General features: G+C 42.9%; 37 protein-coding genes and 2 tRNA genes. 7 read left to right on the top strand and 32 right to left on the bottom strand.

Annotation, left to right across the window (positions count from 1 at the left end; genetic code table 11):
- Nucleotides 1-2,029: 2,029 nt before the first annotated feature.
- Nucleotides 2,030-2,209, bottom strand: a complete 180-nt coding sequence (locus C5471_RS17600; RefSeq protein WP_133813810.1) for a hypothetical protein — start codon at nucleotides 2,207-2,209, stop codon at nucleotides 2,030-2,032.
- Between C5471_RS17600 and C5471_RS24485 the strand changes: the two genes are divergently transcribed.
- Nucleotides 2,193-2,537: a transposase gene (locus C5471_RS24485; RefSeq protein ID WP_242688761.1), complete on the top strand. Its 345-nt coding sequence runs from the start codon at nucleotides 2,193-2,195 to the stop codon at nucleotides 2,535-2,537. The genes C5471_RS17600 and C5471_RS24485 overlap by 17 nt on opposite strands.
- A 199-nt stretch (nucleotides 2,538-2,736) precedes the next feature.
- Here the strand turns inward: C5471_RS24485 and C5471_RS17590 are convergent, their stop codons facing one another.
- The 21 genes from C5471_RS17590 to rlmE all read right to left on the bottom strand — a co-directional run bounded on the left by C5471_RS17590 (nucleotide 2,737) and on the right by rlmE (nucleotide 26,863).
- Nucleotides 2,737-4,311 carry a phage tail protein gene (locus tag C5471_RS17590; RefSeq protein ID WP_133813811.1) on the bottom strand — a complete coding sequence of 525 codons (1,575 nt, stop codon included), beginning with the start codon at nucleotides 4,309-4,311 and terminating at the stop codon, nucleotides 2,737-2,739.
- Nucleotides 4,312-5,325: 1,014 nt separating this feature from the next.
- Nucleotides 5,326-6,471 carry an ABC transporter permease gene (locus C5471_RS17585; protein ID WP_133814252.1) on the bottom strand — a complete coding sequence of 382 codons (1,146 nt, stop codon included), beginning with the start codon at nucleotides 6,469-6,471 and terminating at the stop codon, nucleotides 5,326-5,328.
- Complete coding sequence (locus C5471_RS17580) at nucleotides 6,471-7,616, bottom strand: ABC transporter permease (protein WP_133813812.1); 1,146 nt, start codon at nucleotides 7,614-7,616, stop codon at nucleotides 6,471-6,473. The genes C5471_RS17585 and C5471_RS17580 overlap by 1 nt, the downstream gene beginning before the upstream one ends.
- 11 nt (nucleotides 7,617-7,627) lie before the next feature.
- A complete protein-coding gene (locus tag C5471_RS17575) occupies nucleotides 7,628-8,599 on the bottom strand; it encodes an HlyD family secretion protein (RefSeq protein ID WP_133813813.1) in 972 nt (323 codons plus the stop codon).
- Nucleotides 8,600-8,951: 352 nt separating this feature from the next.
- The gene (locus C5471_RS17570) at nucleotides 8,952-10,874 is read right to left on the bottom strand and encodes a DEAD/DEAH family ATP-dependent RNA helicase (RefSeq protein WP_133813814.1); all 1,923 of its coding nucleotides are present in this window, start codon (nucleotides 10,872-10,874) and stop codon (nucleotides 8,952-8,954) included.
- Entirely contained in the window at nucleotides 10,864-10,938 is a 75-nt protein-coding gene (gene yrbN, locus C5471_RS25365; protein WP_350305794.1) for a protein YrbN, read from the bottom strand. Before yrbN ends, C5471_RS17570 begins: the two co-directional genes overlap by 11 nt.
- Before the next feature lie 107 nt (nucleotides 10,939-11,045).
- A complete protein-coding gene (gene nlpI, locus C5471_RS17560) occupies nucleotides 11,046-11,930 on the bottom strand; it encodes a lipoprotein NlpI (protein WP_021323312.1) in 885 nt (294 codons plus the stop codon).
- 122 nt (nucleotides 11,931-12,052) lie between these two features.
- Nucleotides 12,053-14,182, bottom strand: coding sequence for a polyribonucleotide nucleotidyltransferase (gene pnp / locus C5471_RS17555; protein ID WP_133813815.1), 2,130 nt, complete (start codon nucleotides 14,180-14,182; stop codon nucleotides 12,053-12,055).
- Between the two features lie 246 nt (nucleotides 14,183-14,428).
- Entirely contained in the window at nucleotides 14,429-14,698 is a 270-nt protein-coding gene (rpsO, locus tag C5471_RS17550) for a 30S ribosomal protein S15 (RefSeq protein WP_133813816.1), read from the bottom strand.
- Nucleotides 14,699-14,820: 122 nt separating this feature from the next.
- A complete protein-coding gene (gene truB / locus C5471_RS17545) occupies nucleotides 14,821-15,768 on the bottom strand; it encodes a tRNA pseudouridine(55) synthase TruB (protein ID WP_133813817.1) in 948 nt (315 codons plus the stop codon).
- 2 nt (nucleotides 15,769-15,770) lie between these two features.
- Nucleotides 15,771-16,178: a 30S ribosome-binding factor RbfA gene (gene rbfA, locus C5471_RS17540; protein ID WP_133813818.1), complete on the bottom strand. Its 408-nt coding sequence runs from the start codon at nucleotides 16,176-16,178 to the stop codon at nucleotides 15,771-15,773.
- 65 nt (nucleotides 16,179-16,243) lie between these two features.
- On the bottom strand, nucleotides 16,244-18,958 hold the full coding sequence (infB, locus tag C5471_RS17535; protein ID WP_133813819.1) for a translation initiation factor IF-2: 2,715 nt from the start codon (nucleotides 18,956-18,958) through the stop codon (nucleotides 16,244-16,246).
- A gap of 24 nt (nucleotides 18,959-18,982) precedes the next feature.
- The gene (gene nusA / locus C5471_RS17530) at nucleotides 18,983-20,491 is read right to left on the bottom strand and encodes a transcription termination factor NusA (RefSeq protein ID WP_133813820.1); all 1,509 of its coding nucleotides are present in this window, start codon (nucleotides 20,489-20,491) and stop codon (nucleotides 18,983-18,985) included.
- A 21-nt stretch (nucleotides 20,492-20,512) separates the two neighbouring features.
- Nucleotides 20,513-20,965: a ribosome maturation factor RimP gene (gene rimP, locus C5471_RS17525; protein ID WP_166296214.1), complete on the bottom strand. Its 453-nt coding sequence runs from the start codon at nucleotides 20,963-20,965 to the stop codon at nucleotides 20,513-20,515.
- Nucleotides 20,966-21,176: 211 nt separating this feature from the next.
- A tRNA-Met gene (locus C5471_RS17520) sits at nucleotides 21,177-21,253 on the bottom strand.
- A 60-nt stretch (nucleotides 21,254-21,313) separates the two neighbouring features.
- Nucleotides 21,314-21,402, bottom strand: a tRNA-Leu gene (locus C5471_RS17515).
- A 58-nt stretch (nucleotides 21,403-21,460) separates the two neighbouring features.
- The gene (secG, locus tag C5471_RS17510; protein ID WP_133813822.1) at nucleotides 21,461-21,799 is read right to left on the bottom strand and encodes a preprotein translocase subunit SecG; all 339 of its coding nucleotides are present in this window, start codon (nucleotides 21,797-21,799) and stop codon (nucleotides 21,461-21,463) included.
- Nucleotides 21,800-21,975: 176 nt separating this feature from the next.
- Nucleotides 21,976-23,313 (bottom strand): phosphoglucosamine mutase, encoded by a 1,338-nt coding sequence (gene glmM, locus C5471_RS17505; protein ID WP_133813823.1) that lies wholly within the window; start codon nucleotides 23,311-23,313, stop codon nucleotides 21,976-21,978.
- 15 nt (nucleotides 23,314-23,328) lie between these two features.
- The gene (gene folP, locus C5471_RS17500; RefSeq protein WP_133813824.1) at nucleotides 23,329-24,156 is read right to left on the bottom strand and encodes a dihydropteroate synthase; all 828 of its coding nucleotides are present in this window, start codon (nucleotides 24,154-24,156) and stop codon (nucleotides 23,329-23,331) included.
- A gap of 76 nt (nucleotides 24,157-24,232) precedes the next feature.
- Nucleotides 24,233-26,185: an ATP-dependent zinc metalloprotease FtsH gene (ftsH, locus tag C5471_RS17495; RefSeq protein WP_166296211.1), complete on the bottom strand. Its 1,953-nt coding sequence runs from the start codon at nucleotides 26,183-26,185 to the stop codon at nucleotides 24,233-24,235.
- Between the two features lie 48 nt (nucleotides 26,186-26,233).
- Nucleotides 26,234-26,863, bottom strand: coding sequence for a 23S rRNA (uridine(2552)-2'-O)-methyltransferase RlmE (rlmE, locus tag C5471_RS17490; protein ID WP_133813826.1), 630 nt, complete (start codon nucleotides 26,861-26,863; stop codon nucleotides 26,234-26,236).
- A gap of 136 nt (nucleotides 26,864-26,999) precedes the next feature.
- Here rlmE and yhbY point away from each other — a divergent pair, with 136 nt between their 5' ends.
- Nucleotides 27,000-27,293 carry a ribosome assembly RNA-binding protein YhbY gene (gene yhbY / locus C5471_RS17485; RefSeq protein ID WP_133813827.1) on the top strand — a complete coding sequence of 98 codons (294 nt, stop codon included), beginning with the start codon at nucleotides 27,000-27,002 and terminating at the stop codon, nucleotides 27,291-27,293.
- A 136-nt stretch (nucleotides 27,294-27,429) separates the two neighbouring features.
- On the opposite strand, the gene greA is transcribed toward yhbY, so the two are convergent.
- The gene (gene greA / locus C5471_RS17480; RefSeq protein ID WP_133813828.1) at nucleotides 27,430-27,906 is read right to left on the bottom strand and encodes a transcription elongation factor GreA; all 477 of its coding nucleotides are present in this window, start codon (nucleotides 27,904-27,906) and stop codon (nucleotides 27,430-27,432) included.
- Between the two features lie 260 nt (nucleotides 27,907-28,166).
- Between greA and dacB the strand changes: the two genes are divergently transcribed.
- Complete coding sequence (dacB, locus tag C5471_RS17475; RefSeq protein ID WP_133813829.1) at nucleotides 28,167-29,615, top strand: serine-type D-Ala-D-Ala carboxypeptidase; 1,449 nt, start codon at nucleotides 28,167-28,169, stop codon at nucleotides 29,613-29,615.
- Between the two features lie 64 nt (nucleotides 29,616-29,679).
- Here the strand turns inward: dacB and cgtA are convergent, their stop codons facing one another.
- The 3 genes from cgtA to rplU all read right to left on the bottom strand — a co-directional run bounded on the left by cgtA (nucleotide 29,680) and on the right by rplU (nucleotide 31,570).
- Nucleotides 29,680-30,855 (bottom strand): Obg family GTPase CgtA, encoded by a 1,176-nt coding sequence (gene cgtA / locus C5471_RS17470; RefSeq protein WP_133813830.1) that lies wholly within the window; start codon nucleotides 30,853-30,855, stop codon nucleotides 29,680-29,682.
- A 128-nt stretch (nucleotides 30,856-30,983) separates the two neighbouring features.
- Nucleotides 30,984-31,241: a 50S ribosomal protein L27 gene (rpmA, locus tag C5471_RS17465; RefSeq protein ID WP_015836118.1), complete on the bottom strand. Its 258-nt coding sequence runs from the start codon at nucleotides 31,239-31,241 to the stop codon at nucleotides 30,984-30,986.
- 20 nt (nucleotides 31,242-31,261) lie between these two features.
- Nucleotides 31,262-31,570: a 50S ribosomal protein L21 gene (rplU, locus tag C5471_RS17460; protein ID WP_015836119.1), complete on the bottom strand. Its 309-nt coding sequence runs from the start codon at nucleotides 31,568-31,570 to the stop codon at nucleotides 31,262-31,264.
- 250 nt (nucleotides 31,571-31,820) lie between these two features.
- Between rplU and ispB the strand changes: the two genes are divergently transcribed.
- Nucleotides 31,821-32,792, top strand: a complete 972-nt coding sequence (gene ispB, locus C5471_RS17455; protein ID WP_021323297.1) for an octaprenyl diphosphate synthase — start codon at nucleotides 31,821-31,823, stop codon at nucleotides 32,790-32,792.
- Nucleotides 32,793-32,814: 22 nt separating this feature from the next.
- Here the strand turns inward: ispB and C5471_RS17450 are convergent, their stop codons facing one another.
- Both C5471_RS17450 and C5471_RS17445 read right to left on the bottom strand, forming a co-directional pair.
- Nucleotides 32,815-33,189 (bottom strand): DNA-binding protein, encoded by a 375-nt coding sequence (locus C5471_RS17450; RefSeq protein ID WP_133813831.1) that lies wholly within the window; start codon nucleotides 33,187-33,189, stop codon nucleotides 32,815-32,817.
- A 76-nt stretch (nucleotides 33,190-33,265) separates the two neighbouring features.
- Complete coding sequence (locus C5471_RS17445; RefSeq protein ID WP_339959300.1) at nucleotides 33,266-33,574, bottom strand: DNA-binding protein; 309 nt, start codon at nucleotides 33,572-33,574, stop codon at nucleotides 33,266-33,268.
- A 224-nt stretch (nucleotides 33,575-33,798) separates the two neighbouring features.
- On the opposite strand from C5471_RS17445, the gene C5471_RS17440 reads away from it, so the two are divergent.
- Nucleotides 33,799-34,065: a helix-turn-helix domain-containing protein gene (locus C5471_RS17440; RefSeq protein ID WP_021323294.1), complete on the top strand. Its 267-nt coding sequence runs from the start codon at nucleotides 33,799-33,801 to the stop codon at nucleotides 34,063-34,065.
- Nucleotides 34,066-34,167: 102 nt separating this feature from the next.
- On the opposite strand, the gene mdh is transcribed toward C5471_RS17440, so the two are convergent.
- On the bottom strand, nucleotides 34,168-35,106 hold the full coding sequence (gene mdh / locus C5471_RS17435) for a malate dehydrogenase (protein ID WP_133813833.1): 939 nt from the start codon (nucleotides 35,104-35,106) through the stop codon (nucleotides 34,168-34,170).
- A 452-nt stretch (nucleotides 35,107-35,558) separates the two neighbouring features.
- Here mdh and argR point away from each other — a divergent pair, with 452 nt between their 5' ends.
- Nucleotides 35,559-36,029, top strand: coding sequence for a transcriptional regulator ArgR (gene argR / locus C5471_RS17430; RefSeq protein WP_021323292.1), 471 nt, complete (start codon nucleotides 35,559-35,561; stop codon nucleotides 36,027-36,029).
- Nucleotides 36,030-36,075: 46 nt separating this feature from the next.
- Here the strand turns inward: argR and mpl are convergent, their stop codons facing one another.
- Nucleotides 36,076-37,446, bottom strand: a complete 1,371-nt coding sequence (gene mpl / locus C5471_RS17425) for a UDP-N-acetylmuramate:L-alanyl-gamma-D-glutamyl-meso-diaminopimelate ligase (RefSeq protein ID WP_133813834.1) — start codon at nucleotides 37,444-37,446, stop codon at nucleotides 36,076-36,078.
- A gap of 165 nt (nucleotides 37,447-37,611) precedes the next feature.
- Here mpl and fbp point away from each other — a divergent pair, with 165 nt between their 5' ends.
- Nucleotides 37,612-38,616 carry a class 1 fructose-bisphosphatase gene (gene fbp, locus C5471_RS17420; RefSeq protein ID WP_133813835.1) on the top strand — a complete coding sequence of 335 codons (1,005 nt, stop codon included), beginning with the start codon at nucleotides 37,612-37,614 and terminating at the stop codon, nucleotides 38,614-38,616.
- Between the two features lie 242 nt (nucleotides 38,617-38,858).
- Here fbp and C5471_RS17415 read toward each other — a convergent pair whose 3' ends face one another.
- Entirely contained in the window at nucleotides 38,859-39,986 is a 1,128-nt protein-coding gene (locus C5471_RS17415; protein ID WP_133813836.1) for an MFS transporter, read from the bottom strand.
- Between the two features lie 9 nt (nucleotides 39,987-39,995).
- Complete coding sequence (locus C5471_RS17410) at nucleotides 39,996-40,511, bottom strand: hypothetical protein (protein WP_133813837.1); 516 nt, start codon at nucleotides 40,509-40,511, stop codon at nucleotides 39,996-39,998.
- Nucleotides 40,512-40,749: the final 238 nt, after the last annotated feature.

The raw sequence follows: 40,749 nt of genomic DNA, 5'->3' as shown, positions 1-40,749 counted from the left end.
ATTAAACGTCATTTTTTTAACTGATGATTTTAATCGGTATAAAGTTTTAACCGTTTTTTTACCCCTTTTAACGCCTGCTTTTTATTAAGTTTAATCATCATCCGCTATCATGTTTTACGTTTAACAAACCCTAAATACCTCCACTTTTTATCTTTACCAACGCTGTTTTAGCCGCATTTTTCAGAACTTAAATCCTGCCACATTAACCGTTTTATCCCTTTTTTATTACATTACTTTTAGGGTTTTATCCGTAAAACAACCATCGATAAAACGCTTTAATACCTATTCCTTTCGGATAATATTATTTTATATGTGGATTTCTTTTCAACTCTCTTTTAACGGTTAATCATTTTCGATTAAATACCATTAAATCCCCCGCTAAAAACTCGCATTTACCGAGTTAAATCCGACCTTGATAAAAAAGCCAAAAGCTTTAATTCCTTTTCACTTGCATTTTTAAATACTCATGGCAGGTTAGGTAAATGTAAAATAAATCGCGTGTAAAATTTTAATCCTTGTTTTCACCCCTTTTAACACGGGATTTTTATTACATTTAATCATCATAAAATATCATGTTTTACGTTTAATAAACCCTAAACCTCTCCACTTTTTATCTTTACCAACGCTGTTTTATCCGCCTTTTTTAGAGTTTAAATCCTGCCACATTAACTGTTTTATCCCTTTTTTATTACATTACTTTTAGAGTTTTATCCGTAAAACAACCGTCGATAAAACGCTTTAATACCTGTTCCGTTCGGATAATATTATTTTATATGTGGATTTCTTTTCAACTCTCTTTTAACAGTTAATCATTTCCGATTAAATACCATTAAATCCCCCGCTAAAAACTCGCATTTACCGAGTTAAATCCGACCTTGATAAAAAAGCCAAAAGCTTTAATACCTTTTCACTTGCATTTTTAAATACTCATGGCAGGTTAGGTAAATGTAAAATAAATCGCGCATAAAATTTTAATCCTTGTTTTCACCCCTTTTAACACGGGATTTTTATTACATTTAATCATCATAAAATATCATGTTTTACGTTTAATAAACCTTAAATCTCTCCACTTTTTATCTTTACCAACGCTGTTTTACCCACCTTTTTCAGGACTTAAATCCTGCCACATTAACTGTTTTATCCCTTTTTTATTACATTGTTTTTAAGGTTTTATCCGTAAAACAACCGTCGATAAAACGCTTTAATACCTATTCCTTTCGGATAATATTCTTTTATATGTGAATTTCTTTTCAACTCTCTTTTAACGGTTAATCATTTTCGATTAAACACCATTAAATCCGCAGCTAAAAAATTTCATTTACCGAGTTAAATCCGACCTTGATATAAAAGCCAAAAGCTTTAATGCCTTTTCACTTGAGTTTTAAAAAAATCATGGCAGGTTAGGTAAATGTAAAATAAATCGCGTGTAAAATTTTAATCCTTGTTTTCACCCCTTTTAATACGGGGTTTTTATTACATTTAATCACCATAAAATATCGTATTTTACGTTTAACACCCCCTAAACCTCTCCACTTTTTATCTTTACTAACGCTGTTTTACCCGCCTTTTTCAGCACTTAAATCCTGCCACATTAACCGTTTTATCCCTTTTTTATTGCATGGTTTTTAGAGTTTTACCCGTAAAACAACCGTCGATAAAACGCTTTAATACCTATTCCTTTCGGATAATATTCTTTTATATGTGGATTTCTTTTCAACTCTCTTTTAACGGTTAATCATTTTCGATTAAATACCATTAAATCCGCAGCTAAAAAATTTCATTTACCGAGTTAAATCCGATCTTGATAAAAAATCCAAAAGCTTTAATACCTTTTCTTTTTCTTTTTCTTTTTCTTTTTCTTTTTCTTTTTCTTTTTCTTTTTCTTTTTCTTTTTCTTTTTCTTTTTCTCTCTATTAATCCGGTTAATCGAAAAGCTTCCTAGCTTTCTTTAACGATTTATCTCACTTTTCGAAAACCTTTTTCAACCATGTAACATCTTTTACTTAAAAAAATTTTTTAATGCGATTAATCATGCTTTCAATACCTTGTGATTAATAGGATCGAATAGAAAGCAAACGTGTTTTTCAGGAACCGGAAACCTTGCATAAGCAACTTTATCCAACTGGCTGTAAACCCGGCCAGAGAGCTGATAATGAACATCAGGCTGTTTATCTTTACTTGGGCGCACGGCCTTGATAAGTGACGACATCCTTAGCCTCAGGCGTATCAATACGGATAAGCTGGCATTCGGATTCAAAATCGTACAGGGTTTGCAAGGTATAGGCCTGAAAGAAACCGCCATGCCAACAGAAGGGGAGCCACTGGCAGCAGGCCGGTTCTACCGCGAGCTGGGCTCCTCATTAGGCAAAGCGCAACGGGCAAACAAAAAATCCCGGGTGAAAGCTATCCACGCCAAAATAAAAAACCGCCGCAAAGATGCAATCCATAAATACACAAAACATGCGAAAGATAACACTATCTTTAAATCAGGAATTAGGTGCAGAATGACGGATGAAATACTCCATTGCCAATTTTAAACTTTTTGTCGGCAATTTTCATGATGAGCATGGCTATCATTTTGCCGTTTGGATGTTTGTGTCCCGATGCCAAAAGATTTGGAGAGGAACTCGAAATAGAAAAATTGTAGGAAGGAATGGAAAGTGCTGGAGCTTCTGGCTATGAGTTGCAGTAATACAGGGCTATATAGCCCTGATTACAAAGCTCTGATTGCCATTATTATGGTTTTTCAGGTACTTGCACACGAACATTGATCACTCTTCCGTCTGGAATATCGCACGGTTCACCATCATTGTAATAAACGATTTCTCCTGTTGCCGTTAGGCTTTTGACGCGCTTATTTTGAGCAAATTTCGGTGCGTCTGTGTTTTGACGATGGTAACATTCGATGGTTATATTACCGCTGGATGTGTCTACCGATTCGCAAACCCAAATAAGATTTAACCCGTTGCTGTCTGCTGGGACGACAGTTCCACCGTGAATTCCCCATGCCCCATCTTTGGCAAAACCGTTGCAGCCGCTGATACGATATTTCCCTGTATCTACACGCTTAACAGTCACTCCCTCAGCTTCGCTAGTTAACTGGTAAGTTCCGTCTGGATGAATATCTACAACTGGGCTGGCTCTTCTAAGAATGCCATTAGCGTCAGGGTGTGCATTTTTATCTGTCCAAAGTCGGCTAACTTTTGTATTTCCGCCCCCATCATTTCCGTGGATAAAGCTAATACCGGCATAGTCGTAATGCGCGACAAATCCTGCCCATATATCATGCATTCTTGTTATATAGCCGCCTGACCATGAATAGCCAATGCCATGCTCCCCGTTAAATCTGAATGCATGACCGCCCTGTGGCAATGATTTTATCCATGCTGTAAAATCAGTTATATTCGCTTGAGTCACATATTTTGGCTGGATAAATTCAGAACCTTCAGATTTTGTATATGCTCCGATATCCGCCGCAGTCGGTTTATTTTTTGTTGTGTAAATATAAGTCCAATCTTCCTCAAAACCATAACTATCACGGGCAGAGCGATAAGCGATTCCTCCATTTCTGTACTGCACTCTCAATTGAAAAGCGGGGCAACTTCCAATGCCATTATTGAAATGAGCGATATGCGAAGAATCTATTCCAGGGTTCAGCAAATCATATAACCCTGTGTTTGCGTTCCAGGGAACTTGATTATTAACAGTGTATCTTTCTGTTAATCCGAGCCTAAATGCTTCCACATCTCCAGCATTCAGAATAACATCCCCAGTCAACGCCTTGCCGTTAATTTTTCTGCTATTCGGCACGGCATTCTTGGCCAGATTCACAGTTTCCGCCAATCCGAGATTTTTCACAAACGCATTTTTATCCGGAATGTCTGCGCCATTTTGGTTTTTTGCCAATCTATTGTTAGCATTATCATTGATATCAGAAACAAGTTTCTGAGTGACTGCAAGTGAATTACTGTTGCCAGTTTTGTCTGTGAGTTGAACTATTCCTTTTTGAGTTAATGAAGCACTGGGAACTTCTGTTGCTATCTTTTGTTCTAAGGCTTTATTTAATTGATTAGTGAGTTTAACTATATTTCCATCATCAAGAACATCATTGCCAGATTGTGTCTCTATAAAATTAGCCACGACAGATGATATGGTTGATGACTGACGTAATACCTTATTTAACACATGAGTGGTAATATGCTCTGGAGGAAACCCAGTTTTTAAACTTTGCTCTTCTTCATATCTTTCTTGGCTTACTACGTTAGCATTATTGCTAATAGAAAAAGCCTTAAAATCATTCTTCGTACTCATATATTCTCCTCAAATTAAATAATGTTATTTTATAATAAATATATTGAATTATTATAAAGGCAATCCCCTTGGATTCGCGTTAATGACAGTTTAGTTCGAGGCAAAGATAATTAAATGTTCTTATAACTTAGAAGATTAACTATTTTTGTATAGTTGGTGGTAATAAATAATTTAACAATTTGCAACCAGAACTATATTAAATTATTTGTATTAAGTTATTTATATTAAATATCTGAAAATTATTTTTCCATTCCGCACACTGTTTCTTCATGAAATTTTCCATGATGATATTTATTGAACTGGTGGATTCACATGATAAGTGCAACATCGTTAATCTGGAAGTAAACAGGTTCGTATTCCTTTAAATAATTCATTCGGTGTTTTCCCACCCCGTGTTTTTCGGGGAGATTATTTAATCGATTGAAGCTGTTTTACTGGAAATTCTGAGCAGTTTTTATAAGTTATCATCCTTTGTTTTATCTTCATAAATAAACTCGTAAATAGCTTTGTAGTATACAGATACTCCTTTATGTTTTTTTCGGATAATATTTTTTGTCGCTGATTTATTTTAAGTTTTTTGTTAATGGTTAATGTCATTTAAAAAACTGCACTTATTAGTCGAATCCGCCTAGGCAATATATTTTCCAAAAGGAGCAAGATTTAATAACATTTTTAACTGGGAATAAATTTTTTCATAAACCAATTAAACCATCAAGCATAAAAATTGGTATAAAAAAACGAGACCCTGTAAATGATTTAACCGAATACGAACCAAGTTACTTACAACATTATTATGTTGAATTTGTTATAAAAAACCACGATACTTTAAATATGCCAATTTAAACTTACTTTACCCTGATTTAACCCGTTCAATCGCATTTCTTTTCTACGCTTCGATTTAATACCCGTCCAACCGTTATAACCTTTCTAACTAATTAATTCGCCAGACTTTTAACCATTGGTACCAATTTTTCGGTTAAAGATAACTCGACACCACAAGCAGAGCTTGAGCCATCACTTAAATATCCTTCGCAAATAATAGGTTATTTTCCTAAATTCACCATTACGCACCATCCCGATCAGAATCCCCAGCAGCGTATAAACCACGCCAAGGATCAGCATCATGGCGATATCTCCCAGCACATTCTGTAATGGCAACCCCATCTGGTTAACACCTGCAATCGCTTTTGTCGCCCAAGTGGATGGTAAGGCGGAAGAGATTGCCCTCACCCAATCAGGCATCGCCTGTACCGGCCAGATTGTGCCGGAAATATAGAACACCGGCGTTGTGCTAAGGGCAAGCGTCAGATAGATCATTTCCACACTGCGCATGCATTCTGTCACCAGCTTCCCCAATCCAAACACCGATAACATAAACAGGAAAGTCAGCATTAATAACAGAGGAATAGATGCTTCCTGACGGTATCCCAATACCCACGGCCAAAGAACAAAAAATATGATGGAGAGGAAAAGCCAGATGGGTAATAGCGCCGATAATGCCCCTAAATAGACGGGTAATGGTGGTTTACCTTTCGGTGTGCTGCGCATCGTAATACTGGCCCGCACACAAGATATGAGTAAAGAGTGTTGCAACAACATCACCAACAGACCAGGAAAGGTAATTGCAGCAAAGCTAACACCTGGGTTGAACAATCCAATAGTTTCACTACGAATTGGCATCAATAATAGTTTTACCTGTTCAGGACTAAAACCATATTTCAGTAGTAATTTGCTGTTATATTCACTCAGCAATTGCCGGTGGGCAGAGGTCAACTCTTGCTGAATTTGCCCATTGGCAAGACGACTCGTGGCATCTCCATAAATCGGGAAGGTGATGTTTTTTCCATTAAGGATATTTTTCTCCAGATCCGCCGGTATGATGATGATCGCGAAAATTTCACGTAATAGCAGATCGTGACGAGCATCAGCCAGATTGTCATAGCTGTGGACCGCAATTTTAGCCGTGGAATTAAGCTGACGTATCAGAGCACGACTGGCGAAGCTGTGATCCTGATCGATCACGGCAACGGGCAAATCCCATACGGTTGGCCGGACATACACTAAACTCATCAGACACAGGGAAGCCAACATCAACATCCACATGGGTTTTTCTAGCATTCCCATTAATACCCGGCGAAAAGTCTGCCAATACATCTGCATCATTCACCACCTTGTGGCAGACTAAGCCGTTTCAATAACCGGTTACGCACCAGCAGGGAGCAAACGACCGGATAGGTCAGTAACGAAGCACAAACAGATAAAATACCCAGCAAAGAAACCTCACGCAGAAAAATATCAAACATCGCATTCAAGGCATGGGTCAAAGGCTCAAGATTGGCAATTATCCGCGCCGGCAATATCATTGATAATTCAGGTACTGACATACCCGAAAAGGTCATCGCAATACTTACCAGCACCCCGATAAGGCTATAAGCTGTTAGTGCGCTATTGGTGAAAGTAAATAACAACAGGCCAACACTCTGAGCAGCAATCACATAGAAGAAACCTACTATCACCATATATATTGGATTACCATTCACTTTTGCATCAAATACCCCAATCAGCGCCGCCAACTCCACAATCAACAACAGAGTAAAAAACAAGGTATAAGGTGCCAGTTTTCCTAACAGGGCGAAGGTAAACGGTTTCATTGTCATCAGCGTACTGCTACGAGACATGCTGTAAATAGTGCAAGTCACAACAAAAAGCTGTAACAAATGGATAATAGCCGCAAACTGCTGATAATAGATGTAACTACCACTGGCGTTGAAAAGGCTGTCATAAGCAAGTGTGACATTGGCTAATGGCGGTAACTGGTGCCCCATCTCCGTTGCCAATACGGAACGGTATTTCGCATTGATTTCCGCCATGACTCCACTGAAATCCTGAATAGAATAACTTCCAGCGCCATAAAACAGTGCGTTGTAATACATACGCACTGTTGGCTGGTACCCCCGGAGGGCATCAGCCTCAAAATTATTCGGGATATAAAGCAGAGAGTAATCCTTAGCGTTGCCAAGCCGTTCAAGAGATTCATGCAATCCGCCATCATAGGATTTAATATGCGCATGAGAAGCGCCATCCAGGTTACGGATCAGACTACGTGACAACGGGCTATGATCATTATCCACTACCGAGACTGGCAGATTGAGCAACGTCCCTTCTGAAAAGTTTGCGCTGATTAACACAAACAGCATCAAAGGGAATAACCAACTTAGCCAGTGAAAAACCGGACTGCGGATCGTTGCCCGAATCTCTTGACTAAAAGCGCGCTCGAACCCACGCCATGCAACCTTGATCCTCATCAACCAGCCACCTATTTATCCCAACGCCACAAGGCGCTCATGCCAGGGCGTAAGCCTTCAACCGGCTGTAAGGGGAATAAACGAACTTCAAAGGTTCTCAGATCAAAATCACCGGTTGCACGAGTCGCGCGTTTGGTTGCGTAATCTCCCATCGGGGCGATATAACGTATTTCTGCTTCGATCTCTTTATCACCCAGCGCAGGAACACGCAGTTTGACTTTATCCCCTTTACGCACTTTCGCCAGAATGTCTTCCCGCAAGTTATAAATAAAATAAGCTTCCGGTACGCGAACTAATGTCACCAACGGGCTGTTGGCATTAAATAATTCACCAACCTCTGCCGGAATCGGACCAACTTCACCCGCCACTGGCGCTTTAACCTGCAAATCATCACGTTGGGATTGTAATTCAATCAGTTGCTGTTCAGCCTGACGTAAAGCTGCCGCATATTTCTGGCGTAGCTCAATCCTGTCACCATGTATGCCTTCATCTAACGCAGCTTTCGCTCCCTGCATTTTTTGATAGACAACGTCCCTGTCTCTGCGGGCATTATCCAGTTCATTTCGTGAAACATAGCCTTTAGACGCGATGTTCTGAATACGGTTATATTCACGTACCGCATTATCATATTCAGACTGAGCTTGTGCTAAACCCGCTTGCAGATTCCGGATACTTTCTTCACGCGTACCATGCAGAGATTGCTCTAACTGGGCTTTAGCCTGATCACGGACAGCTTCCAATGAAGCAACTTGAGCCAGTAATTCAGGGCTTTCAAGTGTGATCAAGAGCTGACCTGTTTTGACATCATCCCCCCGTTCGACGTGACGCTCGAGCACCCGGCCTTTGGCTTTGGATGCCACAATCACTTCCGGTGCATCAACTTCACCTTGCAGTAATAAATATTGGTTATGAGAACGGAATAGCACAGCCATTGCTGTGAGCAAAATAACCAGTAAGATCGTAAAAAGGGTTCTTTTTTTCATTATGTCTTACACATCCAAAATTGCTCAATCGGAAACTAATAGCATCTTCACATTATTCTATAGAAAGTTTCTTGTATATTTGTGCATATAATCACTAGCAGAAAGAATAGATCTTCATAATAGTGTAACGGTTTATGATTCTTGTCAAATATTGACCTACTTAAAATAAGCTTTTGATAATCTTGTTAGCTAATTCGGTAAACTGGTAGCCTTCGCCATCCTTCCGGAAAACTTAGTTACCAATATATGTCGAAAAACAACGAAAAGGGAGAAAGGCTATTTATGTGTACTGACAAAAAAACAGCTCCTGTAAAAAGGAGCCGTTTTATTATTTGAATATTAGTTCAGTCAATTACTGCGCGTTGCTGTTGCTATAACGGCGGCGTGGAGCAGCAGATGAACCTTGATCATCACTGCGGCCACGGAAATTGCTACGGCTTTGGCCTTCACCACTACGGCCTTCACCACCACGGCGCTCACCGCTAAAACGACGGCCACCACCGTTAAAATTTTCACGATCACGACGAGGAGCATTGCCGTTACCGTTACCATTACGTGGGCCACCACGGCGTTCGCGGCGTTCGAATGGCTGTGCATCACCCATTAACTGCATATTCATTGGCTTATTCAGAATACGAGTACGGGTAAAGTGAGACAACAAGTCGCCTGGCATACCTTTTGGCAGCTCAATTGTAGAATGAGTTGCAAACAGTTTGATGTTACCAATATAACGGCTGCTAATATCGCCTTCGTTAGCAATCGCACCAACGATATGACGGACTTCAACACCATCATCACGACCGACTTCAATACGGTACAGTTCCATTTCACCCACATCACGACGTTCACGACGAGGACGATCACCACGTTCGCCCCGATCACCACGATCATCCAAACCATTGCGACGACGATCATCACGCTCATTGAACTCACGACGAGGACGGCGAACCGGATCAGGTGGCAGAATCAATGGACGCTCACCTTGTGCCATTTTCAACAACGCCGCTGCCAGAGTTTCGATGTCCAAATCTTCCGCCGGTTGCAATTTGGATAACAGAACGCGGTACTGTTCCAGATCACTACTTTCCAACTGCTGCTGTACATTGGCAGCGAATTTTTCCAAGCGACGCTGACTCAAAAGCTCCGCATTTGGCAATTCAACTTCAGGAATAGTCAGTTTCATCGTACGTTCAACGTTACGTAACAAGCGGCGTTCACGGTTTTCTACAAACAATAACGCACGGCCCGCTCGGCCCGCACGACCAGTACGGCCAATACGGTGAACATAAGATTCCGCATCCATTGGAATATCATAGTTAACAACCAGACTGATGCGCTCAACATCCAGACCACGCGCGGCAACATCCGTCGCGATCAAAATATCCAAACGACCATCTTTCAGGCGTTCTAGTGTCTGCTCACGCAGTGCCTGGTTCATATCGCCGTTCAAGGCTGCACTGTTGTAGCCACTACGCTCCAGCGCCTCCGCCACTTCCAATGTTGCATTTTTAGTGCGCACGAAAATAATCGCAGCATCAAAATCTTCAGCTTCCAGGAAACGTACCAGCGCTTCATTTTTGCGCATACCGTGAACAGACCAGTAGCTCTGGCTGATGTCAGGACGGGTAGTTACACTTGCCTGGATACGAACTTCCTGCGGATCGTTCATGAAACGACGAGTAATGCGGCGGATAGCTTCTGGCATTGTTGCAGAGAACAGCGCAGTTTGGTGTTCAGCCGGGATCTGGCTCATGATGTTTTCAACATCTTCGATAAAGCCCATGCGCAGCATTTCGTCTGCTTCATCCAAAACCAAGCCGCTCAAGTTAGAAAGATCCAAAGTACCACGCTTCAGATGATCCAAAAGACGCCCAGGTGTACCCACAACAACTTGTGGGCCTTGACGCAAAGCACGTAGCTGAACGTCATAACGCTGCCCACCATACAGTGCAACAACATTCACGTTACGCATATGTTTAGAAAAATCTGCGCACGCTTCAGCTACCTGTACCGCCAGTTCACGGGTCGGGGCCAAAACAAGGATCTGCGGAGCTTTCAGCTCAGCATTGATATTATGTAATAAAGGCAGGCTGAATGCCGCCGTTTTACCACTGCCGGTCTGTGCCATACCCAACACGTCACGACCATTTAGTAAATGGGGAATACATTGTTGCTGGATTGGAGATGGCTTTTCATAGCCAAGATCTTCCAGTGCAGAAAGAATAGGTGCTGATAAACCTAAATCAGCAAAAGAGATTTCAGTTTCAGTGGTCATGTAATGGTGCCTCATTAGTTATGGCGGCCAGTCTACATAACGCATTGAAAAAAATTTCGGTCATTTTCATTTAAAATGTGAACTGGCTCAAAGTATGTAATTAAACGAACAAACAAGCCCTCATCGGTCAAGATGATGGACTTTGCAAATCGATCTCGAAATGTTCGTCAGCTATTGCTGGTCCGATTCTGATAGGTCGTCTTGTTCCTGGCCTAACAGCGCCAATTCCAACAATGCGTAGCGGTGCTCAACAAAGTTATGTGCATTGTTAGCTACCGTCAGCTTGAATAACGCAGATGCGCTATCCTTGTCCCCCAGACTTAGGTAATGTTTACCTAAATAGAAGTCAGTTTCACTGAGATGCTCAGCGAGCGAAGTGTTATCCGTTGCATTCTCTTTCAGGCGATCCATCAATGTATATTCACTGATTTTGCCTAAATAGAATTCAACTATATTCCAGCCCCATTGCCCCCGGTTCGCTCTTTCATAGTGTTGCGACAAGTTTACCATCGCTCCTTTAGGATAAAATTCTTTTTCCACCAGGTATAACCATAACGAACGGAAGGGATCATTTGGATCGTCTTGATAAAACGCCTGCAGATCATCCTGCGCTAACTTATACCGGCCACCGTAATACAACGCGATGCCGCGGTTCAGACGCGCGTAATTGTAAGTTGGATCAAGCTCTAATACAGAATCAAACGCTTCATAGGCGGCATCAAAATTGCCAGCCTGCGTAAAGTAAATGCCCAGATAATTAAAAATCTCTGGAATATTAGGCCGAATAGACAAGGCAATAGAAAAATCATTCCGTGCCAAGGCTCTCAGCCCGAGACTATCATACAGCACACCCCTCTCATATAAAAGCTGTGCGTACTCATCTTCTGTCAATGATCGACTCGCAAGAATCTGTTCCATACGGGCCAGAATAACTTCCTGCTGCAATGAAGGTTGTAATGGAATAGCAAAGACTTCGTTTTTACGCCAATCCTTGCTGCTGCATCCTGCCAAAATAAGTATTGCTACAGCATAACACCAGCGCAGAAAAAAATTCATTTCCTACTCCCAAAGTCAGACATTGATTAAGAATGCCCTATCACCTATTGCATTTATTGGGCCTCCTGCCCTGAGTCTATTAAACGGCGCTTTTTTACAAGACACCGTTTATGACATCAAATTTATTCTGCTGATTGTGGTGCTGGTTGTGCTTCCTCAACCACGGTGCCGGCTGTCGCTTCTTTGATGCTCAGGCGAACACGACCCTGGCGATCAATTTCCAGTACTTTAACTGATACTTCCTGACCAACCTGCAAATAGTCAGCCACTTTCTCAACGCGCTTATCAGCAATCTGAGAAATATGTACCAGACCTTCTTTACCACCACCAATAGCAACAAATGCACCGAAATCAACGATACGAGTTACCTTACCAGCGTAAATACGGCCAACTTCGATCTCTGCGGTAATTTCTTCAATACGACTGATTGCATGTTTTGCTTTTTCGCTATCAGTTGCAGCAATTTTCACGGTGCCATCATCTTCAATTTCAATGGTAGTCCCGGTTTCTTCAGTCAGTGCACGGATAACCGAACCACCTTTACCAATAACATCTTTGATCTTATCAGGGTTGATCTTGATAGTGTGAATACGTGGTGCAAATTCAGAAATATCATTACGTGGGCTGTTAATTGCCTGTTCCATCACGCTCAGGATATGCAAACGCGCACCTTTTGCCTGATTCAAAGCAACTTGCATAATTTCACGAGTGATACCTTCAATTTTGATATCCATTTGCAACGCACTGACACCTTCACAGCTGCCCGCTACTTTAAAGTCCATGTCACCCAGATGATCTTCATCACCCAAAATATCAGACAGAACAACAAAGTTATCACCTTCTTTCACCAGACCCATTGCAATACCAGCAACAGCCGCTTTAATCGGTACACCTGCATCCATCAACGCAAGAGATGCGCCACAAACAGATGCCATTGAAGATGAACCGTTAGATTCTGTAATTTCAGAAACTACACGAACTGTGTATGGGAACTCGTTAGCTTTTGGCATAACTGCCAATACACCACGTTTAGCCAAACGACCATGACCAATTTCACGACGTTTTGGTGAACCCATCATACCTGTTTCGCCAACAGAATATGGAGGGAAGTTATAGTGCAGCAAGAAGCGATCTGTACGTTCGCCCATCAGCTCATCAATGATCTGTGCATCACGTTCTGTCCCCAGAGTCGCACTAACCAGAGCCTGGGTTTCACCGCGAGTAAACAATGCAGAACCGTGAGTACGAGGCAGAACACCAGTACGTACGTCCAATGCACGGACCATATCTTTTTCACGGCCATCAATACGTGGTTCACCGCGTAAGACACGACTACGCACAACATTTTTCTCTAAGCTGCCCAAAATTTCATGGATTTCCGCTTCTTCCAAAGTTTCATCCTGCTCTAACAGCGCTGCTGTAACTTCATCTTTGATAGCATCAACCTGAGCATAACGCTCCTGTTTCTCAGTGATACGGTAAGCATCACCCAGACGCCTTTCTGCTAATTCAGCTACACGATCATGCAACGCCTGGTTAACAGATTCTGGCACCCAATCCCATTTCTCTTTGCCCGCTTCCGCAGCCAACGCATTAATGTTATCAATAACCACTTGTTGTTGATCATGGCCGAACACTACCGCACCCAGCATTTGTTCTTCAGCCAGCAGATCTGCTTCAGATTCCACCATCAAAACAGCACCGGCAGTACCTGAAACCACCAGATCCAAACGGCTGTTTTTCAGCTCATCACTGGTTGGGTTCAGCACATATTGATCATTAATATAACCAACGCGAGCAGCGCCAATCGGGCCATTGAATGGAATACCAGACAATGCCAGCGCAGCAGAAGCACCAATCATTGCAACGATATCCGGGTTAATTTGTGGATTGACAGAAACAACAGTCGCTACAATTTGAACCTCGTTCAGGAAACCTTCCGGAAACAGAGGGCGCAAAGGACGATCAATCAAACGGGCTACCAACGTTTCGCCTTCTCCTGGGCGACCTTCACGACGGAAGAAGCTGCCTGGGATACGGCCAGCGGCGTAAGTACGCTCCTGATAGTTAACAGTCAGCGGGAAGAAACCCTGACCAGCTTTTACTTTTTTCTGACCAACAACAGTGACGAATACAGCAGTGTCATCCATATTGACCATGACAGCAGCTGTGGCCTGGCGTGCCATCATACCAGTTTCGATAGTAACGGTATGTTGACCATATTGAAATTTACGAACAATCGGATTTAGCAAAATAATATCCTTTCGTTAACGTTGTCTTTTATATTCAGCAGACAACAATGAATGATCTCTTCATGCCACATCCTCGCGACTAATGACAGCTCTCACTCCTTTAAGCACTCTCATTAGCCGCGCGAACCTCTGTAACCGAAGAGCCTTACCCAAAAACCATCATCAGCATTCTTATGCTGTTACATATGATGATTTCTCAGAAGAAAAGGGGCCATATATGGCCCCTTTCCACTGAAACTTGCTTGATTAGCGACGTAAGCCAAGACGCCCAATCAGCGCAGTGTAACTTGTTACATTCTTACGCTTCAGATAGTCCAGCAATTTACGACGCTGAGAAACCATGCGCAGCAGACCACGACGGCTATGGTGATCTTTTTTGTGCTCTGAAAAATGGCCTTGCAGATGGTTAATTTGTGCGGTCAGCAGAGCAACCTGCACTTCACTAGAACCACTGTCATTCGCATCACGACCAAATTCAGCAATAATTTGCGCTTTTGCTTCAGTATTTAGAGACATATTACAACTCCAAAAATACATAAATTAAAATTACAGGTGCCGATCTCTAATTCAGCTACCCAACATATAGCTGCGCCATTCTACGCTGCAAATAAGTTAAGCGCAAGATAGCCCCAAATACCCTAATCCTGGTTTTCAACAACCAAACGGCGAGGAGCAACAAGCCCATCATCATTGATAACAGCAATGCCAATGAATTTGCGTTCATTACCCTCAGTTACACGCACTATACTCTCAATCAGAGCCAGAGATTTAGCACTTCGTACCGCCTGACCTTGTTTAAAATAAGCCGCAACTACCGGAAGTAAATTAACCTCTGGGAAATGAGCAACTGCACTATCCATGGGTAATAACAACGAATCAATTAATTCGTCCACAGGTATTTCCCGATCTTCAGCCTGCTTTTGCAATTCATATAATTGCTCAAGCGTAACCATTCGATCATTTGGATAATTTGCTACCTGTAAACGACGTAAATAAATAACATGAGCACCACAACCTAATAATTCACCTAAATCATCAATAATAGTGCGAATATAGGTTCCTTTCGAACAGTGTATTTCCAATTCCAGTTCATCATCTTCCCAGCGGATAAACTGCAATTCATAGACCGTAATTGGCCGTGCTTCCCGTTCTACTTCAATACCTTGACGAGCATACTCATACAGTGGTTTCCCCTGATGTTTCAGTGCAGAATACATTGAAGGAATTTGCATGGTATCACCGCGAAATTTAGCCAAAGCTTCATTAAGCTGAACCTGATCTAACCGGATTGCTCTTTCACTGATAATCTGCCCGTGTGAATCAGATGTGTCAGTACGCTGACCAAGGCGGGCTATCACCCGATAACGCTTATCAGAATCAAGTAAGAACTGGGAAAACTTCGTAGCTTCACCGAGACAAACCGGCAGCATACCCGTTGCCAGCGGATCCAACGCGCCAGTGTGACCAGCTTTATTGGCGTTGAAAATACGTTTTACTTTTTGCAACACATCATTAGAAGAAATATCCTGCGGCTTATCCAGTAACAACACGCCATGTATATCACGACCGCGACGACGACGCCCCATTACTACTCCTCTTTGTGATCCACAGAAGCCCGGCGCTGTTCATCATTCTTCACGACATTAGTGACCAGATTGGACATTCTCATCCCTTCGACCAGGGAATTATCATAGGAGAAAGTCAGTTCTGGTACGATACGCAAACGCATTGCCTTACCCAGCAAAGAACGAATAAAACCAGAGGCTTCATTCAATGCCTTAATACCGTTTTTCACCACATCAGAATCATGTTCTTCAGTCAACACATTCAGAAAGGTAACAAATACTTTGGCATAAGCCAAATCACGGGAAACTTCAACACCAGAAACAGTCGCCATACCGATCCGAGGATCTTTTACTTCTCTCTGTAAAATGATGGCAATCTCTTTTTGCATTTCCTGTGCAACGCGTTGAGTACGGCTGAATTCTCTTGCCATTGTTATATCTCCTGACATTTGGGGGGCATAAGCCCCCCAACAATGAAATTAACCAGCGGTAGGAATTAAGCGATAGAACGTTTAATTTCAATAATTTCAAATACTTCTATCATATCGCCGACACGAACATCGTTGTAGTTCTTAACGCCGATACCACATTCCATACCGTTACGGACTTCGTTAACGTCATCTTTAAAGCGGCGCAGGGATTCCAGTTCACCTTCGTAAATCACCACGTTATCACGCAGTACGCGAATTGGGTTATTACGCTTAATGGTCCCTTCAGTCACCATACAACCTGCAATCGCACCGAATTTCGGTGATTTAAACACATCACGAACCTCTGCCAAGCCCATGATCTGCTGTTTATATTCAGGTGACAGCATACCACTCATTGCCTGTTTAACTTCGTCAATCAGGCTATAGATAACGGAGTAATAACGCAGATCCAGGCTTTCATTTTCAACGACACGGCGTGCAGAAGCATCGGCACGAACGTTGAAACCCAGAATAATTGCATTAGAAGCAGCTGCCAATGTAGCGTCAGTTTCAGTAATACCACCTACACCAGAGCCGATGATTTTCACTTTCACTTCATTGGTAGACAGTTGTTCCAGTGCTTCACGGATTGCTTCACATGACCCTTGAACATCAGATTTCAGAACGATATTCAGTTCAGAAACTTCACCTTCTTCCATATTAGCAAACATGTTTTCCAGTTTGGATTTCTGTTGGCGAGCCAGTTTGACTTCACGGAATTTACCCTGACGATACAGAGCCACTTCACGGGCTTTCTTCTCGTCACGTACAACAGTGGCTTCATCACCAGCTGCCGGTACGTTGGACAAGCCAAGGATTTCCACTGGAATAGATGGGCCCGCAGAGAACACTTCACGCCCTAGCTCGTCACGCATTGCACGAACTCGTCCATATTCAAAGCCACAAAGTACGATATCGCCTTTGTTCAAAGTGCCTTCCTGAACCAGCACAGTCGCAACCGGACCACGACCTTTATCCAGGAACGATTCGATAACAACCCCGCTTGCCATACCAGAATAGACCGCATTCAGTTCAAGAACTTCAGCTTGCAGCAAGATTGCATCCAGCAGTTCATCAATTCCGATACCAGCTTTAGCAGATACATTGATAAACTGAGTTTCACCACCCCACTCCTCGGGCTGAACACCGTGCTGAGAAAGCTCCGTTTTCACGCGATCTGGATCGGCTTCTGGTTTATCGATTTTGTTAACTGCAACAACCACAGGAACATTGGCCGCTTTTGCGTGCTGGATAGCTTCGATAGTCTGAGGCATTACACCATCATCAGCTGCAACAACCAGAACCACGATGTCAGTCGCTTTCGCCCCGCGCGCGCGCATTGAAGTAAATGCGGCGTGTCCTGGAGTATCCAGGAAGGTAATCATGCCACTTTCAGTTTCAACATGGTAAGCACCGATATGCTGGGTAATACCGCCCGCCTCACCAGAAGCCACCTTCGTAGAACGAATGTAATCCAACAGAGAAGTTTTACCGTGGTCAACGTGACCCATGATAGTCACAACCGGCGCACGAGATTCGGCTACAGCTTCACCGGTATCACGGTCACTCATCAGCGCTTCTTCCAGTTCGTTTTCACGACGCAGGATGACTTTATGACCCATTTCTTCAGCAACCAGTTGTGCAGTTTCCTGATCAATCACTTGGTTGATGGTTGCCATTGCGCCCATTTTCATCATGGCTTTGATGACCTGAGAGCCTTTAACCGCCATCTTGTTAGCCAACTCAGCAACAGTAATCGTTTCACCAATTACAACATCACGGTTAACCGCAGCTACAGGCTTGTTGAAGCCCTGCTGTAATGTACTGGTTTTACGTTGTTTGCCTTTTGTACGGCCAACTGCACGGGCTTCTTCACGATCCGCTTTGGATTCAGAATGTTTATTATTTTTCTTCTGGCGAGTAGTTTTACTACTGCGGGTACGAGCACGACGATCACCTTCAACTTTAGCATCGTTTTCGTCTTCGGCTGCACGGGCGTGGCGAGAGGTAGTGACATGATAATCTTCATTATTATCGCTGGAATCTGAATCATTTGACCATTTATCCTGATTCTCCTCAGCCATACGGCGAGCCTCTTCAGCAACGCGTTTAGCTTCCTCTTCTACCTTACGGCGCATTTCTTCTTCGGCTTTACGCTTAAGATCAGCAGCTTCTGCTTCTCGACGCGCTTTCTCATTTTGAGCTGGTTTTTGTCTATGTTCGGTATGTTGATTGGTCACTTTTTCATTTTCCGCTGCCTGGCGCTTAGCTTTTTCAGCTGCCTCACGTTCGGCTATTTCTTCTGCCTCACGTTTAGCCTGCTCTTCAGCGAGTTTCTTCGCTGCTGCTTCGGCTTCGCGTTGCGCTTTTTCTTCTGCTTCGCGCCGTGCTTGCTCTTCCGCTTCACGCTTCGCCTGTTCTTCCGCTTTAGCCTGTTCAACTGTATCGCGGTTTACATATGTGCGCTTTTTGCGGACCTCGACGGCTACCGGTTTGCTTTTTCCATCGGTGCCTGAAACACTCAATGTACTACGTGTTTTACGCTGTAATGTTAATTTATCTGGTTTACCAGCTGAACCGCCTTGTTCGCGGTTCAAATGCGCCAGTAAAGCTTCTTTTTCTTTCTGGGAGACAAAATCAGTTTCGGTTTTTCTAATCCCTGCATCAGCAAATTGCTGTACCAGGCGATCAACCGAAGTCTGGATCTCTTCTGCCAGTGATTTTACGGTTACATCTGTCATGCTGTTCCTTCCTGCTACAGTTTATTACGCATCATCACCAAACCAACAGATATTGCGAGCAGCCATGATGAACTCTCCTGCTTGCTCATCACTCAAACCTTCAATATCCGATAGGTCGTCGATACCCTGCTCGGCAAGATCTTCCAGCGTACAGATGCCACGGGCAGCCAGGTCAAATGCCAGAGTGCGGTTCATACCAGTCAGATTTAACAACTCTTCCGTTGGTTGCTTATCACTGAGACTCTCTTTCTGAGCCAGTTCCAAAGTAGTTAAAGCCGCTTTTGCACGTTCACGCAGGACTTCGATAGTTTCCTCATCAAGGCCATCAATTTCCAGAAGCTCTTTAATTGGCACGTAAGCCAGTTCTTCCAGAGTTGAAAAACCCTCTTCGACTAGAACAGTTGCGAACTCTTCATCAATATCGAGATGCTTAGTGAATGTATTAATAGAAGCGTGAGCTTCTGCCTGATGTTTTGCTTGCAGCTCCTCAGCAGTCATGACATTTAATTCCCATTTGTCATCACCACGGTGTTTTTTCAGCAACTGCGCAGCCAGACGCACATTTTGACCATTACGGCCGATAGCCTGAGCCAAGTTGTTGCTTTCAACGGCAACATCCATCGTGCATTTGTCTTCGTCAACAACAATGGATGCAACATCAGCCGGAGCCATAGCATTAATTACGAATTGAGCTGGGTTATCATCCCACAATACGATATCAATTCGTTCGCCGCCCAGTTCACTGGAAACAGCCTGTACTCGCGCACCACGCATACCAACACAAGCACCAACTGGATCGATACGCTTATCATTAGTTTTTACTGCGATTTTAGCGCGGGAACCCGGATCACGGGCAGCAGCTTTAATCTCGATAAGCTCCTCACCAATTTCCGGAACCTCAATACGGAACAGTTCAACCAGCATTTCCGGACGGGAACGGCTGACAAACAGTTGCGCTCCTCGTGCTTCAGGGCGAACATCATACAGTACACCACGCACGCGGTCACCTGGACGGAAATTTTCCCTTGGTAACATGTCTTCGCGAAGGATAACTGCTTCAGCATTATTGCCCAGATCAAGAGTGATATTTTCACGATTCACTTTCTTAACGACACTGGTGATGATCTCACCTTGTTGTTCGCGAAACTGGTCAACAACCATGGCGCGTTCAGCTTCACGTACTTTCTGTACGATAACCTGTTTAGCAGTCTGCGTTGTAATCCGGTCGAATGTGACTGATTCAATTTGATCTTCGGTATAACTACCCAAATCAATTTCAGGCTCTTCGAATCTAGCCGCTTCCAACGTAATTTCACGAGTCGGCTGAGTCACTTCTTCAACAACTAACCAACGGCGGAAGGTGTCAAAATCGCCAGATTTACGATCTATACTGACACGAACATCAATATCTTGTTCATATTTTTTCTTGGTGGCTGTGGCCAGTGCTGTTTCCAGCGCCTCGAAGATTTTTTCGCGTGGAAGGGATTTTTCATTAGAAACCGCTTCCACAACAGCCAGAATTTCTTTATTCATCCTAGTTGCCTCATCCGAACTTTAAAAGTGGGGTACCAGGTTCGCTTTCTGGATGTTGCTCAGTGCGAACACTTCATCTTTTCCATCCACCGTAACCGTGATCATTTCGCCGTCGACAGTTTTGATCATGCCCAGCCATTTCCGACGGTTTTGCATTGCAATACGTAAAACCAGACTGATTTTTTCACCAATAAAACGCTGGTAATGTTCAGCATTGAACAATGGACGTTCTAGACCAGGTGAAGAAATTTCCAGGTTATAAAGCACCGAGATAGGATCTTCGACATCCAATACCGCACTGACCTGGTGGCTAACATCAGCACAATCATCAACAGTGATACCATTCTCACTATCAATATAGATCCGCAGTGTAGAAACACGCGCACGAATAAACTCCAAGCCGACTAATTCAAAGCCTAAAGCTTCAACTGGTGCTGAAATCATCGCTGTTAATTTTTGTTCTAATGTGGACAAACCCACCCCCAAGACATAAAAAAAGGGCTCATTAGCCCAGTAGTTCTGTTGTCAAATAACAAAAAACCCCGAAATTCGGGGCTTTATGCAACTGGACCCTATTTGCTGCCAGTGACTTAAACCACTCACTTCGCGCACCTTTCAAATCAGGATCAATACGTTAAATATTGCTGAATTATTTCATTCGAAAAAGGTACATCTTATTAAGAAGTGGTTGCGGGAGCCGGATTTGAACCGACGACCTTCGGGTTATGAGCCCGACGAGCTACCATGCTGCTCCATCCCGCGTTCGAAAACGTGGCAAATATTACGCTGATAACTGCCAAAACGCAAGCTATCTGAATTTAATGGTACCGAGGACGGGACTTGAACCCGTAAGCCCTAGTGTGGGCACTACCACCTCAAGGTAGCGTGTCTACCAATTTCACCACCTCGGCACTGATATAAGGCTATCTACTTAACCAATAACCTTATCTTAATTCTTTTTCGTGACGATTATTGCGGAATGTCACTATTTGGTGCTGCTGGCGTTGCCGGGATTTCTGTGGACTTCTCGACTTTAGCCGGTTCACCAATATTCTCCCACTTACTGCCTATACCCGTTTGGTTACTGGTCATGTTCCCAAGCACCAAACTAAGAATAAAAAACAGAGTGGCAAAAAGCGCAGTCATGCGGGTCATAAAGTTACCAGAACCCGATGAACCAAACAGTGTTGCAGACGCACCCGCACCAAAGGAAGCACCCATATCAGCACCTTTACCCTGCTGTAGCATAACCAAGGCAATTAGCCCGATAGCAACCAGCAAGAAAACAACTAAAAGAGCTTCATACATATGTTGTACCTGTATCCTCGTGGGGTTTACCACGATTTACGTGGTTACCTTATTACCGCATCACCCACCCAAACAGATTAATCCCCTGTTGAGTGGGTGTGAATACTAACCAAACAACATCTGATACGCAAGGTTAATTTCAATAATCAGAATCACTTGGGGAAAAAAACAACAAATTAACCAGCATGTTTCACTGCATCAGCAATGCGATGCGCCAAAGCCGTTACCTGAACATCATCTTCGCCTTCCACCATGACACGAATCAATGGCTCAGTACCTGACTTACGTAACAGTACCCGTCCACGGCCATTTAATTCAGCCTCAACAGATTTGGCGACACTGATTACATTTTCTGATTGAAGCGGATCGTGTGAACCAGAAAAACGAACATTTACCAGCACCTGCGGTAAAAGTTTCATACCACTGCATAAATCATGCAGGCTCATATGGTTACGCACCATTGCACTCAGAATTTGAAGGCCAGCAACAATACCATCACCTGTGGTTGTTTTATCAAGCAGGATAACATGACCGGAATTTTCAGCACCTAAACGCCAGCCTTCTTCCTGCAATTTTTCCAGCACATAACGGTCACCCACCTTAGCACGCAAGAATGGGATACCAAGCTGCTTCAATGCCAACTCCAATCCCATATTACTCATCAGCGTACCCACAACACCACCACGCAGTTGCCCCTGTCTCAAGGCTTCGCGGGCAATAATATAAAGGATCTGATCACCATCAACCTTCTGCCCCAAGTGGTCAACCATCATCACGCGGTCACCATCACCATCGAATGCCAGGCCAACATCGGCTTTCTCTTCTACAACACGTTGCTGCAACAACCGAACATCGGTAGCACCACATTTTTCGTTGATATTAATCCCGTTCGGCTCACAGCCAATCGTCACAACATTAGCCCCTAGCTCTCTGAGTACATTTGGAGCAATGTGATAAGTCGCACCGTTAGCACAATCAAGAACAATTTTTAACCCATTGAGACTTTGTTCGCTTGGAAATGTCCCTTTACAAAACTCAATATAACGACCAGCCGCATCAACAATACGGTTTGCACGTCCTAACTCTGCGGATTCCACGCAAGTCAGTGGTTTTTCCATTTCAGCTTCAATCGCTTCTTCCACATCATCCGGCAGTTTCTTACCGTCAATAGAGAAGAATTTAATACCATTATCATAATAAGGATTATGAGAAGCAGAAATAACAATTCCAGCTTCAGCGCGGAAAGTCCGGGTCAGATAAGCAACAGCGGGTGTTGGCATAGGACCAGTAAATGAAGCAGACAAACCAGCCGCTGCCAAACCTGCTTCTAAAGAAGATTCCAGCATATAGCCGGAAATGCGGGTATCCTTACCGATAATGATCTTACGAGAACCATGACGGGCCAGTACCTTACCCGCAGCCCAACCGAGCTTTAACACAAAATCCGGCGTGATTGGGCTATCGCCCACTTTGCCACGGATGCCATCAGTACCAAAGTATTTGCGGTTACTCATAATTTCTTTTCTTCCTTATACTGAAAGTGTTTCTTCAACAATTCGCATTGCCTGCACGGTCTCTTTAACATCATGTACCCGGATAATTTGTGCTCCTTGCATAGCGGCAATAACAGCGCAGGCCACACTACCGGCAACCCTTTCTGGTGGTGGGACATGAAGCAGATGACCTATCATGGATTTACGTGACATTCCTGCCAACACAGGCAAACCAAATTGATGAAGTTCGTTTAAATGCGCCAGTAACTGATAATTATGCGTCAAGTCCTTGCCAAAACCGAAGCCCGGATCAAGAATAAGTTTATCTTTCGCTATCCCTGCCGCCATACAACGTTCAATTTGCTCAGTAAAAAATTGTTTCACTTCGCCCAACAAATTTTCATAATGTGGCGTATCCTGCATAGTCCTCGGCTGACCTTTCATATGCATCAAACAAACAGGTAAGCCAGATTGAGCAGCACTTTCCAAAGCTCCAGACTCTTGCAATGAACGAATATCGTTAATCAAATGAACACCAGCTTTTGCCGATTCACTCATCACCAATGCTTTTGAGGTATCAACAGAAATCCAAATATTAAATCGTTGAGCTAAAGCTTCAATAACCGGAACAACCCGATCGACTTCTTCCTGTTCACTGACCTCATCAGCCCCCGGACGGGTAGATTCTCCGCCAACATCAATGATTGCAGCCCCTGCGAGAACCATCTTTTCGGCATGTCGTAAGGCCATATCCAAAGTATTATGAGCACCGCCATCAGAAAATGAATCTGGAGTAACATTCAAAATACCCATCACTTGCGGGCGGGAAAGATCGAGAACATTATCTCTAACTATGAGTTTCATGTTGGTCTACCTTTAATATCAAAACCCCAGGGCTTGCCTGGGGTTTAATGCGTATATCTATCGGACTAATGAACAATTACTGATCTTTATTTCCTGATTGCTCACCATCTGGTATCGACGTATTGATATCATCAGCTGGTTTTGCAGCCTGTGGAGATGGCGTATTACTTGCTGGTCGGCCATTATTGTTGCTACCGTTACCATTTTCCCATCCTGCTGGCGGGCGCACATTTGTACGATTCATTAAGTCATCGATCTGAGGTGCATCAATAGTCTCGTACTTCATCAATGCATCTTTCATCGAATGCAGGATATCAAGGTGTTCCATCAAAATTTGACGGGCACGTTGATAGTTATGATCAACAATCGCTTTAACTTCCTGATCGATCAGACGAGCCGTTTCATCAGACATTTGTTTAGCTTTCGCAACTGAACGCCCGAGAAACACTTCCCCTTCTTCCTCAGCATAGAGCAATGGGCCGAGTTTTTCCGAGAATCCCCACTGAGTGACCATGTTGCGGGCTATTGATGTTGCAACTTTGATATCGTTAGATGCACCAGTAGAAACACTATCTGGACCATAAATAATTTCTTCTGCCAGACGGCCTCCGTATAAGGTTGAAATCTGGCTTTCCAACTTCTGACGGCTAGCGCTGATCTGATCCCCTTCTGGCAAGAAGAAAGTCACACCCAAAGCTCGCCCACGCGGAATAATGGTAACTTTATGAACAGGATCATGCTCAGGAACCAAACGACCAATAATGGCATGGCCTGCTTCATGATAAGCAGTTGCTTCTTTTTGCTCTTCCGTCATCACCATGGAACGGCGCTCCGCCCCCATCATGATTTTGTCTTTCGCTTTTTCGAATTCAACCATAGAAACTACACGTCTGTTGCCACGGGCAGCAAACAAAGCCGCTTCATTCACCAAATTCGCTAAATCAGCACCAGAGAATCCCGGGGTACCACGCGCAATGACAGAAGCATCAACATCAGTATCCAGAGGAACCCGGCGCATATGAACTTTCAGAATCTGCTCACGACCGCGTACATCTGGCAGACCGACAACAACCTGGCGGTCAAAACGCCCAGGGCGCAGTAACGCCGGATCAAGTACATCAGGGCGGTTAGTTGCGGCAATAACGATAATACCTTCGTTACCTTCAAAACCATCCATCTCAACCAGCATCTGGTTCAAAGTCTGCTCACGTTCATCGTGACCACCACCCAAACCGGCACCACGCTGACGGCCTACTGCATCAATCTCATCAATAAAAATGATACAAGGTGCTGCTTTCTTCGCCTGTTCGAACATATCACGAACACGAGATGCACCAACACCGACAAACATTTCAACAAAGTCAGAGCCAGAAATAGTAAAGAATGGCACTTTTGCCTCACCGGCAATTGCTTTTGCCAGCAAAGTCTTACCAGTACCTGGAGGTCCGACCATCAGAATACCTTTTGGGATTTTTCCACCCAATTTCTGGAAGCGGCCTGGCTCACGCAGATATTCCACCAGTTCACCGACTTCTTCTTTGGCTTCGTCACAACCAGCAACATCAGCAAAAGTGGTTTTAATCTGATCTTCTGTCAGCATACGGGCTTTGCTTTTACCAAAAGACATTGCCCCTTTACCGCCACCACCCTGCATCTGACGCATAAAGAAAATCCAGACCCCGATAAGCAGTAACATCGGGAACCAGGAAATAAAAATAGAAGTTAGCAGACTTGGTTCTTCCGGCGGTTCACCAACCACTTTCACGTTCTTATTCAGTAACGTATCAAGTAGTTTTTCATCCTGTATTGGTAGGTAAGTGGTGTATCTGCTGTTATCTTTCTTACTAACATTAATTTCACGACCTGTGATACGAACTTCGCGCACCTGATCCTGGGCTAACTCATTGATGAAGGTAGAGTAATCCACCCTACGACTATTGGAATCGCTGGGACCAAAACTCTGGAATAACGACATCAGCACAACTGCGATAACTAACCAGAGAATCAGGTTTTTCGCCATGTCACTCAAGGGATTAACCTCATATTACAACTGTGTTAACAAATAGCATTCAGGGTACTATAGTTTCCGCCCTGTCGCTACAATGTATACTTCACGCGATCGTGCCCGCGAAGCGTCTGGCTTACGAATTTTCACGTTCGTAAACAGGGAGCGAATTTCCCTCAGGTATTCATCAAAGCCCTCTCCCTGAAACACTTTGACAATGAAACTCCCCCTAGGGGCCAGCACATCACGACACATATCTAACGCCAATTCAACCAGATACATGGATCGAGGAATATCGACCGCAGGTGTTCCGCTCATATTGGGTGACATATCCGACATGACAACCTGGACTTTGTTATCACCAACTCGCTCAAGCAATGCTTTCAATACAAGTTCATCACGAAAATCGCCCTGAAGGAAATCGACTCCGACAATTGGATCCATCGGTAAAAGATCACAGGCAATCACCCGCCCATGCTCATTAATTTGACTTACTGCGTACTGAGACCATCCACCAGGGGCGGCACCTAAATCAACAACGGTCATGCCGGGCTTAAAAATTTTGTCACTTTGTTGAATTTCATCAAGTTTAAACCAAGCGCGAGAGCGAAGCCCTTTTTTCTGTGCCTGAAGAACATATTTATCACTAAAGTGTTCTTGTAACCAGCGGCTGGAGCTTGCCGAACGTTTTTTATTGGCCATTGTCCTTTCCAACTATACTAATAAAGAGCCAGATATCTATGCTCAACACACCAAAACCACAACACACTATTTATGGTGATAGATATGAGATGGCGGTAGAATGTCCCGTTTTCAATCCTAACTAAGCAAAAAAACAATGACTCTTAACAAAAAACAAGTGCAACACCTGAAAAGTCTCGCTCATCCATTAAAACCTGTCGTCATGATTGGTAACAATGGTTTGACTGAGGGCGTGTTGGCTGAAATTGAACAAACGCTGGCACACCATGAGCTTATCAAAGTCAAAATCGCAGGCGAAGATCGTGAAATCAAAAATTTGATCGCCAATGCAATTGTCCGCGAAACTGGTGCATATAATGTGCAAATTATCGGAAAAATACTGGTTCTTTACCGCCAATCGGCAGAACGCAAAATTATTTTACCTAAATAATCAAACCACATTTATATAAAAATGCCATGCGTATGATTATGGTAAAAAAGGCCATATCCGGCCTTTTTTACCTTCTCTACGATTTTTGTGTAACTTTACCTAATAGGAATCAATAGCAACAGGCTGATTCTGAGGTTTAAATATATTCAACTTTCAGGATTTCATATTCAACTTCACCGCCTGGCGTTTTGATAATAACAACGTCATCAGCTTTTTTACCAATCAAACCACGGGCAATCGGTGAATTCACTGAGATTAAATTTTCTTTAATATCAGCTTCATCATCACCCACAATCCGGTAAGTCTGCTCTTCATCCGTATTTATATTCAAAGCTGTAACTGTAGCGCCAAAAATAACGCGCCCAGTCTTGGGCATTTTTGTGACATCAATCACTTGTGCATTAGAAAGTTTAGCTTCGATTTCCTGAATACGGCCTTCGCAGAAACCTTGCTGTTCACGCGCCGCATGATATTCAGCGTTTTCTTTCAGATCACCATGTTCACGCGCTTCAGCAATGTCTGAAATAATTTTTGGACGGCGTACGTTCTTTAGATAATCTAACTCTTCGCGCAACTTATCCGCGCCACGTACCGTCATTGGAATCTGTTTCATTTATTAATCCTCTAAATCTTTCCTGAGCAAAAAACAAACATCATCCTGATGTTTTCAGATAACAGCACAATGAGCACGCCTTGTCGGGCGGGCTTCCAGACAATAAACAATAATGTGAACCACCGCGCTACCCAGAGTTCACAGTCATATTCTACATATTAATATATCATTCTAACGTAGACTTGATGATGGGTCATCGTTTACTTTCCCCCTCGTTGCGCTTTAGTATTGTGGCATGTCCACATCCATATGCGAAATCTATGTCCTTCTTTAAAATTGCCAGCAAATTAGTTTGCGTTACCTGTCTGTACTTGGCTACCCCCAACGCAAACGCCGCACCTGTTGAGGAATATACGCAATATCTACCTGATGGTACCAATCTTGCGTTAATCGCTCAGAAAGTTGGTGCCAGTACCCCGGTAATTGATTATCACGGGCAGCAAATGGCTTTGCCAGCAAGTACGCTGAAAGTTGTCACCGCGCTTGCAGCATTGTTACAACTGGGAAAAGACTATCGCTTTATCACCACATTGGAAAGTCATGGCAAAATTTCAAACGGTATTTTAAAAGGGAATTTGATCGCTCGTTTTGTCGGAGATCCAACACTGACCCGTCAACAACTTCGCAATATGGTTACAGTTTTGAGCCAAGCCGGCGTGAAAAAAATTGACGGTGATCTCTTAATAGATGTTTCCGCTTTTGCCAGCCACGATAAGGCTCCCGGCTGGGTATGGAATGACATGACCCAATGTTTTAGTGCGCCACCTGCTGCTGCAATCGTAGATCGAAACTGTTTTTCCGTTTCACTGTATAGCGCAGAACGTCCCGGTGATACTGCATTCATCCGTGTCGCATCCTTTTATCCAGTGAATATGTTCAGTGAAGTTAAAACATTGGCAAAAGGCGCTCCTGAAAGCCAGTACTGTGAATTAGATGTCGTTCCAGGAGAACTCAATCGTTTTACACTTACCGGATGCCTTACTCAGCGCAGCGAACCATTACCATTGGCTTTCGCTATTCAGAACGGAACCAGCTACGCGGGGGCAGTTCTCAAAAACGAACTGCAAATTGCTGGAATTGAAATCACAGGCAACCTAAAACGCCAAAGCTTACCAACTGAACCGGGTAAAATTCTGGCTCATAATCAATCCGCACCATTACATGATCTGCTGAAAATAATGCTAAAGAAATCTGACAATATGATCGCGGATACTGTATTCAGGACAATAGGCCGACAACACTTTAATATACCAGGAACCTGGCGTTCAGGCTCTGATGCGGTACGGCAAGTATTAAAACAAAAAGCAGGTATCGATCTGGGAAATACCGTGATGGTAGATGGCTCAGGATTATCCCGCCATAATCTGATTACCCCAGCAACCATGATGGAAGTATTACAATTCATTGCTCAACATGATCAAGAATTAGATTTCATTTCCATGCTGCCATTAGCCGGTCATGACGGTACTCTAAGATACCGGGGAGGATTGGATGAAGCAGGAGTAAACGGGAAAGTTTCGGCTAAAACCGGTGCCCTGCAAGGAGTGTATAATCTGGCTGGCTTTATAACCACTGCTAGCGGTCAGCGAGTTGCCTTCGTGCAGTTTATTTCTGCTTATGCCGTGCCGCCAAAAGAGCACCACAGCCGGCGAGTTCCTCTGGTGCGATTCGAAAGTCGGCTATATAAAGATTTATATCAACAAAACTAATAAAATCGGCGCCACAAATAGGTGGCGCCCTTAACTGCTAACTGCAATGAGAGAGACTGAAGAATCAGCGTTTATAAATCACTTCAATACCTTCGTCGTCATCTTCATCCCAATCGTCATCCCAGTCATCGTCTGCTGCCGAAACCTGTTCTAGTTGCTCTTTATGGTAATCATCCCACATGAATTCAACTTTCTCAGGTTGAGCTTCATCTTCTGTTGTACCCATATTACGAGGTTTGGTTTTCATAAACTCCATAATATCCCAACAAAGCTCTTTAACACCCAGACGATTTATCGCTGAGATCATGTAAAAATCGCCTTCCAAACCCAATTCATCAGCAATAACTTGTGCACGCTGTTTAGCTTCTTCTGGCTCTAACAGATCAACTTTATTGAATACCAACCAACGTGGTTTTTCTGCCAATTTTTCGCTGTATTGCTGTAACTCATTGACAATAATCCGGGCATTTTCAACAGGATCTGATTCATCAACAGGACAGATATCAATTAAATGCAACAACACCCGACAACGTTCCAAATGTTTCAGGAAACGAATACCCAAGCCAGCACCGTCGGAAGCACCTTCAATAAGCCCTGGAATATCAGCAACCACGAAACTCTGCTCGTTATCCATCCTTACAACACCCAAGCTGGGTACCAGAGTTGTGAATGGATAATCTGCAACTTTTGGTTTAGCGGCAGAAACAGCACGGATAAATGTAGATTTCCCTGCATTTGGCATCCCCAGCATACCAACATCTGCCAACAACATCAGTTCCAGCATCAATTCGCGGGTTTCACCTGAAGTCCCCATTGTTTTTTGGCGAGGAGCCCGGTTAACAGAAGATTTAAAGCGGGTATTACCCAGTCCATGAAATCCACCTTTCGCTACCATCAGACGCTGTTCATGACGAGTCATATCGCCCAGAATCTCACCGGTTGCCATATCACGGACACGCGTACCAACAGGCACTTTAATCGTAGTATCCTGACCACGCTTACCGGTACAATCACGGCTTTGACCATTTTGCCCACGTTCCGCCCGGAAAGACTTTTCAAAACGATAGTCAATCAGTGTGTTGAGATTTTCATCTGCCAGCAGATAAACATCTCCACCATCTCCACCATCACCACCGTCTGGCCCACCTTTCGGAATATATTTTTCACGACGGAAGCTGACACAACCATTGCCACCATCCCCCGCAACAACCAGTATTCTGGCTTCATCTACAAATTTCATATTTTTTCTCCGTATGATAGCCATTATCGTGCTGGACGGCTGTTTTACCCAGAGATGGCGTATTCAGAATAATAAAAAGCCCCGCAACACATTGCGGGGCTTCTGATTCGGTTTGTAACTCGAAAAACTTATTCAGCTTCGATGCTGATAAATTTGCGGTTTTTCGGGCCTTTAACTTCGAACTTAACTTTCCCGTCAGCTAATGCGAACAGGGTGTGGTCACGACCACAACCAACGTTGCTGCCCGCGTGGAATTTAGTACCACGTTGACGAACAATGATGCTGCCTGCTAATACAGACTCGCCACCAAAACGTTTTACACCCAGACGTTTGCTTTCAGAATCGCGGCCATTACGAGTTGAGCCGCCAGCCTTTTTGTGTGCCATTTAATCTGCTCTCCTAAATCTTAAGCGATGCCAGTGATTTTAACATCAGTGAACCACTGACGGTGGCCTTGCTGCTTACGGCTGTGCTTACGACGACGAAACTTAACAATTTTAATTTTCTCGCCGCGACCATGAGCAACCACTTCAGCTTTGACTTTAACGCCTTCAACTACAGGAGCGCCGATTTTGATGTCATCACCATTAGCGACCATCAGAACCTGGTCAAACTCAACAGTTTCACCTGTTGCGATGTCCAGCTTTTCCAGGCGAATTGTTTGACCTTCGCTGACTCGGTGTTGTTTACCACCACTTTGGAAAACCGCGTACATATAAACTCCGCTTTCCGCACGCCCCCTAAATATCATTCCAGAGCGCGCTATAAATATTCATAATAGGGCGCGAATTCTACGCAAAAAAGCCTAAGAAGACAAGAGCAGAATTAGAGCAGATGATAAAAAAACATAGTTTCTGAATTGTCATTTATTTGAACTGTTTTTCGAGTACAATCAAGCCACAGTGATAACTATTATAATGTTAATATGAACACTGCTCTGCATTAGAACCCATAGCCGAAAAAACATGAATTTAGAATCTATTATCAAGCTAACCGCTGATGATATGGCAGCGGTAAATGAAGCCATTCTTAGCCAGTTGAATTCTGACGTTACTCTTATAAATCAACTGGGCTACTACATAATCAGTGGCGGAGGAAAACGCATCCGCCCAATCATTGCCATTCTCGCTGGCAGAGCATTAGGTTGTCAGGGTGATAAGCATATTACTGTTGCTGCTTTAATCGAATTTATCCACACAGCGACCTTGTTACATGATGATGTTGTGGATGAATCGGATATGCGACGTGGCAAAGCCACCGCCAATGCCACTTTTGGTAACGCGGCCAGTGTACTGGTTGGCGATTTTATATACACCCGCTCTTTTCAGATGATGACGACGCTTAACTCTATGCGGGTTCTTAAGCTGATGTCAGAAGCAACCAATGTTATCGCTGAAGGCGAAGTTTTACAGTTAATGAACTGCAATGACCCAGATATCTCTGAAGACGATTATATGCGCGTGATTTACAGTAAAACAGCACGGCTGTTTGAAGTTGCCGCCCACTCCTCTGCGATCCTTTCCAACGCGACACCAGAGCAGGAAGCTGCTTTACAAGATTACGGACGTTATTTAGGTACTGCATTCCAGCTAATTGATGATTTGCTGGACTATGATGCTGATAGCGATACACTAGGCAAAAACACTGGTGATGACCTCAATGAAGGTAAACCAACATTACCATTGCTGCACGCTATGAATCATGGTAATCCAGAACAATCATCACTTATCCGTGAAGCAATTGAAAAAGGTAATGGTCGCCATTTACTCGAAACCGTACTGACAACAATGAAACAGTGCGGTTCGCTGGAATATACCCGTAAGCGAGCAGAAGAAGAAGCAGATAAAGCCATTGCTGCTTTACAGGTGCTAGGAAGCTCCCCATACAAGCAAGCACTTGTGGGGTTAGCACATATCGCCGTACAACGCCTCTCTTAATTGATAGCAGCAAAACCTGGGGTTAATCCGCCTCCAGGTTTTTTTCTACGTCTTCAACATCAATATAGCTAATAAGTTTTGCCAACCCTTCCCGAAGAATGAATTTCACCATTTTTTCCCGCTCAACTTTAGTCAGTTGATAGTAAGCTTCAACCCAGATTAAGAATGGGTCCTGCCGTTTGTTTGCGTAATCAACGGTGTTTTCCCCTACGGATAACATATTAAGTACATCTGCAGGCAAACTATTTATATTGTATTCAAGAGCCTTACCCTGAACACCCAGTTTACGTCTATATTCCCATCCTTCCCGCCTTGCCATCAGATTTATTCCCTGTGGCGAAGAAGGAAGTCCGGCAATACCAACCAGCTCTTTAGCTGAGTACCATTCTTTTTTCATACTTTTCTTCTCACTTTGCACCGGGATAATGAAGAAGAAGCCAAGTTAATTGGCATTTTTAATTTCCAAAAATGAGCTAAATAACAGAAATTTTTTCCAAAAAACTTCTGATACCGTCTCGTAAAATCATGGCTGTCACAGCCTGTTTCTCAGATTCTGACAACTGGTGGAAAGCTCCAACCCAAATCGATAAAGGATCTTGCTTCTGCACCTGATACTCAGAAGATGATTCATGAAGCTCCAGCGCTGCGATGGTCGTCTCTGGAAAACAGGAATAGTGATATTCGACTGCTTTGCCTTGTACCCCTTGCTTTTTCTGACATAACCACTCCTCGCGTTTTGCTCTGGCATTAACTCCTTGTGGTGATCCAGGTAACTCACCCACGCCAACCAATTCCTTGGCCGAAAACCACTCTTTTTTCATCACGTTTCTCTATTTTTGTAACCAAGTTCAAAAAAGAAGTTTTTAAGAAAAAATTTGGAAATATTTTTAGAAAAATAATGCTATTTTATTTCTCAATAACAGGTTTCAGTTCGTTATTGCTCTCATGCAGACCTGTTATTTATACCACTAACATAGCATCAAATTTAATAAAAAAAGGATTAAAAATGATTTCAAGGAAATCTGATTGGCATCCAGCCGACATCATTGCAGCTTTACGCAAGCGGGGAACAACCTTAGCTGAGGTATCACGCAAAGCGGGACTGAGCTCATCTACACTCGCTAATGCACTGTCTCGCCCATGGCCAAAGGGGGAATGGATAATTGCGAATTATCTGGAAATACATCCTTCAGAGATTTGGCCGAGTCGTTATTTTGATCCAAATACTGGAGAATTATTAGAAAGGAAAGTACGCGAACAAACAAATAATTAGCTAACGAACTATTTTCGTTAAATAAAAACCGCCGGTAATTCGTTATACCAGCGGTTTTTATTGTTTCATAACTATATATTTTATATCTATAAAATATACCAATTAGTTATTGATGAATTTTTCACCTAATTCTATATCTTTTCTCAATACGTCCAACATGCCTTCCAGTGATTTCTGTTCAAAATCACTCAACTTGCCGATGTCCAAACGTTCTTCTACACCATTTTTACCCAAACGAACTGGCTGAGCGAAGAAACGCGCATATTTGCCATCACCTTCAACATAGGCACATTCCACAACATTGCTTTCGCCTTGTAAGCCACGGACCAAAGAAAGACCCAGACGAGCCGCGGCTTGCCCCATAGACAGCGTTGCTGATCCACCACCAGCTTTAGCTTCAACAACTTCAGTACCTGCATTCTGAATACGTTGAGTTAAAGATGCCAATTCTTCATCAGTAAAGCTCACACCAGGGATTTGGGACAACAGAGGCAGGATCGTCACACCAGAGTGACCACCGATAACCGGCACTTCGATTTCCTGTGGTTTTTTACCTTTCAATTCAGCAACAAAAGTATTGGAGCGGATAATATCCAGGGTTGTTACACCAAACAGGCGGTTTTTATCATATACACCCGCTTTTTTCAGCACTTCAGCCGCAATAGCTACAGTTGTGTTGACTGGGTTAGTAATAATCCCAATCAGTGCCTTAGGACACGTTTTAGCCACTTGTTCTACCAGGTTACGAACGATACCCGCATTAACATTAAACAGATCTGAACGATCCATACCTGGTTTACGGGCAATACCAGCAGAAATCAATACAACGTCCGCGCCTTCCAACGCTGGAGTTGCATCTTCACCAGCAAAACCCTTAATTCTCACATCCGTTGGGATGTGGCTCAAATCAACAGCCACCCCAGGTGTCACTGGCGCGATATCATATAAAGAGAGTTCTGAACCTGAAGGAAGCTGGGTTTTTAGTAGAAGAGCAAGAGCCTGACCAATACCACCGGCTGCACCGAGAACTGCAACTTTCATCCTGATACTCCTTAAATCGTTTATACTTTAAAATGCTGTGAATTCATCTGGTTACAAACCATAGATTACTACTTTCTTGAAAACAGCCTGTTAACAGCCAAATTGCGGACTTACGCTCTAATCGTCGGACGTAAAAGTCGCCGTATTCTAGGCAAAATGCTTATCTGTTAATGAGATAATGGACACTATTTTGATAATTACCTTATGATTTTATGAAATAACCCGCAAATACCTTACACCCAACAACAACACCAAACAACATCATTTGATTAACAATATACTTACATGATAACCAGCCCAAAAAAGCAAATTCTCATATTCATATTTTGTGAATTTCTATATAGCATAAGACTAATTCATGCTTTTAAAATAGTGATAAAATCATTTTTATTGCATAAAAATTCATTTATATGCATAATATAATCTTCATAGCTGATTGAATATGGTGAAATATGCGTACACCCTCTAAACAGGAAGAGTTAGTAAAAGCTTTCAAAGCGTTATTGAAAGAAGAAAAATTTAGCTCTCAAGGAGAAATCGTCACCGCCTTGCTGGAAGAAGGTTTTGAGAATATTAATCAATCCAAAGTCTCCAGAATGCTGACTAAATTTGGTGCTGTTCGCACCCGTAATGCCAAAATGGAAATGGTCTACTGCCTTCCTGCTGAACTTGGCGTCCCTACTGCCACTAGTCCACTAAAAAACCTGGTACTGGATGTTGATCACAACCATTCAATTGTTGTAATTCGTACAAGCCCTGGTGCTGCCCAACTTATTGCTCGCCTGTTGGATTCCCTTGGTAAAGCAGAAGGCATACTTGGCAGTATCGCGGGTGACGACACCATCTTCATCACACTTGCCAGAGGTTTCACAGCAGAACAACTACGTGAAAAAATTCTTGAATTGTTCGAACAAGAACTTTAAATGAATCGCGCCAGCATGGCGCAATTCATTTTTCCTGCCGTCATCCTCAGGACTGATAAGTTTTTTTATTCAGTTCAAATAGTAGTTTCTCATGAATACCGCTAAACCCGCCATTACTCATAACCAAAATATGATCGCCTTTCTGTGCCTTATCAACAATCATATGCACCAGTGAATCAATGTCAGCGCTCCAATACGCTGGCTGAACACAGCGATCTGCAATTTCTGATACATGCCATTTAATATTAGCTGGTTGAAATAAGAACACTTCATCAGCACGCCCCAGCGCTGGCGCGATCTCATTCTTGCTGACACCCATTTTCATGGTATTTGAACGCGGTTCTAACACAGTAATAATACGGGCAGTTCCACCCACCTTACTACGCAGAGCTTCCAGTGTTGCCAGAATTGCTGTCGGGTGATGAGCAAAATCATCATAAACGGTAATACCATTCTCCTCACCACGTAGTTCAAGGCGACGGCGGGCATTAATAAAATCGCTCAAAGCACGACAGGCATCGGCTGGCTGGACACCAACATGATGTGCAGCTGCAATTGCAATCAGCCCATTACGCATATTATGTTCACCAACCAGTGACCAATTCACTTCTCCAACAATTTCACCACCATAAAACACCCGATAATCACTGCTGTCTGTACTTATCTTTTTTGCCTGCCAGCGACCGGTTTCACCCACCAGCTCCAATTCACTCCAGCATCCCATAGACAAGACATGTTTCAGGTTAATATCGTTATCTGGCACAAAGATCTTGCCACTACCCGGAATGATCCTGACAAGATGATGGAACTGTCTCTGAATAGCAGCCAGATCGCCGAAAATGTCTCCATGATCAAATTCCAGATTATTCATGATCAGCGTACGTGGGCTGTAATGCACAAACTTAGATCGTTTATCAAAGAAAGCACAGTCATATTCATCGGCTTCTATCACGAAAAACGGGCTTTCTCCGATCTGAGCTGATGTTGCAAAATTCCCAGGAACACCACCGATCAAGAAACCCGGTTTATAGCCACAAGCTTCAAGAATCCAAGCCAACATGCCTGCTGTTGTTGTTTTGCCATGCGTCCCTGCAACCGCCAGAACCCAACGCTCCGGCAAGACATAATCATGCAGCCATTGAGGACCAGAGATATAAGGAAGCCCGCGCTCCAGCACGGCTTCTACACAAGGATTTCCACGGCTCATGACATTACCGATGATGACCATATCTGGCACAGAATCCAATTGTGCCGGATCATATCCCTGAATCAGGCTAATCCCATGTTTTTCTAGTAAGGTACTCATTGGTGGATAAACATTGGTATCTGAGCCGGTTACCTCATGGCCTAGAGAACGTGCCAAAATTGCCAGTCCACCCATAAAAGTACCGCAGATACCAAGAATATGAATACGCATTGATTTCCCATTCCGTAGCATGAAGTTAGCCACTATTCTAACCATCAAAAGCAAGATAAGAAATGGAATAGCCTATGAATCATCCCTGTCTTTGGCTAAACTGCCCGCGAAAGAGTGCAATGGACACTCTAAAACCACTATCAAATCACATTCAGGACTTTCGTCATGAAAACATTAGGCGAATTCATCGTCGAAAAGCAGCAAGATTTTTCTCATGCCACAGGTGAACTCACCGCATTGCTTTCCGCTATTAAGCTCGGAGCAAAAATCATTCACCGTGATATCAACAAAGCCGGTTTAGTGGATATTTTAGGGACCAGCGGTGCGTCCAATATCCAAGGCGAAGTACAGATGAAACTGGACCTGTATGCTAATGAAAAACTCAAAGCAGCACTGAAAGCACGCGGTGAAGTTGCCGGTATCGCTTCAGAGGAAGAAGACGACATCGTTATTTTCGAAGGTGACCGCGCTGAAAATGCAAAATATGTTGTTTTAATGGACCCATTAGATGGTTCTTCAAATATTGATGTAAACGTTTCCGTTGGTACTATTTTCTCTATCTACCGCCGTATCACCCCAATCGGCGAGCCCGTGACTGAAAAAGATTTCCTGCAACCAGGTCACCACCAAGTCGCTGCCGGATATGTTGTCTACGGTTCTTCAACTATGTTGGTTTATACCACTGGCTGTGGTGTACATGCCTTTACTTATGATCCTTCACTCGGCGTATTCTGTCTTTCTCATGAAAAAGTCCAGTTTCCCCCCAAAGGCAATATGTACTCCATCAACGAAGGGAATTACATCAAATTCCCTATGGGGGTGAAAAAATACATCAAATATTGCCAGGAACAGGATGAGGAGACTCAGCGTCCTTACACCACACGCTATATCGGCTCGTTGGTTGCTGATTTCCACCGCAACTTGCTGAAAGGCGGAATCTACATTTACCCAAGTACCGCCAGCCATCCATCAGGAAAATTACGCCTGCTATATGAATGTAACCCAATGGCATTCCTGGCCGAACAAGCCGGCGGTAAAGCCAGTGATGGTGCCAACCGGATTCTGGATATCATCCCATCCAAACTGCATCAGCGCGTGCCTTTTTTTGTTGGCAGTAAATCAATGGTAGAGAAAGCCGAAAGTTTTATGGCTGAATTCCCGGATGAATAATTTCATTTATTAATGACTACTTAAGAGGCGGAACTTCCCGCCTCTTTAACATTGCCGTCAAATAATGACTTTATTATTGCTATCCTCTTTTTCCATTGACCTACCATTTCCATAGAAAAACGAAAAAATATCAAATATCAAATATCAAATATCAAATATCAAATATCAAATATCAAATATCAAATATCCTATAAGATCAATGCATTACATTAACCAACCAACAATACTCTTCAATCAAGCCATCAGAATCTAAAAAATTTTATACGATCGCCACATTTTTTATACACCATTAACATGGCTACTAGCACGAGAGCAACAATCGATACTATTACAGGTATCGTAAAGTAGCTTTCAAATGCAATTGAATTGATACTGAATGTCACTATACTGAGGCTTAAGCTCATGATCATTGCACCATAAATAAGAAATGAAGATGAAATAAAATTACCACTTGGATTTTCGCCTTTAATAAATCTAACAAATGCAATATGTGCCGCACCAAACGTAATACCATGTAACATTGCTGATATAAATATGATCATGAAGTTGTCTGAAGCAATCATAGCTCCCCATCGAATAATTGATGCTACTGTAGCAACCAATAATAGGGATTGATAAGATATAGATTGATTGGAAGAAAGAGTTTTAAATATACCAATTTCTGCAATAATACCAATTATGAAGATCGCAGAAATCTTTACTGAATTGAAGCCTAATCCATGAAAATACGGAGCACCAAACACATAAAAACCAGCATGTGCACCCTGAATTAAAAAGACAATGCTAAATACATAAAGGTGTATTGGTTGAAAATTAGTTAATGAAATATCATAGTATTGATTTTTTAACACTCTCATAGTCATCGTCATACCATATATAGATACCGGCAATACAATTAGTAGTACTAAAATTTCTTTTTGATAATAAGTAAATGATAAACTAGCAAAAATAATAGAAATAATAAAACCAAGTGAACCAAATAAACGAATCGTTTCATACTGACCATTTTTTAAATCTGAGCCAGTCAACGTTGATTCAGTTACAGGGAGACCAATCGGTAGGAAGAACGCAACAGCAATTAAACATACTATTGAGAGGTAACTGTTTGTCGATATTAATAATAAGATGCACATTACTACTGTACCACCCGCAAGTAATATCCCAGTTCCTTTAATACCAAAATGTTTAATCAAGTAGGGATAGAGTGTGAGCAGACCTACAGTACGTGCTAAAAATGATATGCCACTGACTATTCCTGCTATATTTGCATCTAAACCACTTTTTTCAGCAATAACAAAGTAAAAATTGAGAAAAATGGCCCACGCAAAAAAATAGGAGAAACATAGTGTTTTTAATGTATTATTCAACATATATAATTATTACCTTAAGGCCTTGTTTATTAGTCTTACAGCAATATTGCAACCATTAGGTTCTGATATCGCAGAGTGGGCACAATTTACCAGCTCTATGGTTATCCAATCAGAATACTCTAGCTTATTGATAAAGTATTTTTCATCATTGGAGAAAAACAATGATATAGGTCTAATTGGTTTTACATTCAAATAATCACGAATACGTGAACCAAAAATGCAAATAGAATTCCGAATCGGGAAATGACTATCACCTGATATTCTCCATCCCACTGTAGCACCAATACTGAATCCAACTAGCATCACCGAATAATCGACATATTCAAGAGCACATCTTACTTTCTGTGTGTATTTTTCTATTGATGATACACTGTGAAAATATTCATACACTGCATCTTTATTATTTGGGATTTCACTTTCTCTTTCGTAAGGCGAAATAAATGAAACATCACCACCTAAACGTTTTGCAATTAATTCAACATGCTCTGATATTCCGTAAATATCCGTTAGAAATACAAATTTCATATAATACCCTATTGCCCCAACAATAATACAACTGATGGGGCATAATTATTATTTCACCTTAATACTCATTGACTTAATACCATGGAAGGTTGGATTATGTGACCAATCAGGCAGGGTGAGAGCGTGAGTGTTCATTGTTTAACCATCGAGCATAATCCTGCTATTAACACCTTGTCCATATAGGCACTATTCATACTGGTCATCTTCCGTTTGCGCCGAATACTGGCTTTTTCACTGG

Source organism: Photorhabdus tasmaniensis, assembly GCF_011189505.1.
GTDB lineage: Bacteria > Pseudomonadota > Gammaproteobacteria > Enterobacterales > Enterobacteriaceae > Photorhabdus > Photorhabdus tasmaniensis.
The sequence above is the reverse complement of the archived record's forward strand: the minus strand, read 5'-3'. Positions and strand labels throughout refer to the sequence as shown.

Bases quoted from the DNA above. Each gene is read 5' to 3' on its own strand.
- C5471_RS17575 (WP_133813813.1), bottom strand. From the start codon at position 8,599: ATGAAAAAAAGAACCCTTTTTACGATCTTACTGGTTATTTTGCTCACA.
- rpsO (WP_133813816.1), bottom strand. From the start codon at position 14,698: ATGTCTCTAAATACTGAAGCAAAAGCGCAAATTATTGCTGAATTTGGT.
- yhbY (WP_133813827.1), top strand. From the start codon at position 27,000: ATGACTCTTAACAAAAAACAAGTGCAACACCTGAAAAGTCTCGCTCAT.
- C5471_RS17440 (WP_021323294.1), top strand. From the start codon at position 33,799: ATGATTTCAAGGAAATCTGATTGGCATCCAGCCGACATCATTGCAGCT.
- truB (WP_133813817.1), bottom strand. From the start codon at position 15,768: ATGGGGCGTCGTCGTCGCGGTCGTGATATACATGGCGTGTTGTTACTG.
- nusA (WP_133813820.1), bottom strand. From the start codon at position 20,491: ATGAATAAAGAAATTCTGGCTGTTGTGGAAGCGGTTTCTAATGAAAAA.
- ispB (WP_021323297.1), top strand. From the start codon at position 31,821: ATGAATTTAGAATCTATTATCAAGCTAACCGCTGATGATATGGCAGCG.
- secG (WP_133813822.1), bottom strand. From the start codon at position 21,799: ATGTATGAAGCTCTTTTAGTTGTTTTCTTGCTGGTTGCTATCGGGCTA.
- C5471_RS17580 (WP_133813812.1), bottom strand. From the start codon at position 7,616: ATGAGGATCAAGGTTGCATGGCGTGGGTTCGAGCGCGCTTTTAGTCAA.
- rlmE (WP_133813826.1), bottom strand. From the start codon at position 26,863: ATGGCCAATAAAAAACGTTCGGCAAGCTCCAGCCGCTGGTTACAAGAA.
- glmM (WP_133813823.1), bottom strand. From the start codon at position 23,313: ATGAGTAACCGCAAATACTTTGGTACTGATGGCATCCGTGGCAAAGTG.
- C5471_RS17590 (WP_133813811.1), bottom strand. From the start codon at position 4,311: ATGAGTACGAAGAATGATTTTAAGGCTTTTTCTATTAGCAATAATGCT.
- C5471_RS17585 (WP_133814252.1), bottom strand. From the start codon at position 6,471: ATGCAGATGTATTGGCAGACTTTTCGCCGGGTATTAATGGGAATGCTA.
- mdh (WP_133813833.1), bottom strand. From the start codon at position 35,106: ATGAAAGTTGCAGTTCTCGGTGCAGCCGGTGGTATTGGTCAGGCTCTT.
- rbfA (WP_133813818.1), bottom strand. From the start codon at position 16,178: ATGGCAAGAGAATTCAGCCGTACTCAACGCGTTGCACAGGAAATGCAA.
- C5471_RS17570 (WP_133813814.1), bottom strand. From the start codon at position 10,874: ATGACCACTGAAACTGAAATCTCTTTTGCTGATTTAGGTTTATCAGCA.
- infB (WP_133813819.1), bottom strand. From the start codon at position 18,958: ATGACAGATGTAACCGTAAAATCACTGGCAGAAGAGATCCAGACTTCG.
- C5471_RS17600 (WP_133813810.1), bottom strand. From the start codon at position 2,209: ATGTCGTCACTTATCAAGGCCGTGCGCCCAAGTAAAGATAAACAGCCT.
- C5471_RS17450 (WP_133813831.1), bottom strand. From the start codon at position 33,189: ATGAAAAAAGAATGGTACTCAGCTAAAGAGCTGGTTGGTATTGCCGGA.
- greA (WP_133813828.1), bottom strand. From the start codon at position 27,906: ATGAAACAGATTCCAATGACGGTACGTGGCGCGGATAAGTTGCGCGAA.
- rplU (WP_015836119.1), bottom strand. From the start codon at position 31,570: ATGTACGCGGTTTTCCAAAGTGGTGGTAAACAACACCGAGTCAGCGAA.
- C5471_RS17410 (WP_133813837.1), bottom strand. From the start codon at position 40,511: ATGAAATTTGTATTTCTAACGGATATTTACGGAATATCAGAGCATGTT.
- C5471_RS17415 (WP_133813836.1), bottom strand. From the start codon at position 39,986: ATGTTGAATAATACATTAAAAACACTATGTTTCTCCTATTTTTTTGCG.
- argR (WP_021323292.1), top strand. From the start codon at position 35,559: ATGCGTACACCCTCTAAACAGGAAGAGTTAGTAAAAGCTTTCAAAGCG.
- nlpI (WP_021323312.1), bottom strand. From the start codon at position 11,930: ATGAATTTTTTTCTGCGCTGGTGTTATGCTGTAGCAATACTTATTTTG.
- cgtA (WP_133813830.1), bottom strand. From the start codon at position 30,855: ATGAAATTTGTAGATGAAGCCAGAATACTGGTTGTTGCGGGGGATGGT.
- dacB (WP_133813829.1), top strand. From the start codon at position 28,167: ATGTCCTTCTTTAAAATTGCCAGCAAATTAGTTTGCGTTACCTGTCTG.
- fbp (WP_133813835.1), top strand. From the start codon at position 37,612: ATGAAAACATTAGGCGAATTCATCGTCGAAAAGCAGCAAGATTTTTCT.
- folP (WP_133813824.1), bottom strand. From the start codon at position 24,156: ATGAAACTCATAGTTAGAGATAATGTTCTCGATCTTTCCCGCCCGCAA.
- mpl (WP_133813834.1), bottom strand. From the start codon at position 37,446: ATGCGTATTCATATTCTTGGTATCTGCGGTACTTTTATGGGTGGACTG.
- rpmA (WP_015836118.1), bottom strand. From the start codon at position 31,241: ATGGCACACAAAAAGGCTGGCGGCTCAACTCGTAATGGCCGCGATTCT.